At 72.4% G+C, this 57,671-nt stretch carries 40 protein-coding genes, 1 other RNA gene and 1 pseudogene (2 of these 42 cut by a window edge); 21 read left to right on the top strand and 21 right to left on the bottom strand.

All coding sequences use genetic code 11. The features are described 5' to 3' along the window. Window positions 1-892, bottom strand: partial view of a winged helix-turn-helix domain-containing protein gene (locus tag ACZ5CW_RS04805; protein WP_468598368.1) — the 5' portion only. Its footprint begins 284 nt before the window's first position; 892 of the gene's 1,176 nt are visible here — the first part of the coding sequence; its start codon is at window positions 890-892; the stop codon falls past the left edge of the window. After that, a complete protein-coding gene (locus ACZ5CW_RS04800) occupies window positions 889-1,521 on the bottom strand; it encodes a GNAT family N-acetyltransferase (protein ID WP_468598366.1) in 633 nt (210 codons plus the stop codon). The genes ACZ5CW_RS04805 and ACZ5CW_RS04800 overlap by 4 nt, the downstream gene beginning before the upstream one ends. 254 nt (window positions 1,522-1,775) lie before the next feature. On the opposite strand from ACZ5CW_RS04800, the gene secA reads away from it, so the two are divergent. Next, window positions 1,776-4,586 (top strand): preprotein translocase subunit SecA, encoded by a 2,811-nt coding sequence (gene secA, locus ACZ5CW_RS04795; protein ID WP_468598364.1) that lies wholly within the window; start codon window positions 1,776-1,778, stop codon window positions 4,584-4,586. Window positions 4,587-4,674: 88 nt separating this feature from the next. On the opposite strand, the gene ACZ5CW_RS04790 is transcribed toward secA, so the two are convergent. Continuing rightward, complete coding sequence (locus ACZ5CW_RS04790; protein ID WP_468598363.1) at window positions 4,675-5,235, bottom strand: Rv3235 family protein; 561 nt, start codon at window positions 5,233-5,235, stop codon at window positions 4,675-4,677. Between the two features lie 331 nt (window positions 5,236-5,566). Between ACZ5CW_RS04790 and ACZ5CW_RS04785 the strand changes: the two genes are divergently transcribed. Both ACZ5CW_RS04785 and ACZ5CW_RS04780 read left to right on the top strand, forming a co-directional pair. After that, window positions 5,567-6,079, top strand: coding sequence for a DUF6912 family protein (locus ACZ5CW_RS04785; protein WP_468598361.1), 513 nt, complete (start codon window positions 5,567-5,569; stop codon window positions 6,077-6,079). A 48-nt stretch (window positions 6,080-6,127) separates the two neighbouring features. Next, complete coding sequence (locus tag ACZ5CW_RS04780) at window positions 6,128-6,796, top strand: HAD family hydrolase (protein ID WP_468598359.1); 669 nt, start codon at window positions 6,128-6,130, stop codon at window positions 6,794-6,796. Between the two features lie 119 nt (window positions 6,797-6,915). On the opposite strand, the pseudogene ACZ5CW_RS04775 reads toward ACZ5CW_RS04780, so the two are convergent. Beyond that, a pseudogene (locus tag ACZ5CW_RS04775) lies at window positions 6,916-7,483 on the bottom strand (DJ-1/PfpI family protein). A 543-nt stretch (window positions 7,484-8,026) separates the two neighbouring features. Between ACZ5CW_RS04775 and ACZ5CW_RS04770 the strand changes: the two are divergent. Beyond that, window positions 8,027-12,970, top strand: a complete 4,944-nt coding sequence (locus tag ACZ5CW_RS04770) for an NAD-glutamate dehydrogenase (protein WP_468598357.1) — start codon at window positions 8,027-8,029, stop codon at window positions 12,968-12,970. A gap of 189 nt (window positions 12,971-13,159) precedes the next feature. Beyond that, window positions 13,160-14,689: a hypothetical protein gene (locus ACZ5CW_RS04765; RefSeq protein ID WP_468598355.1), complete on the top strand. Its 1,530-nt coding sequence runs from the start codon at window positions 13,160-13,162 to the stop codon at window positions 14,687-14,689. Between the two features lie 140 nt (window positions 14,690-14,829). Here the strand turns inward: ACZ5CW_RS04765 and ACZ5CW_RS04760 are convergent, their stop codons facing one another. The 4 genes from ACZ5CW_RS04760 to ACZ5CW_RS04745 all read right to left on the bottom strand — a co-directional run bounded on the left by ACZ5CW_RS04760 (window position 14,830) and on the right by ACZ5CW_RS04745 (window position 20,588). After that, window positions 14,830-16,494 (bottom strand): glycosyltransferase family 2 protein, encoded by a 1,665-nt coding sequence (locus ACZ5CW_RS04760; protein WP_468598353.1) that lies wholly within the window; start codon window positions 16,492-16,494, stop codon window positions 14,830-14,832. Beyond that, window positions 16,491-18,713 (bottom strand): CDP-glycerol glycerophosphotransferase family protein, encoded by a 2,223-nt coding sequence (locus tag ACZ5CW_RS04755; RefSeq protein ID WP_468598351.1) that lies wholly within the window; start codon window positions 18,711-18,713, stop codon window positions 16,491-16,493. The genes ACZ5CW_RS04760 and ACZ5CW_RS04755 overlap by 4 nt, the downstream gene beginning before the upstream one ends. A gap of 101 nt (window positions 18,714-18,814) precedes the next feature. Further along, window positions 18,815-19,681 carry an ABC transporter ATP-binding protein gene (locus tag ACZ5CW_RS04750; RefSeq protein WP_468598349.1) on the bottom strand — a complete coding sequence of 289 codons (867 nt, stop codon included), beginning with the start codon at window positions 19,679-19,681 and terminating at the stop codon, window positions 18,815-18,817. Further along, complete coding sequence (locus tag ACZ5CW_RS04745; RefSeq protein ID WP_468598347.1) at window positions 19,674-20,588, bottom strand: ABC transporter permease; 915 nt, start codon at window positions 20,586-20,588, stop codon at window positions 19,674-19,676. The genes ACZ5CW_RS04750 and ACZ5CW_RS04745 overlap by 8 nt, the downstream gene beginning before the upstream one ends. Before the next feature lie 204 nt (window positions 20,589-20,792). Here ACZ5CW_RS04745 and ACZ5CW_RS04740 point away from each other — a divergent pair, with 204 nt between their 5' ends. Next, window positions 20,793-21,431: a TetR/AcrR family transcriptional regulator gene (locus ACZ5CW_RS04740; RefSeq protein ID WP_468598345.1), complete on the top strand. Its 639-nt coding sequence runs from the start codon at window positions 20,793-20,795 to the stop codon at window positions 21,429-21,431. A gap of 66 nt (window positions 21,432-21,497) precedes the next feature. On the opposite strand, the gene galE is transcribed toward ACZ5CW_RS04740, so the two are convergent. Genes galE through ACZ5CW_RS04725 form a run of 3 tightly spaced genes read right to left on the bottom strand, consistent with a single transcriptional unit; the run spans window position 21,498 to window position 25,479 of the window. Then, window positions 21,498-22,478: a UDP-glucose 4-epimerase GalE gene (gene galE, locus ACZ5CW_RS04735; RefSeq protein ID WP_468598343.1), complete on the bottom strand. Its 981-nt coding sequence runs from the start codon at window positions 22,476-22,478 to the stop codon at window positions 21,498-21,500. Continuing rightward, window positions 22,475-24,163, bottom strand: coding sequence for a glycosyltransferase family 2 protein (locus ACZ5CW_RS04730; protein ID WP_468598341.1), 1,689 nt, complete (start codon window positions 24,161-24,163; stop codon window positions 22,475-22,477). The genes galE and ACZ5CW_RS04730 overlap by 4 nt, the downstream gene beginning before the upstream one ends. A gap of 44 nt (window positions 24,164-24,207) precedes the next feature. Then, window positions 24,208-25,479, bottom strand: coding sequence for a glycosyltransferase 87 family protein (locus ACZ5CW_RS04725; RefSeq protein ID WP_468598339.1), 1,272 nt, complete (start codon window positions 25,477-25,479; stop codon window positions 24,208-24,210). A gap of 256 nt (window positions 25,480-25,735) precedes the next feature. On the opposite strand from ACZ5CW_RS04725, the gene ACZ5CW_RS04720 reads away from it, so the two are divergent. Further along, on the top strand, window positions 25,736-27,400 hold the full coding sequence (locus tag ACZ5CW_RS04720; protein ID WP_468598337.1) for a glycosyltransferase family 39 protein: 1,665 nt from the start codon (window positions 25,736-25,738) through the stop codon (window positions 27,398-27,400). On the opposite strand, the gene ACZ5CW_RS04715 is transcribed toward ACZ5CW_RS04720, so the two are convergent. Then, a complete protein-coding gene (locus ACZ5CW_RS04715; protein WP_468598335.1) occupies window positions 27,348-27,845 on the bottom strand; it encodes a MarR family winged helix-turn-helix transcriptional regulator in 498 nt (165 codons plus the stop codon). The two genes, ACZ5CW_RS04720 and ACZ5CW_RS04715, sit on opposite strands and share 53 nt — an antisense overlap. 123 nt (window positions 27,846-27,968) lie before the next feature. Between ACZ5CW_RS04715 and ACZ5CW_RS04710 the strand changes: the two genes are divergently transcribed. Beyond that, window positions 27,969-28,382: an organic hydroperoxide resistance protein gene (locus tag ACZ5CW_RS04710; RefSeq protein ID WP_468598333.1), complete on the top strand. Its 414-nt coding sequence runs from the start codon at window positions 27,969-27,971 to the stop codon at window positions 28,380-28,382. Window positions 28,383-28,468: 86 nt separating this feature from the next. Here ACZ5CW_RS04710 and ACZ5CW_RS04705 read toward each other — a convergent pair whose 3' ends face one another. The 7 genes from ACZ5CW_RS04705 to ACZ5CW_RS04675 all read right to left on the bottom strand — a co-directional run bounded on the left by ACZ5CW_RS04705 (window position 28,469) and on the right by ACZ5CW_RS04675 (window position 42,863). Beyond that, window positions 28,469-30,673 (bottom strand): bifunctional glycosyltransferase/CDP-glycerol:glycerophosphate glycerophosphotransferase, encoded by a 2,205-nt coding sequence (locus ACZ5CW_RS04705; protein WP_468598331.1) that lies wholly within the window; start codon window positions 30,671-30,673, stop codon window positions 28,469-28,471. Between the two features lie 6 nt (window positions 30,674-30,679). After that, window positions 30,680-32,881, bottom strand: a complete 2,202-nt coding sequence (locus ACZ5CW_RS04700; RefSeq protein WP_468598329.1) for a bifunctional glycosyltransferase/CDP-glycerol:glycerophosphate glycerophosphotransferase — start codon at window positions 32,879-32,881, stop codon at window positions 30,680-30,682. A 125-nt stretch (window positions 32,882-33,006) separates the two neighbouring features. Beyond that, a complete protein-coding gene (locus ACZ5CW_RS04695; protein WP_468598327.1) occupies window positions 33,007-35,238 on the bottom strand; it encodes a bifunctional glycosyltransferase/CDP-glycerol:glycerophosphate glycerophosphotransferase in 2,232 nt (743 codons plus the stop codon). Between the two features lie 156 nt (window positions 35,239-35,394). Continuing rightward, window positions 35,395-36,306, bottom strand: coding sequence for a carbohydrate ABC transporter permease (locus ACZ5CW_RS04690; RefSeq protein WP_468598325.1), 912 nt, complete (start codon window positions 36,304-36,306; stop codon window positions 35,395-35,397). Beyond that, window positions 36,303-37,583 (bottom strand): carbohydrate ABC transporter permease, encoded by a 1,281-nt coding sequence (locus ACZ5CW_RS04685; protein ID WP_468598323.1) that lies wholly within the window; start codon window positions 37,581-37,583, stop codon window positions 36,303-36,305. Before ACZ5CW_RS04685 ends, ACZ5CW_RS04690 begins: the two co-directional genes overlap by 4 nt. Window positions 37,584-37,653: 70 nt before the next feature. Beyond that, window positions 37,654-39,036 carry an ABC transporter substrate-binding protein gene (locus tag ACZ5CW_RS04680; RefSeq protein WP_468598322.1) on the bottom strand — a complete coding sequence of 461 codons (1,383 nt, stop codon included), beginning with the start codon at window positions 39,034-39,036 and terminating at the stop codon, window positions 37,654-37,656. A 155-nt stretch (window positions 39,037-39,191) separates the two neighbouring features. Continuing rightward, a complete protein-coding gene (locus ACZ5CW_RS04675) occupies window positions 39,192-42,863 on the bottom strand; it encodes an FtsK/SpoIIIE domain-containing protein (protein ID WP_468598320.1) in 3,672 nt (1,223 codons plus the stop codon). Between the two features lie 362 nt (window positions 42,864-43,225). On the opposite strand from ACZ5CW_RS04675, the gene ACZ5CW_RS04670 reads away from it, so the two are divergent. The 4 genes from ACZ5CW_RS04670 (at window position 43,226) to ACZ5CW_RS04655 (ending at window position 48,710) form a co-directional block, all read left to right on the top strand. Beyond that, entirely contained in the window at window positions 43,226-44,911 is a 1,686-nt protein-coding gene (locus ACZ5CW_RS04670; RefSeq protein ID WP_468598318.1) for a serine/threonine-protein kinase, read from the top strand. Between the two features lie 133 nt (window positions 44,912-45,044). Further along, window positions 45,045-46,271: a serine/threonine-protein kinase gene (locus ACZ5CW_RS04665; RefSeq protein ID WP_468598317.1), complete on the top strand. Its 1,227-nt coding sequence runs from the start codon at window positions 45,045-45,047 to the stop codon at window positions 46,269-46,271. 135 nt (window positions 46,272-46,406) lie between these two features. Further along, on the top strand, window positions 46,407-47,513 hold the full coding sequence (gene prfB, locus ACZ5CW_RS04660) for a peptide chain release factor 2 (protein ID WP_468598315.1): 1,107 nt from the start codon (window positions 46,407-46,409) through the stop codon (window positions 47,511-47,513). A gap of 297 nt (window positions 47,514-47,810) precedes the next feature. Beyond that, window positions 47,811-48,710, top strand: coding sequence for a hypothetical protein (locus ACZ5CW_RS04655; RefSeq protein ID WP_468598313.1), 900 nt, complete (start codon window positions 47,811-47,813; stop codon window positions 48,708-48,710). Between the two features lie 101 nt (window positions 48,711-48,811). Here ACZ5CW_RS04655 and ACZ5CW_RS04650 read toward each other — a convergent pair whose 3' ends face one another. Further along, entirely contained in the window at window positions 48,812-49,003 is a 192-nt protein-coding gene (locus ACZ5CW_RS04650) for a hypothetical protein (RefSeq protein WP_356941222.1), read from the bottom strand. 238 nt (window positions 49,004-49,241) lie between these two features. Here ACZ5CW_RS04650 and ftsE point away from each other — a divergent pair, with 238 nt between their 5' ends. The 6 genes from ftsE (at window position 49,242) to ACZ5CW_RS04620 (ending at window position 53,801) form a co-directional block, all read left to right on the top strand. After that, window positions 49,242-49,931, top strand: coding sequence for a cell division ATP-binding protein FtsE (gene ftsE / locus ACZ5CW_RS04645; RefSeq protein ID WP_158921335.1), 690 nt, complete (start codon window positions 49,242-49,244; stop codon window positions 49,929-49,931). Between the two features lie 35 nt (window positions 49,932-49,966). Beyond that, window positions 49,967-50,884: a permease-like cell division protein FtsX gene (gene ftsX, locus ACZ5CW_RS04640; RefSeq protein ID WP_468598310.1), complete on the top strand. Its 918-nt coding sequence runs from the start codon at window positions 49,967-49,969 to the stop codon at window positions 50,882-50,884. A gap of 67 nt (window positions 50,885-50,951) precedes the next feature. Then, the gene (locus tag ACZ5CW_RS04635) at window positions 50,952-52,121 is read left to right on the top strand and encodes a S41 family peptidase (RefSeq protein WP_468598308.1); all 1,170 of its coding nucleotides are present in this window, start codon (window positions 50,952-50,954) and stop codon (window positions 52,119-52,121) included. A gap of 55 nt (window positions 52,122-52,176) precedes the next feature. After that, a complete protein-coding gene (smpB, locus tag ACZ5CW_RS04630) occupies window positions 52,177-52,722 on the top strand; it encodes an SsrA-binding protein SmpB (protein WP_393276487.1) in 546 nt (181 codons plus the stop codon). A gap of 110 nt (window positions 52,723-52,832) precedes the next feature. Continuing rightward, window positions 52,833-53,201: a transfer-messenger RNA gene (ssrA, locus tag ACZ5CW_RS04625) on the top strand. A 123-nt stretch (window positions 53,202-53,324) separates the two neighbouring features. Continuing rightward, complete coding sequence (locus tag ACZ5CW_RS04620) at window positions 53,325-53,801, top strand: hypothetical protein (protein ID WP_468598306.1); 477 nt, start codon at window positions 53,325-53,327, stop codon at window positions 53,799-53,801. Between the two features lie 53 nt (window positions 53,802-53,854). Here the strand turns inward: ACZ5CW_RS04620 and ACZ5CW_RS04615 are convergent, their stop codons facing one another. Then, entirely contained in the window at window positions 53,855-55,090 is a 1,236-nt protein-coding gene (locus ACZ5CW_RS04615; RefSeq protein WP_468598304.1) for an MFS transporter, read from the bottom strand. An 84-nt stretch (window positions 55,091-55,174) separates the two neighbouring features. Between ACZ5CW_RS04615 and ACZ5CW_RS04610 the strand changes: the two genes are divergently transcribed. From ACZ5CW_RS04610 to ACZ5CW_RS04600, 3 genes are all read left to right on the top strand, one after another. Further along, entirely contained in the window at window positions 55,175-56,146 is a 972-nt protein-coding gene (locus ACZ5CW_RS04610) for a LysR family transcriptional regulator (RefSeq protein WP_468598302.1), read from the top strand. Between the two features lie 270 nt (window positions 56,147-56,416). Beyond that, window positions 56,417-57,241 carry a hypothetical protein gene (locus tag ACZ5CW_RS04605; RefSeq protein ID WP_468598300.1) on the top strand — a complete coding sequence of 275 codons (825 nt, stop codon included), beginning with the start codon at window positions 56,417-56,419 and terminating at the stop codon, window positions 57,239-57,241. Between the two features lie 19 nt (window positions 57,242-57,260). Continuing rightward, on the top strand, window positions 57,261-57,671 hold the beginning of the coding sequence (locus tag ACZ5CW_RS04600) for a polysaccharide deacetylase family protein (RefSeq protein WP_468598298.1). It continues 1,770 nt past the right edge of the window; only the first 411 of its 2,181 coding nucleotides appear in the window; it begins with the start codon at window positions 57,261-57,263; its stop codon lies beyond the right edge, outside the window.

Raw genomic sequence — 57,671 nt, 5'->3', positions numbered from 1 at the left:
GGTGGGTGAAGCCGAAGATCCGCTCCGTGCGCGCCCGCTCCCAGATCAGCGAGTCGAACGGCGACAGCAGTGTGGTGCGGTGGCGGCCGCGCGGCGGCGTCGCCAGGGCCGCCGGATCGGCCCACGCGGGCCTGCCCCATCCCTCGACCTCGACCGGCACCAGACCCGAGTCGGCGATCACCGCGTCGACCTGATCGCCCTTGAGGCGGTGGTAGTCGGCGATGTCCGCGCGCGTCCCCACGCCGAGGGACTCGCCGGCCAGCCGGACCAGACGGCGCAGGCACTCGGTGTCGTCCAGCTCGTCGTGCAGCAGCGCCTGCGGGATCGCGCGCTCGGCCAGGTCGTACACCCGCTTCCAGCCGCGCCGCTCGACACACACCACCTCGCCGTACATCAGCGCCCGCTCCACGGCGACCTTGGTGCCCGACCAGTCCCACCAGTCGTTCGTCTTCTTCGCGCCGCCCAGCTCCGTGGCGGTCAGCGGGCCTTCCGCGCGCAGCTGCTTGACGACCTGCTCGTAGACGCCGTCGGGGAGGTCGTGGTTCCAGTGCGGGCGGTTGCGGTAGGCGCGGCGGCGGAAGGCGAAGTGCGGCCACTCCTCCACCGGGAGGATGCACGCCGCGTGCGACCAGTACTCGAAGGCGTGCGCGTCGTTCCAGTACGCGGCCTCGACCGTCTTGCGGCCGACCGCGCCGAGCCGGGCGTACGGCACGAGTTCATGGGAGCGGGCGAGCACCGAGATCGTGTCGAGCTGGACCGCGCCGAGGTGGCGCAGTACTCCGCGGACACCCGCTCGCCGGTCGGGCGCGCCGAGGAAGCCCTGGGCGCGCAGGGCGATGCGACGGGCGTCGTCCGCGGCGAGGACGAGGGTGGGGCGCGGAAGGGTCGTCATGCGTCGGACGATAGAGGGTGCCTCTGACAGTCCGCGGTGACCTGCGGTTTCGCCGGCGCCTGGGCGCGCGCGGGAAGGTACGGGGCCGTGGACGGCAGGCCCAGGTCGGAGGGGAGCAGTGAGCCGACCCAGCAGTCGCGTCGTACTCCCTTGTTGTTGAAGCCGGAGCGCAGGGTGCCCTCGACGGTGAAGCCCGCGCGCTCGGCCACCGCGCGGGAGGGGTGGTTGCCGACCTCGGCGCGCCATTCGACCCGGTCGACGCCGATCGCGGTGAAGATCCACCGGCAGGCGGTGAGGGTGGCCTCGGTGATGTAGCCGTGACCGCGGTGTTCCCTGGCCGCCCAGAAGCCGACCTCGGCCGTGCCCAGCGAGTGCATCGTGAGGCCGAGCATGCCGGTCATCTCCCCGCCGGCCAGAAAGACGCCGAAGGTGAACATCGAGCCCTGCGACCAGCCGTCGGGGACCAACTGCTCGGTGAAGCTTCGGGCGTGCTCGGGCAGATAGGGCGAGGGGACCACGGTCCAGCGCTGGATGTCGGGGTCCTGGGCGGCCTCGTACACCGCCGCGGTGTCGGCCGGGCCGACGGTGCGCAGCACAAGACGGTCGGTGGTGAGCGTGACGGGTTCCATCGGCCGATTCTGCTCGGAATGTCCGCGGAAGCACCACGATTTTCGCGATACGTGAGTGCGTGATCACATTTCGTGCAATTCCTTGTGTCGGTGCGGCACTATCCGCGTGCCCCGTCCGTTGTCCTGGATGAAGCAGCCGTCGGGCCGCCAGGCCTCCCGACGCGGCCGGGTCCTCGCATACGATGGCGGTTGCTCAGTACGTCAGAAGGAAAACCGACCGTCCCAGGCCACGACCGGCAAGGAGACCAGCCCCCGTGTCCGTCCTCTCGAAGATCATGCGTGCAGGCGAAGGCAAGATCCTGCGCAAGCTGCACCGCATCGCGGACCAGGTCAACTCCATCGAAGAGGACTTCGTCGACCTCTCCGACGCCGAGCTGCGTGCCCTCACCGAGGAGTACAAGCAGCGCTACGCCGACGGCGAGACCCTGGACGACCTGCTCCCCGAGGCGTTCGCCACCGTCCGCGAGGCCGCCAAGCGCGCCCTCGGCCAGCGTCACTACGACGTGCAGCTGATGGGCGGCGCCGCACTCCACCTCGGCTATGTCGCCGAGATGAAGACCGGTGAGGGCAAGACGCTCGTCGGCACGCTGCCCGCCTACCTGAACGCGCTGTCCGGCGACGGCGTCCACCTCATCACGGTCAACGACTACCTGGCCGAGCGCGACTCCGAGATGATGGGCCGCGTCCACAAGTTCCTGGGCCTGAGCGTCGGCTGCATCCTCGCCAACATGACGCCGGCTCAGCGCCGTGAGCAGTACCTGTGCGACATCACCTACGGCACGAACAACGAGTTCGGCTTCGACTACCTGCGCGACAACATGGCGTGGTCGAAGGACGAGCTGGTGCAGCGCGGCCACAACTTCGCCATCGTCGACGAGGTCGACTCCATCCTCGTCGACGAGGCCCGTACGCCGCTGATCATCTCCGGCCCGGCCGACCAGGCCACCAAGTGGTACGGCGACTTCGCCAAGCTGGTCACCCGCCTGAAGAAGGGTGAGGCCGGCAACCCGCTCAAGGGCGTCGAGGAGACCGGCGACTACGACGTCGACGAGAAGAAGCGCACGGTCGCCATCCACGAGTCCGGTGTCAGCAAGGTCGAGGACTGGCTGGGCATCGACAACCTGTACGAGTCGGTGAACACCCCGCTCGTGGGCTACCTGAACAACGCCATCAAGGCCAAGGAACTCTTCAAGAACGACAAGGACTACGTCGTCATCGACGGCGAGGTCATGATCGTCGACGAGCACACCGGCCGTATCCTCGCCGGCCGCCGCTACAACGAGGGCATGCACCAGGCGATCGAGGCGAAGGAAGGGGTGGACATCAAGGACGAGAACCAGACGCTCGCCACGATCACCCTGCAGAACTTCTTCCGCCTCTACAAGAAGCTGTCCGGCATGACCGGTACGGCGATGACCGAGGCCGCCGAGTTCCACCAGATCTACAAGCTCGGCGTGGTCCCGATCCCGACGAACAAGCCGATGGTCCGCAAGGACCAGTCGGACCTCATCTACCGCACCGAGGTGGCCAAGTTCGAGGCGGTCGTCGACGACATCGCCGAGAAGCACGAGAAGGGCCAGCCGATCCTCGTCGGCACGACGTCCGTCGAGAAGTCGGAGTACCTGTCCCAGCAGCTCAGCAAGCGCGGCATCCAGCACGAGGTGCTGAACGCCAAGCACCACGAGCGTGAGGCGTCGATCGTCGCCCAGGCCGGCCGCAAGGGCGCCGTGACCGTGGCCACCAACATGGCCGGCCGTGGTACGGACATCAAGCTCGGCGGCAACCCCGAGGACCTCGCCGAGGCGGAGCTGCGCCAGCGCGGCCTCGACCCCGAGGAGCACATCGAGGAGTGGGCGCACGCCCTGCCCGCCGCCCTGGAGAAGGCCGAGCAGGCGGTCAAGGCCGAGAAGGACGAGGTCGAGGACCTCGGCGGTCTGTACGTGCTGGGCACCGAGCGGCACGAGTCGCGCCGTATCGACAACCAGCTGCGCGGTCGTTCCGGCCGTCAGGGTGACCCCGGCGAGTCCCGTTTCTACCTCTCCCTCGGCGACGACCTGATGCGCCTGTTCAAGGCGCAGATGGTCGAGCGCGTGATGTCCATGGCGAACGTGCCGGACGATGTGCCGATCGAGAACAAGATGGTCACGCGCGCGATCGCGTCCGCGCAGTCGCAGGTCGAGCAGCAGAACTTCGAGACCCGTAAGAACGTCCTGAAGTACGACGAGGTGCTCAACCGGCAGCGCGAGGTCATCTACGGCGAGCGCCGGCGTGTCCTGGAGGGCGAGGACCTGCACGAGCAGATCCAGCACTTCATGGACGACACGATCGACGCCTACGTCGAGGCGGAGACCGCCGAGGGCTTCCCCGAGGACTGGGACCTGGAGCGGCTGTGGGGCGCCTTCCGGCAGCTGTACCCGGTGAAGGTCGTCATCGAGGAGCTGGAGGAGGCCGCCGGTGACCGGGCCGGCCTGACCGCCGAGTTCATCTCCGAGTCCATCAAGGAAGACATCCACGAGCAGTACGAGGCCCGTGAGACGCAGCTCGGCTCCGAGATCATGCGTGAGCTGGAGCGCCGGGTCGTGCTGTCGGTCCTGGACCGCAAGTGGCGCGAGCACCTCTACGAGATGGACTACCTCCAGGAGGGCATCGGCCTGCGCGCGATGGCGCAGAAGGACCCGCTGGTCGAGTACCAGCGCGAGGGCTTCGACATGTTCACCGCGATGATGGAGGGCATCAAGGAGGAGTCCGTCGGCTACCTGTTCAACCTGGAGGTCCAGGTCGAGCAGCAGGTCGAGGAGGTCCCGGTCGAGGAGGCCCAGCCGGTGGGCGAGGGCGTCCAGGACACGGTGCCGGCGCAGGCGGGGGCGCGTCCCGAGATCCGCGCGAAGGGTCTGGATGTGCCGCAGCGGCGTGAGCTGCACTTCTCCGCCCCGACGGTGGACGGTGAGGGCGGCGTCGTCGAGCGCGACCTCGAGGACGACGAGCCGGTGCGCTCCGAGTCGGACGGGCTCACGCGGGCGGAGCGGCGGCGGCAGGCCAAGGGCGGGCGGCGCCGTAAGAAGTAGCGGCTGCCCGCGGCGCTTCAGCCGGTGAGAAGGGCCGGGTCTCCTAGGGGAGGCCCGGCCCTTCCGTGTCGCCGTCGGCCGGGCGCTGTCAGCCGCTCGTCGGGCGGGAGGGCCTCGGGGTGCCTGTTTCCACCGCTGTGCAGCGCCAGCGGAGGTCCTCGCCCAGCTCCAGACGGAACGCCATGGCCCGGAGCCGGTCCCCCGCGGCGATGCGGGCGAAGACCTCCAGGGCGCCGTCACTGGGGACGTAGTAGCCGATGTCGTGGACGACCGGGTGGGAACCGCGGGTCCGCAGGGGGCTGCGTTCGGCCAGGCGGGCCAGATCGTCGTAGGCGCGGCCCGCGGTGTGGCGGAGCATCCAGTGGACGGGGCGCCGGCCGCTCAGGACGGCCAGCAGGCGGTCCGCGAAGACGTCGGTGGGGCGAGGCTGCCGTACAGCCGCCGCGGGCGCCGTACGGGCCCTCCCAGGGGGTGTGGGGGCGGTCGTCGGCCAGCCGGGCGTGCGGGGCGGGTCCTGTTCGGGCGTGCGGCGGGCCGTGCTCCTGGCCGCGGTGCGCGGTGGGGCGCCGGCCGGGCGGCGGGTGTCGTGGCGGGTCGGGGGGCGGTGGCGCGGGCGGGGCTGGGCGGTGCGGCTCATGACCTTGTTCATCGAGGTCCCCGTTCGGCGGGCCCGGCTGCTACCGGGCGGTAACTCGCTGTTGGGGATCTTGTACGGGGACGGGTGAGGGGGTGGCAAGAAAGGCGGGGAGCACGAGCGAGGGCGGAGAAGTTCACTCATCAGGGGGGCGGACCGGGGTGGAAACCCCCGGGGCAAGCGGGCGCACCGGGTGAGTTCGCGGCATGGGGTGGACGTCCGGCGGGGTGTGGGCAGGGGCTCGATGGGGGACAGGCGCACGTATCCTGAAGGCCCTCCGGGAGGCGCGCCAGCCGGGCTCCCCGGGGCCCCAGCGAAGCCTTCGACCAGGAAAGAGCGGCGAGCCATGCGCGTCTACGTCCCCCTGACCCTCCCCGGTCTCGCCGAGGCGCACAAGACGGGTGAGCTGGGGAGCGGCCCCTTCGTGGCGTACGCCGTCACGCCCGCGCTGCGCGAGTGGTACCTCTCCGACGACATCGAGGAGCTGGAGTACGCGGCGCTCGGCCGGGCCGCGCTGGCCTCGCTGCGGCTGCTCGCCGCCGACCCGGGTACCGCGCGGCGCCGGGTCGTGGTCGCCGTGGACGTGCCCGACGGCGCCGCCACCGCCGACCCGGACCGCGGGCCCGACCCGGCCGCGCTCGGCGAGGTGACCGTGCGGCAGGCGGTGCCGCTCGCGAAGGCGGCCGCGGTGCACGTCGACGCCGACGACGCGGAGGCTGACGTGGCCGCGGCCGCCGACGCGCTGGAAGCCGCCGACGCGGGGGACGACGACGCGCAGTCCGTCGTCGACGAGGCCGACGACCACGAGCTGCTGTGGTACGCCACGCAGGAGGTCCCCAACCTCGTCGCACAGGCCTGACCTGCACGGCCGACCCGATTGTCGGTGGGTGCGGGTACGGTCTTGGCCATGGGGATGCAGGCAAGCGCGCACATCGTCTGGGACTGGAACGGAACGCTGTTCCACGACAATGACGCGATCATCGGGGCGACGAACGCGGCCTTCGCCGAGCTGGGGCTCGCGCCGATCACGCTGGAGCAGTACCGGTCGCTGTACTGCGTGCCGGTGCCGAAGTTCTACGAGCGGCTGCTGGGCCGGCTGCCGACCGACGCCGAGTGGGAGCTGATGGACGGCGTCTTCCACCGGCACTACACCGAGCAGCGGGTGCGGTGCGGGCTCACCGTGGGCGCGGCCGAGCTGCTCTCCGGGTGGCGGGCGGCGGGGCACAGCCAGTCGTTGCTGAGCATGTACGTGCACGACGAGCTGGTGCCGCTGGTGCGTGGCTTCGGCATCGAGGCGCACTTCATACGTGTCGAGGGGCGTACGGGGCCGTCCGGGGGGAGCAAGGCCGAGCACATGGTGCGGCATCTGCGGGCACTGGCCGGAGTGGCGGAGCCCGCGCGCACGGTGGTGATCGGGGACGCGGCGGACGACGCGGTCGCGGCGGGGCACGTGGGGGCGCGGGCCGTCCTGTACACCGGGGGGTCGCACAGCCGGGCCAGCCTGGAGGAGGCCGGGGTGCCGGTCGTGGACACGCTGGAGGAAGCGGTGGCCGAGGCCCAGCGGATCGCGGCGTAGGGGGAGCGCGCGGCAGGGCCGGCGGGGTAGCTGCAGCCCGGTCGTGCCGCCTCGGCGGCACGACCGCCCGCAGCTACCCGAGTGGGACTTCCCGCACCTGCGCGGGTGCGAGGCGGGTGCTAGTCCGCCGGTGCCTTCGAGCGCAGGACCCTGAGGAACTCCCGCATCCAGGCCGGGTGGTCCGGCCAGGCGCGGGAGGAGACCAGGGTGCCGTCGACGACGGCCTCGGCGTCCTGGAAGCCGGCTCCGGCCGCCTGCATGTCGAGTTCCAGGGCGGGATAGGCCGTGACCCGGCGCCCGCGCAGGCTGTCGATCGCGGCGGTGAGCAGGGGACCGTGGCAGATCTGGGCGACCGGCTTGTCGGAGTCGAAGAACGCCTTGAGGATCTTGCGGAGTTCGGGGTCGTTGCGCAGATACTCCGGCGCCCGGCCGCCGGGGATGACGACGGCCGCGTACTCGCCGGGGTCGACCTCGGAGAAGGCGAGGTCGGCGGGCCAGGTGTAGCCGGGCTTCTCGGTGTAGGTGTCGAAGCCGGGCTCGAAGTCGTGCACGACGAAGCGGAGAGTCTTGCGGGTGGGGGCCGCGATATGGACCTCGTAGCCCTCCTCGCGCAGGCGCTGGTAGGGGTAGAGGACTTCCAGGGAACTCCGCTGCGTCTCCGGTGACGATGAGGATCTTCGCGGACATGTCGGCTCCTCCGGGACGAGCACTGTTATGGGCACCGTGCCTCCCCGCGGCGCGCTTGCCAAGTGGGCCGGTGCCGTTCGGAGGGGACCGGATACGCCAGCCGTGCCCGTCCCGGCGCTGTGCAGAGTGTCAAAGTTCCCCCCTCGGTTTTGTACACATACGGCTCATGACGGGTGCGGGGTGAGGAGCGATAGCCTTGTGGCGTGATCAGCGCGATATCTCGCGGGGGCGACGCTGCCCCTGCCCTGCGCCCGGGTTGCACGGAGCACCTCCGTGACCGGGCGGCGGTCGCTGGTCTTCGCGGGCGGGACGGGGGCATGGACGCCTCCTGGGCGCCGAGGACACCCCCGGACACGGCTGCGTCGAGAGCAGCCTCACACCCGACGGGCGTGTCGAGAATGGCCGAATTCCCCCCGCTCATCTCACCTCGAGGCATAGCGTCTGAAGGGACCGGACACCCCGGGCCGTGGCGTTACGCCGGAGGGGGAGAGACCGTACTTCCTTCTACGTCACGCAACGGCGCGCGACAGGAGCCAGAGGACAATGCAGACCAAGCTGGACGAAGCCAAGGCCGAGCTGCTCGAAAGGGCCGCCCGGGTAGCTGAGAACAGCCCGGTCGGGGGGCACCTACCGACCGGGACGACGCGCGAGGGCACCCCCGGCACCCCGGACAGCGAATCCGTGCTCGCGTTCCTCCAGCGCTACTACCTGCACACCGCCCCGGAAGACCTCGCCGACCGCGACCCGGTCGACGTCTTCGGCGCCGCGGTCTCGCACCAGCGTCTCGGCGAGACCCGCCCCCAGGGCACCGCCAACGTCCGGGTGCACACCCCGACCGTGGAGGAGAACGGGTGGACCTGCAGCCACACGGTCGTGGAGGTCGTCACCGACGACATGCCCTTCCTCGTGGACTCGGTCACCAATGAGCTGACGCGGCAGGGCCGCGGCATCCATGTCGTCATCCACCCGCAGTTTGTCGTCCGGCGCGACCTCACCGGCAAGGTGATCGAGGTCCTGTCGACCCCGCCCCACGGTGACCTCCCGCACGACGCGCACGTCGAGTCCTGGATCCACGTCGAGATCGACCGGGAGACCGACCGCGCCGACCTGAAGCAGATCACCGCCGACCTGCTGCGCGTCCTGTCCGACGTCCGCGAGGCCGTCGAGGACTGGGAGAAGATGCGGGACACGGCGACCCGGATCGCCGAAGACCTGGAGAGCGAGCCCGCCCCCCGCGACCTGCCCGGACCGGAGGTCGAGGAGGCCCGCGAGCTGCTGCGCTGGCTCTCCGCCGACCACTTCACCTTCCTCGGCTACCGCGAGTACCAGCTGCGCGACGACGACACGCTGGCCGCCGTGCCCGGCACCGGTCTCGGCATACTGCGTTCGGACCCGCACCACGCCGAGGACGACCAGCACCCCGTCAGCCCCTCCTTCGAGCGGCTCCCGGCCGACGCCCGGGCCAAGGCCCGCGAGCACAAGCTGCTCGTGCTGACCAAGGCCAACAGCCGGGCCACGGTGCACCGGCCGTCCTACCTGGACTACATCGGCGTCAAGAAGTTCGACGAGCAGGGCAACGTCGTCGGCGAGCGGCGCTTCCTCGGACTGTTCTCCTCCGCCGCCTACACCGAGTCCGTCCGCCGCGTCCCGGTCATCCGCCGCAAGGTCGACGAGGTCCTCAGGCGCGCCGGTTTCTCCCCCAACAGCCACGACGGCCGTGACCTGCTCCAGATCCTGGAGACCTACCCGCGCGACGAGCTGTTCCAGACGCCCGTCGCCGAACTGCAGTCCATCGCCACGAGCGTGCTCTACCTGCAGGAGCGCCGTCGGCTGCGGCTGTACCTGCGCCAGGACGAGTACGGCCGTTACTACTCGGCCCTCGTCTACCTCCCGCGCGACCGCTACACCACCGGTGTCCGCCTCCGGATCATCGACATCCTGAAGGAGGAACTCGGCGGTATCAGCGTCGACTTCACCGCCTGGAACACCGAGTCGATCCTCTCCCGGCTGCACTTCGTCGTGCGTGTCCCGCCGGGCACCGAGCTTCCCCAGCTGTCGGACGCCGACAAGGAGCGCATCGAGGCCCGCCTGGTGGAGGCGGCCCGCTCCTGGGCGGACGCGTTCGCGGAGGCGCTGACCGCCGAGTGCGGCGAGGAGCGCGCGGCCGAGGTGCTGCGCCGCTACAACAACGCCTTCCCCGAGGGCTACAAGGCCGACCACTCCCCGCGCGCCGCGGTCTCCGACCTCGTCCACCTGGAGCAGCTCAGCGAGGACAAGACCTTCTCGCTCAGCCTGTACGAGCCGGTGGGCGCCGCCCCCGACGAGCGCCGTTTCAAGATCTACCAGAAGGGCGGCACCGTCTCACTCTCCAAGGTGCTGCCGGTGCTCAGCCGCCTGGGCGTGGAGGTCACCGACGAGCGGCCGTACGAGCTGCGCTGCGTGGACCGCTCCACCGCCTGGATCTACGACTTCGGTCTGCGCATGCCGAAGTCGCCGGGCGGCGGCACCGGCGACTACCTGGGGGACGACGCCCGTGAGCGGTTCCAGGAGGCGTTCGCCGCGACCTGGACCGGCCAGGCGGAGAACGACGGGTTCAACGCCCTGGTGCTGAGCGCCGGGCTGACCTGGCGGCAGGCCATGGTGCTGCGCGCCTACGCCAAGTACCTGCGGCAGGCCGGCTCGACCTTCTCGCAGGACTACATGGAGGACACCCTCCGCAACAACGTCCACACCACCCGGCTCCTCGTCTCCCTGTTCGAGGCGCGGATGTCCCCGGAACGGCAGAAGGCCGGGCTGGAGATCACCGACGCCCTGCTGGAGGAGCTGGACGCGGCCCTGGACCAGGTGGCGAGCCTGGACGAGGACCGCATCCTGCGGTCCTTCCTGACCGTCATCAAGGCGACCCTGCGCACCAACTTCTTCCAGGAGGCGCTCGGCGGCCGGCCGCACGACTACGTCTCCATGAAGTTCGACCCGCAGGCCATCCCGGACCTGCCCGCGCCGCGCCCGGCGTTCGAGATCTGGGTGTACTCGCCGCGCGTCGAGGGCGTGCACCTGCGCTTCGGCAAGGTCGCGCGAGGAGGCCTGCGCTGGTCCGACCGGCGTGAGGACTTCCGCACCGAGATCCTGGGCCTGGTCAAGGCGCAGATGGTGAAGAACACCGTCATCGTGCCGGTCGGCGCGAAGGGCGGCTTCGTCGCCAAGCAGCTGCCGGACCCGAGCGTGGACCGCGACGCCTGGCTGGCCGAGGGCATCGCCAGCTACAAGACGTTCATCTCGGCGCTGCTCGACATCACCGACAACATGGTCGCCGGCGAGGTCGTGCCGCCGCAGGACGTCGTCCGGCACGACGGCGACGACACCTACCTGGTGGTCGCGGCCGACAAGGGCACCGCCACGTTCTCCGACATCGCCAACGAGGTCGCGAACACGTACAACTTCTGGCTCGGCGACGCCTTCGCCTCCGGTGGCTCGGCCGGTTACGACCACAAGGGGATGGGCATCACCGCGCGCGGCGCCTGGGAGTCCGTGAAGCGGCACTTCCGTGAGCTGGGCGTGGACACGCAGAGCGAGGAATTCACGGTCGTCGGCATCGGTGACATGTCCGGTGACGTGTTCGGCAACGGCATGCTGCTCTCCGAGCACATCCGCCTGGTCGCCGCCTTCGACCACCGGCACATCTTCATCGACCCGCACCCGGACGCGGCCACCTCCTACGCCGAGCGCCGCCGCCTGTTCGAGCTGCCCCGCTCCAGCTGGGCCGAGTACAACACCGAGCTGCTGTCGGCGGGCGGCGGGATCTTCCCGCGCAGCGCCAAGTCGATCACGCTGAACGCGCACATCCGTGAGGCCCTGGGCATCGAGGAGAAGATCTCCAAGATGACCCCGGCCGACCTGATGAAGACGATCCTCGAGGCGCCGGTGGACCTGCTGTGGAACGGCGGCATCGGCACCTACGTGAAGTCGTCCATGGAGTCGAACGCGGACGTCGGCGACAAGGCCAACGACGCCATCCGCGTCGACGGCCGTGACCTGCGCGTCAAGGTCGTCGGCGAGGGCGGCAACCTGGGCCTGACCCAGCTCGGCCGCATCGAGTTCGCGACGCACGGCGGCAAGATCAACACGGACGCGATCGACAACAGCGCCGGCGTGGACACCTCCGACCACGAGGTGAACATCAAGATCCTGCTGAACGGTCTGGTCACCGAGGGCGACATGACCGTCAAGCAGCGCAACAAGCTGCTCGCCGAGATGACCGACGAGGTCGGCGCGCTGGTCCTGCGCAACAACTACGCGCAGAACACCGCCCTCGCCAATGCCCTGTTCCAGGCCAAGGACATGCTGCACGCCCAGCAGCGGTTCATCCGCCACCTGGTGCGCGAGGGCCACCTGGACCGGTCGCTGGAGTTCCTGCCGACCGACCGCCAGATCCGCGAGCGCCTCGCCCAGGGCCATGGCCTGACCGGTCCGGAGACGGCCGTCGTGCTGGCGTACACGAAGATCACAGTCGCCGAGGAGCTGCTGCACACCTCGCTGCCGGACGACCCGTACCTGCGCACCCTGCTGCACGCCTACTTCCCGACGGCGCTGCGCGAGCGGTTCGCGGACGCCATCGACAACCACCCGCTGCGCCGCGAGATCACCACGACCGTGCTGGTCAACGACACGGTCAACACGGGCGGTACGACGTATCTGCACCGCCTGCGCGAGGAGACCGGGGCCTCGCTGGAGGAGATCGTCCGCGCCCAGACCGCGGCCCGCGCGATCTTCTGCTCGGCGCCGGTGTGGGACGCGGTGGAGTCCCTGGACAACAAGGTCGACGCCGCCGTCCAGACCCGCATCCGGCTGCACTCGCGCCGCCTGATCGAGCGCGGCACCCGCTGGCTGCTCAACAACCGGCCGCAGCCGCTCCAGCTCGCCGAGACGGTGGAGTTCTTCGCCGAGCGGGTCGAGCAGGTCTGGCAGCAGCTGCCGAAGCTGCTGAAGGGCGCGGACCTGGAGTGGTACCAGCACGTGTACGACGAGCTGGCCGAGGCCGGTGTCCCGGACGAGCTGGCCACCCGCGTGGCCGGGTTCTCCTCCGCGTTCCCGGCGCTGGACATCGTCTCGGTGGCCGACCGCATGGGCAGGGAGCCGCTGGACGTCGCCGAGATCTACTACGACCTCGCCGACCGGCTCCACATCACCCAGCTGATGGACCGCATCATCGAGCTGCCCCGCGCCGACCGCTGGCAGTCCATGGCCCGCGCCTCCATCCGCGAGGACCTGTACGCGGCGCACGCGGCGCTCACCGCGGACGTCTTCGCGGCCGGCAACGGCACGTCGACGCCCGAGCAGCGGTTCACGGCGTGGGAGCTGAAGAACACGGCGATCCTGGGCCGGGCGCGCACCACCCTGGACGAGATCCGCGGTTCGGAGACCTTCGACCTCGCCAACCTGTCGGTGGCGATGCGCACGATGCGGACGCTGCTGCGCTCGCACTCGTAGTCGTACGGCACTGAGGGCGCCCCGGGCACACTTGTGGCCCGGGGCGCCTTCTTTCCTGCCGTCCCCGGGCCTCCTTGCCGTCCCTTGAGGAAAAGCGTGTGGCGGATTTACCTTTTCCTGCTATTCGGTGCGGTTCCGATAGGGTCTGCGGTGTGACAGTGATCCACCGCAACCGGGTGTTCCGGCAGGATGCACGCGCCGTCCTCTGAGCTGGAGCCGGTGAGCCGCGCGGCGCCGGCGCGCGGCACCGCGCGGGCCGGCCGGTGGCTGCCGGGGGCCGCCGCCGCGCTCGTCCTGGTGCTGCTGCTCCTGGTGATCGTCCGGCTGCCGTGGGCGGGTGACCTCGGCATACACGCGGCCACCGTGCAGCGGCTGCGGCACAGCCTGCCGCACCCCGGCAACCCGCTGGTCGACGCCGACACGCCGAGCCCGTACTACTCGCCGTGGATGCTGGTGCTGGGCTGCCTGGCCAAGCTGACCGGGCTGTCGGTGTTCGTGGTGCTGCGCCTGGGCGCACTCGTCGGGCTCGGACTGCTGGTCACGGGGGTGTGGCGGTACGTCCGCACCCTGAGCGCGCACCGCGCGGCCCCCGCCCTGGCCCTGCTGAGCCTGCTCTTCCTCTGGGGCCCGCTGCTGTTCAACTGGAGCGGCTTCCTGGGCCTGAACTCCCTCGCGCTGACGGTGTCGTACCCGAGCGTGTTCGCGCTCGGGCTCACCTTCCACTTCTGGGCCTGGCTGACGGGCGCGGTGCGCGCGGGCGCGGGGCGCGGGGCGGCCGCGTGGGGGGCGTGGCCGGGGCTCGGCGCGCTGTGGGCGCTGATCCTGCTGTGCCACCAGTTCACGGGGGTCGTGGCGTCCCTGGGCGCGCTGGCCATGGTGGTCGCGGCGCGACCGGGCCGGGCGGTGCTGCCGCGGCTCGCCGTCGCGGTGGCCCTGGGCCTGGTGGTGCTGTGGTTGTGGCCGTACTACGACTTCTTCGCGCTGTTCTCCGCGGGAGCCGATCTCGAGGCCATCCACCGGTCGCTGTACCGGCACCTGGCCGAGCGGTTCGGGCTGGTGCTGCTCGGGGTCGTGGCCTTGGTGCTGCGCGGGCGGCGGGACCGCAGGGACCCCCTGGTCCTCTTCTTCCTGCTCGGCGCGCTGGTCTTCACCGTGGGCGGGCTGACCGGCCACTATGCGTGGGGCCGGGCCCTGCCCGCCGCGCTGATCCCGGCCCAGCTGGCGGCCGCGCTGGAGGTCGTGTCGGCCGGGCGGCGGGCGGTGCGGGCGGGGTGGGCGTGTGTGCTGGGCGCCGCGCTGGCGGTGGGGGCGTGGACCCAGGCCGGGACGCTCGGGTACGTGGCCGGGCGGGACGGTCTGCCCGGGGTGGTCGCGGCGAAGTACCGGACGCCCTGGGCGGGTTACCAGTGGATCATGCGGGCGGGGGTGGAGTACGGGGACGTGGTGATGGCGCGTACGTTTCCCGCCCGGCAGATCCCGGCGTACGGGCCGTACACCGTGGCGCCCGGGTATCCGGACGTGTTCCTGCGGGACGCGGCACGGCGGGAGGCGACGGTGACGCGGTACTTCGGCGCGGGGACGTCCTCGGCGCAGCGGCGGGGCATCGCGCGGGAGTACGGGGTGCGGTGGGTCGTGGGGCCGAGGGACTTGGCCGGACCCGGGCTGCGGAAGGTGACCGTCGGCCCGGGTGACCAGGTGTTGTACCGGGTGGTGCCCTGAGCTGTGGCTGAGCGGGGGCGGGGTCGCTCACCGGCGCCGGCCGGGTGCCGCCGCGCCCACCCGTGCCGCCCCAGCGGTACGACTGCCCGCAGCCAAGCAGGTGCGAGCGTCACCGAAGGGGCGCGGGGAACCGCGTCCGCTCATCTCAGCAGGCTGGAGGCCAGCTTCGCCGCCTTGCGGAGCTTGGGGCGGGCGATTCTCCGGACCACGGGGCGGATGACCCGGGCCGTCACGCCCACCGGCCGCCAGCGGAGCTGCAGGCGGCCGGGGTTGCGGCCCTCCGGTTCGATGGTGACCTCGTGCGGAGTCGCGCCCGAGTGGTAGTCGACGCGGGCCGTACGGGTCGGGAAGTCCGGCGGCGCCAGCAGCAGACCCGAGTGGGACAGGCCCTGTTGCTGGAGGCGGACCATGGGGTGGCGTACGCCCTCGAAGCCCTGGAGGGGGAGCGGCGCGGCGGCGAGGTCGAGCTGGACGGTGCCCTCGAAGACGCCTGGGCGGACCGGGTCCAGGCGGAAGGGGACCGTCATGCGGCGCCCGCCGGGGGCCACCAGCAGGCCGGCCCGCTGCGGGCCGACAGGCAGCCGGAGACCGGGGTCGTAGGTGCGGACGGCGAGGGTGAGGCAGGCGCCCGGACCCGCCGTCAGCGCGGTGATCTCGTGGCGGAACTGGGCGCTGGGGAACGGCCGGGTGTCCAACTCCAGGTCGGAGAGGTTCAGTTCGCGCCGGGCCTGCTCGGAGTCGGGGACGCGGTCGCCCCAGTACGGGATCCCGGAGTCGTCGGTGGTGACCTGGCGCGGCGCCACTCCGTGCCCGAGGCCGCGCGCCGCCAGCCGGGCGTCGGCCAGGCGGCCGTCCCGCAACAGCCGCAGCACCACCCGCTCCGGGCGGGGCAGCCGGGCGTACGCGCCGGGTGTCAGCGTGTCCAGGTAGGGGTTCATGATCTCGGCGAAGGAGCGCAGCCACTCCTCGTCCCGGAACGGCAGGTCGCCCGCGTACATGCGGAAGTCGTGCTTGAGGAACTTGTAGTCCTTGTCCTCCCGCAGTGCCGCGTGCCCGCTGCTCACCAGGAAGTCGTCGATCAGGTGCTGGACATGGACGCGGTCGCGGACGTTGGAGATCTTGTGCCGCTGGTTGGAGATGGACGCGGAGGCCGCCTGCGCGAACGGCTCGATGTACCAGACGTACACCGGGTCCGGGATGATCGTGAACGCCTCCGCCAGGCAGTAGGCCTGCGCCGAGAACAGCTGGTCCTCGTAGTGGATGCCCTCGGGGAAGCGGAGCCGGTGCCGGTCCAGGAAGGAGCGGGCGTACATCTTGCTCGTGGACAGGTGCTCGAACAACAGCCGCGGGTCGTCCTCGATGCCCTCCAGGGTGCGGCGTTCGGTCACCAGATGCGGCATCCAGGTCGTGCGGCGCCCGTTGTCCACCCGTACCCGCCGCACCGCGCCCATCGCGAAGTCGACCTCGCGTTCCCGGTGCGCGGCGAGCAGCAACTCCACCGCCCGCGGCGGGAGCTCGTCGTCGCTGTCGAGGAACATCAGGTAGGGCGCCCGGGCGATCTCGATGGCCTGGTTGCGCGGGGCGCTGCAGCCGCCGCTGTTCTCCGGCAGGCGCACGTACCGGATGCGGTGGTCCTGCGCCGCCAGCTCCCGGGCCACGGACGGTGTGTCGTCCGTGGAGTGGTCGTCGCTGATGACGATCTCGATGTCGGCGTGGGTCTGCGCGCGCAAGGAGGCGACCGCGCGGGGGAGGCGGGCCGCGTCGTTGTAGACGATGACCGTGACGGTGACGTCGGGAGTCGTCATGCCGTGGCCTCCTCGGGGGTCGGTGCGGGGGTGCGTTCCTCCAGCGGGAGCACGGGGGGAAGCGCCTCCTCGGGTTCGCCGAGGAAGACCCGCCGTACGACGCGCTCGGCGGCGCGGCCGTCGTCGTACTCGCAGAACCGGCGCCGGAACGCGGCCCGCGCCTTCGCCGCGCTCTCGCCGCGCCAGGCGCCGGAGGCGAAGATCTCCGTCAGCTCCTCCTGGGTGCGGGCCACCTGGCCCGGGTGTTCCGCCATGAGGTCGAAGTAGACGCCCCGGGTGGTGCGGTACGTCTCCCAGTCGTCGGCGTACACGACGATCGGCCGGTCCAGGTTGGCGTAGTCGAACATGATCGACGAGTAGTCCGTGACCAGCGCGTCGGCGGCCAGGCACAGTTCCTCGACGGGGTCGTAGGAGGAGACGTCGATGATCCGGCCGGAGCGGCGCAGGCCGGTCAGCGGGGAGGCGGCGCCGCCGTAGAAGTAGTGGGCGCGGACGAGGAGGACGGTGTTCTCGCCGAGGCGGTCGGCGAGGGCGGCGAGGTCGAGGCGGGGGGTGAAGCCGGCCTCGTAGTCGCGGTGGGTGGGGGCGTAGAGGACGGCCGTCCTGCCCGGGGCGATGCCGAGGCGCTCGCGGGCCGCGCGGACGTCGCCGGCCTTCGCCGTGTAGAAGACGTCGTTGCGCGGATAGCCGTGGTCCAGGGAGGTGTAGCGGGCGGGGTAGGCGCGCTCCCACATGCGCGTGGAGTGGCTGTTGGCGCTGACGCTGTAGTCCCACCTGTCGATGCGGGCGAGCAGGGCGGCGAAGTCCAGGCCCTTGGCGGCGGCCGGGTGGTCCATCTGGTCCAGGCCCATCCGCTTGAGCGGGGTGCCGTGGTGGGTCTGCAGGTGGATCGCGTCGGGCCGTTTGACCACCGCGTTGGGGAAGTTGACGTTGGTCGTCAGGTACTTGGCCCTGGCCAGGGTCTCCCAGTAGCGGCGGGTCCCGGGGATCACGTGGTCCGTGCCGGGCGGCAGCAGGGCCGCGTTCTCCTTCGACACCGTCCACACCTGGTGGATGTGCGGGGCGAGTTCGGCGAGCTTGGCGGCGATCGCGGCCGGGTTGCAGGCGACCCCGCGGTCCCAGTAGGCGGCGAACAGGGCCAGCCGGGGGTCGACCGGGCGGCTCAGGGCACGGCGGTACTGGTGGTCGCGGACCTTCGCGCTCATCCGGCGCTTGCGGGAGCGCACGGCCTTGCGGGCGGCGCGGCGGGCGCGGTTGGCGGCCTGGAACGCGCGGTACCTGGTGTAGGCGCCCTCCTCCAGCAGGGCGTGCCGCACGCCCTCGAGGCCCGCCGGGCGCTGGTGTCCCTCGGGGCGCCAGCGGACCGCCGCGAGGGAGGCGCGGCGGAAGAACTCGCGGGCGACGGGATCGGGCAGGTTCTCGCGGGCGAAGGTGCGCACCAGGTCGCGCACCATCAGGGTGTACAGCACCTTGCGGGCGGCGCGGCGGTCCTTGGTGAGCGCGAGCAGGGACTCGTAGCGGTCGATCAGCGCGAGCCGGTCCTCGGGGGCGCGCGGCGGCAGGCTCTCGGGGCGCAGGACGCGCTTCTCGTAGGCCGCCTGGTTCAGGCAGGCGACGCGGCCGGCGTGCAGCAGGGCCGCGAAGGCGGCGTACGGCTCGTCGTCGGTGGCGAGCCGCTCCTCGTGCGCTCGCCAGAAGTCGGCGCGCACGGCCCGGTTGCCGAGGAGCGGGTCGAGGCGCAGCAGGTCGGCGGCCTGGTCCAGAGTGAGGCTCTCGCGGCCGACGGCGGCGAGGAAGCGGCCGCCGTGGGAGGGGGAGGCGGCGGTCTGCCAGGTGGTGGTGACGTGGTCGAAGAGGAGCACGTCGACAGGGGTGCCCGGGGCGCCCGGGGAGGCCGTGTCGTCCAGCTCGGCGGCCCGCTCGGCGATCAGGCGGGGCGCGCCGGCCGGCAGGCCGTCCTCGGCGCGTACGAAGTGCAGCCAGCGGCCGGACGCGCGGGCGGCACCGGCCGCCCGCGCCGCCGCGTCACCGGTGCCGTCCGGCAGCGGCACCACGATCGTCTCCGGGGCGTGCTCCTCGGCCGTCTCCCGCGCCCAGTCGCCGACCGCGGCGACGATCACCTCGGCGTCGGGGAGCGGGTGCGCGTCCAGGGAGTCCAGCAGCTCGGTCAGATGCCCCTGTGCGTTCGGTCCGTAGACGATCACGCTGAGACGGGGCATCGCAAGGACTCCTTCGGCTCGTCGGCTCCGGGCACCCTTCACAACATAGCGTTGCTAAGTGGATGAAAGGGATATCCACGCTGGAGGTGGGGGAACCGGGCTCAGGAGGGAAGAGTCGCTTTCGGTGTGTTCGGTTGCGGTGTGTCCGCTTTCTTGGCGGCGGGTTTCTTGGGGGCCGGCTTCTTGTCGCCGGTGAAGGCCTCGTACTCCCTCATGACCTCCTCCGTCGGCCCGTCCATGCGCAGCTCGCCGCGCTCCAGCCACAGGACGCGCTCGCAGGTGTCGCGGATCGACTTGTTGTTGTGGCTGACCAGGAAGACCGTGCCCGCGTGCTGACGGAGTTCGCGGATCCGCTGCTCGGAGCGCTTCTGGAAGGAGCGGTCGCCGGTGGCCAGGGCCTCGTCGATGAGCAGGACGTCGTGGTCCTTGGCGGCGGCGATGGAGAAGCGCAGCCGGGCGGCCATGCCGGAGGAGTAGGTGCGCATCGGCAGGGTGATGAAGTCGCCCTTCTCGTTGATCCCGGAGAAGTCGACGATGTCCTGGTAGCGCTCCTTGATCTGCTCCCGGGGCATGCCCATGGCGAGGCCGCCGAGGAAGACGTTGCGCTCGCCCGTCAGGTCGTTCATCAGAGCGGCGTTGACGCCGAGCAGGGAGGGCTGGCCGTCGGTGTAGATGTGGCCGTTCTCCACCGGGAGGAGACCGGCGATCGCCTTGAGCAGCGTGGACTTGCCGGAGCCGTTGGTGCCGATGAGGCCGATGGCCTCGCCCTTGTAGGCGGCGAAGGACACCTTCTTCACCGCGTGCACCCGGCGCACGCCCGAGGCCTTCTCGGTCTGCTTGCGACGCAGGATGCGGTTGAGGGCGGCGGTGGCGGAGCCGCGGCCCGCGCCGGTGCCGTTGACCCGGTAGACGATGTCGACGCCGTCGGCGACGACGGTGGGAACCTTCTCGCTGGTCAGCTCAGCCACGGCCGTACCTCTCTTCAGCCTTCCAGAAGTAGATGAAGCCGCCGACTCCGGCGAGCAGGGCCCAGCCGACGGCCGCCGCCCACACGTGCGGGGGCAGGGCGTCGGCGTGGAAGCTGTCGATCAGCGCGAACCGCATCAGGTCGATGTAGACGGCGGGCGGGTTGATCTGCAGCAGGACGGTGACGACGTGCGGCAGGTCGTCCTTCTCGGCGATCTTGTCGATGCTCCACATCACACCGGACACGTACATCCAGGTCCGCAGGATGAAGGGCATCAGCTGGGCGATGTCCGGGGTCTTGGCGCCCATCCGCGCCACGATCATCGACACGCCGGCGTTGAAGGTGAACTGCAGCACGAGCGCGGGGACCGCCAGCACCCAGGAGGCGGCGACCGGCACGCCGAAGCAGAGCAGGATGACGACCAGCGCGGCCATCGAGAACAGCAGCTGCTGGAGCTGCTGGAGGGCGAAGGAGATCGGCAGGGCGGCGCGCGGGAAGTGCAGGGCGCGGACCAGGCCGAGGTTGCCGGAGATCGCCCGGGTGCCCGCCATGATCGAGCTTTGCGTGAACGTCCAGATGAACACGCCCGTGACCAGGAACGGCACGTAGTCGGGCACGTTGTGCTTGGTGCCGAGCAGGATGCCGAAGATGAAGTAGTAGACCGCCGCGTTCAGCAGCGGGGTCATGACCTGCCAGACCTGGCCGAGCTTCGCCTGGCTGTACTGGGCGGTCAGCTTGGCGGTGGCGAAGGCGGTGATGAAGTGGCGCCGGGCCCACAGCTGGCCGACGTACTCCGGCAGGGAGGGGCGGGCGCCGCTGACCGAGAGGCCGTGCCGGGCGGCCAGCGCCGCGAGGTCTTCGTCGGCCGGGGCCTGGGTCGGAGGCGGTGTGTGGAGGACCTGGCTCACATCCGCTGCTTTCGCTCGGGGGAGGGGGGTGCTGCGTCCGGCTGCCGCCGGAGCTGCCGCGTCCGAGCCCGTCGTCCGGCGTTTCCTCACGTTTCTCTTCACGTTCTCTTACGTCGGGACGGGACCGTATCGTCGCAACGTGAGCGTAGGCCCAACCAACGTCGGAACGCAACCGTTTCGTCGTAGCGCCCTATGCTGTCCGGCATGACGACGAACGCCGACGAGTCCGCCGACGAGCCGCCGACGCGTCCGCGCCGCCGGGCCCCCGCCGGGGCCGCCGTGCTCCGGGAGGACGTGACCGAGGCCATCCGGGCGGCCGTCTTCGAGGAACTCGCGGCCGTCGGCTACGCGCGCATGTCCATCGAGGGGATCGCCCGCCGGGCCGGTGTCGGGAAGACCGCGGTGTACCGCCGCTGGCGCTCGAAGCTGCACCTGGTGCTGGACGTCGTCTCGGCGATGGCGGTCCTGGGCTTCCCGGTCCCCGACACGGGCTCCCTGGAGGGGGACCTGCGCCTGCTCTACGAGGTCTCCTCCCGCGCCCTCCGCCACCCGGTCGCCTCGCAGATCATTCCCGACCTGCAGGCCGAGGCGGCCCGCAATCCCGACATCGCCGAGGCCTTCCAGAAGGCCCTGCGGGACGGTCAGGAGGGCGTGGCCAGCAAGATCGTGGCGGCGGCGGAGCGACGGGGGGAGATCCGCGCGGGCGTCGATCCCGACCTGGCCCTGGACCTGATCTCCGGGCCGCTGTACTGGCGTTCGGTGGTGATCCGTTCCCCGAAGCTCCCCAAGGGCTACCTGGGGAATCTGGCGCGGGCCACGGCGGGGGCGCTGAAGGCGTTGTGACGGTGGGCGGCCCGTCCGGCGGCGGTCCGTGACCGCACGCCGGCGGGTCACCCGAGAGCGTGCCGCCTAGGAGCGTGCCGCCTCGGGGTGGAGCCGTACCCAGCCCTCCCAGGCCGACGCGATCATGTCCTGGACGTCGTACTTGGCCTGCCAGCCCAGTTCCGTGGCGATGCGGTCGGCGGAGGCGACGACGCGGGCGGGGTCGCCGGGGCGGCGCGGGGTGACGGTCGGGGGGCGGTCGTAGCCGGTGACCGCGTTGATGCGGTCGATCATCTCGCGGACGGAGACGCCCTCTCCGCGGCCGATGTTCAGCGTCAGGTCGGTGCCCGGGGAGGAGCCCAGCGCGCGGGCGACGGTCACATGGGCCTCCGCCAGGTCGACCACGTGGATGTAGTCGCGGACACAGGTGCCGTCGGGGGTCGGGTAGTCGTCGCCGAAGATGCGTGGCGGCGCGCCCGCCGTGAGCTTCTCGAAGACCATCGGGACGAGGTTGGAGACGCCGGTGTCGGCCAGGTCCGGGACGGCCGCGCCCGCCACGTTGAAGTACCGCAGGGACGCCGTGGCCAGGCCCGTCGCCCGGCCCGTGGCACGGACCAGCCACTCGCCGGCGAGTTTCGTCTCACCGTAGGGGGAGACGGGACGGCAGGGCGTCTCCTCCGTCACCAGGTCCACGTCCGGCATGCCGTAGACGGCCGCCGAGGAGGAGAAGAGGAAGGAGGGGACCTCCGCCGCCGTGACCGCCTCCAGGAGGACCCGCAGGCCCTCCACGTTCTCGCGGTAGTAGTGCAGCGGACGCTCCATCGACTCGCCCACCCGCGTCTTCGCCGCCAGGTGGACCACGCCGGTGATCTCGTGCTCGGTCAGCGTACGGGCCAGCCGGTCCGCGTCCAGGACCGAGCCGCGCACCAGCGGGACCTCCGCCGGTACGCGCCCTTCGACGCCCATGGACAGGTCGTCGTAGACGACCGTGCGCTCGCCCGCCTCGGTCATCGCCCGTACGACGTGCGCCCCGATGTATCCGGCGCCGCCGGTGATCAGCCAGGTCATGTGCGGCCGTCCCCTCGTGAGGTGTCCGGGTGTCCCAGTGAAGCAGCCGGTGTCCGGCGGCGCAGCAGCCGGCGCAGCCGGCCGCGGGCCACCCTGAGGACTCCGCGTACTCCGGTCGCCACGCGCAGGGCCAGCGCGCCGGAGTGGGTCGCGTACGGCTGCGCCAGCAGTACGCCGTACCGGGCGCTCGGGACGGCGCGCCGGCGCAGCCGGCCGGCGCCCGCCAGGGCGTGCGCCGTGACGTCCCGGTGCGCGCCGTCGGCGAAGCGGAGGGTCAGCCGCAGGTCCCAGGTGCCTTCGCCGAGCCCGGCCAGGTCGACGGGCACCTCGGCGGACCAGGTGTCCGCGCCGGAGGGGAGGAGAGCGGTGGTCGCACGCGCGGCCGTCCGGTCGTCCTCCCGGGAGTGCCAGCGCACGTCCACCTCGCGCGGGCCCGCCCCGGCCACCCTCCCGTACAGCTCGTGCAGCCGCAGGCGCAGCAGCGACGCACGCGCGCGTGGCCGCAGTTCCGCGTCCACCGCGAGCGGGAGGGCACCGGTGGGAAGGGTCAGCACAGGGGCCAGGGAGACCTGGGGGAGGCCGGTGGACCAGACGGGCAGCCCGTCCGAGGCGCGGGCGCAGGGTGGGAGCAGGCGTGCCGGGCGGGCGGCGAGTTCCCGCAGGCGGGGCAGGTCGCGCGGCTCGGGGGACGCCAGGACGACCCGTGCCACCAGGCGGCCGGGCCCGGCGGGGTTCGCCTCCCAGTCGGCGGCGTCGTAGCGCGCGAGGTACTCCCGGGTGTGTCTCCACCACGCGCGCCGGTAGTGCGCGTCGCGCAGCCCCAGCTCGCGCGCGTACATGCGCACGTCGTGGTCGAGGAACTTGGCCCGCGCCGCCCGCGCCAGCTCCTTCTGCCCGGCGCTCAGCAGGATGTCGTACGCCAGCGCGCACGCATCGAGGCGCGCTTTCCAGTTGTCGACGCGTTCCCGGTCCAGGGAGAGCGACAGTTGTCCGGCGGTGCGGCGCACGTGCCACACGTACACACGGTCCGGTACGAGTGCGAGGCGCGGGCCGGCGGCCAGCACGCGCGCGGTGAAGACGAAGTCCTCGTAGAGGAAGCGGCCCTCGGGGAAGCGGATGCCGTGCTCGCGCAGGAAGCCGGTGCGGTAGAGCTTGTTGACGCACAGCGTGTCGTGGACCAGGCGCGGGCGCTGCGAGGGGCGCGCGAGGACGCTGTGCGCCGTGTAGAGGGGCTCCTGCCAGAGCTGTTCGCGTCCCGACGGCAGCTCGCGGCGCACGCACAGCCCGCTCGCGACCTCGGCGCGGGCCCCCGTGGCCGCGGCGAGCAGCGCGTCCACCGCACCCGGCGGCAGGACGTCGTCGCTGTCCAGGAACATCACGTACGGCGCCGTCACCGCGTCGATGCCGGTGTTGCGCGGGCTGCCGCAGCCGCCGCTGTTCACCCTCCGGCGCACCACGCGCAGCCGGGGCTCCCCGGCGGCCAGCCCGTCGAGCAACTCGGCGCTGCCGTCGGCGGAGCAGTCGTCCACCGCGATCACCTCGGCGACCGCGGGCCCCTGCGCCAGCGCCGAACGCACGGCGTCGCCCACATGGGCACGGTCGTCGTAGCCGATGACGACGACGGCGACCCGCGGCGTCGGAGGCCGGTCCGGGGCAACGGTCGGATCTGGCGTGTCTGGATGCATGGGGTCCACCGGCCGGAGGTACAGAAATATTCGGTCATACCCCGTTAAGAGATGCTCAGCGCTCGTTCCGGAAGACGGTCGGAACCGGGGCGGGGTTGCGTCGGTGGCGTGTTCTTTCCGGCCGGTGGCCGCGCGGCCCGCCACATCCGCCCGAAGGACAGCACGGCGGCGGCCGCCAGCAGCGCGTTGCGGGCCAGCATCAGCAGGCAGCCGCTCCAGCTGCCGTCGATCACCTCGCGGTAGCACATCGGGTACGCCACCGTGCTCAGCGCGGACGCCGCGAGGATCAGCGCCGCCACCGGCCGCTGGCTCGTGTACCGCGAGGTCAGGCACACGGCGGCGAGCCCGATCAGCCAGATCAGGTACTGCGGGCTGATGACCCGGCTGGTGACCGTGAACAGCAGCACCGCGCTCAGCGCCGCGTCGTACGGCGTGGCCTCGCTCCAGTGACGCGCCCGTACCCGCCACAGCACCAGCAGCCCGAAGGCGACCGCCGTGAGGGCGAGGGAGGCGTTCGCGACGGCGTGCACATGCGGCCCGACCAGCTCCATCGATCCGTACCGGTAGCGGACCTCGCCGCTCCAGCCGGCGTGCCGCGCGAGGTTGAGCGCCGTGCCGCCGAGCGACTCGATCTGCACCCCCCGGCCGCCCTGCTCCCGCAGGAAGGACAGCGGGGCGGTGAAGCAGACGGCGAGAAGTCCGAGGGCCGCGGCCCCGGTGGCCGCCGCCCACGCCCACGCCCTGCGGGTGGCCCGCCGCGGCGGCGTGCCCAGCAGCACCAGCGCCGGCCACCCCTTCACCAGCGCGCCCAGCGCCCCGAACACCCCGCCCGCGCGCGGGGAACGCGACATCGTCAGCAGGGACAGGACGGCCAGGGCGGTGACCTCCACGTCGTACCGGGCGAGCGGGAGGTGCAGCAGCAGCGGCAGGCCGCCCGTCCACAGGGCCGCGCCGAGCAGGCTCCGTCCCGGCCGCCCGCCCGCGCGGAGCAGTGCCGCCGCGATCAGCGCGTCCACGGCCAGGGTCAGCGCCACGAACGCCTGGAAGTACGTCAACCCCGGCAGCAGACCCGGCGCCAGCAGCGCCGCGCCCGCGCCCGGCGGGTACTGCCACAGCGGGTCGTGTGCCGGGAAGGAGCCGTGCGCGAGGAGGCCGTACCAGTGGAAGTACAGCCGCTCCACCTCACGGGAGACCGAACCCCGGCCCAGCAGCGGGGCGCTGTCGTGCAGGAGCAGCCACAGCATCAGGGCACGGGTGGCGAGCCAGAGGGCGGTGAGGGCGAGGACCGGGCCGGGGGTGACACGGAGGCGGTTCATCACATGGGAGCCTAAGCGGTATGGATGGGGTATCCATGCTGATACGCCGTCAATGCGGCGCAAAGATTGGCTAATCGCAAAAGATCGGGCCGTGGTGAACGTCGGGCTTCCCGTGAGAGCACAGTCGCGCCGGGCGGCTGGAGCGAGAGCTGTCGCGTCTACCGGTGCAACGACGCAGCCGCCGAACGGTGCGCCGAACCGCGTGCCGAGCCGTGGTCCGGGGGGCCCTGCGGCACGGGCCCGCCGGTCCGCCGCCGTGTGCGCGCCCGCCCTGGCGATACTCGCGATCGGGCTGTGGGGGCTCGACCGGGGCGGGATGTGGCGCGACGAGGCCGTCACCTTCCAGGTCGGACGCCGCACCGTGCCCCAGATCTGGCGGCTGCTGCACGACGTGGACGCGGTGCACGGCCTGTACTACCTCCTCATGCACGCCGTCCTCGCCGTCCACCCCGGCGAGGTCGTCCTGCGGTTCCCGTCGGTGTGCGCGGCGGCGGTGACGGCCGCACTGGTGGCCGCGCTGGGCGCCCGCCTGGTCCGGCCGCGCGTCGGGCTGTGGGCCGGGCTGCTCTACGCCGTGACGCCGATGGCCGGCCACTACGCCCAGGAGGGCCGCTCCTACGCCCTGGTGGCGGCCGGTGCCACCGGGGCGACGCTGTTGTTCGTGCGGGCGGTGCAGGGCGGCTCCTGGCCGGCGTACGGCGTCGTCCTCTGCCTCACCTGCTGGCTGCACGAGTTCGCGGTCCTGCTGCTGCTCGCCCACGCGGTGTCGCTGGCGCTGGCCCGGGCGGGGGCGGGGACGTGGCGGGGCTGGGGGCGCGCGTCCGGCGCGGTCGTCCTCGCGCTGCTGCCGATGGTCCTGGTGTCACGGGCGCAGGCGGCGCAGGTCGCCTGGTTGCGGCGGCCGACGGCGGCCACGGCGGAAGGGCTGTGGCGGGGCTTTCTGGGGCCGGCGCCGGGGGTGTACTGGGTGTGCCTCGTGCTGGCTCTGCTCGGGCTGGCCGGGCTGGTGGGGCGACGGGGCGAGGTCACCTGTGCGGGGGTGGCGCTGCCGATGGCGGTGGTGCCGCCGGTCACCTTGATGCTGGCGTCGCAGTTCTCGCCGCTGTACGTCGACCGGTACGTGCTGTACGCCCTCTCGGGGGCGCCCTTGCTGGTGGCCGGCGGGGCCCAGCGGGTGACCGGGGCGCTGGGGCGGTTGCGGCTCGGTTCTCGTCGTGCGCCCACCTGTTCCGCCCCGCGGAACGACTGCCCGCACGACGACGGCCGGCCGAACGGGCGCCCTCTCGACGGCGGCCCGCTGGAGACGTGCTCTGCCGGTGGCCGGCCGGGGACGCGCTCCGCGGAGCGGCCCGGCCCGGGAACACCGGTCCGTTTCCCGGGCCGGAGTTCGCTGGCCACCCTCGCCGGTGTGCTGGCCGTCGCCCTGACCCTTCTGCACCACCTCCCGCTGCTGCGTGCCGACCGCAGCCCGGACACCCGGCCCGACGATCTCGCCGCCGTCTCCCGGTTCGCCGGGCGGGAACTGGGGCCCGGGGACCCGGTGCTGTTCCTGCCGGCCCAGACGCGGAACGTGGCGATCACCTACCCGGGGGCGTTCCGGGGGACGCGGGACGTGGCTCTCGCGGAGGGGGCCGCCGCGTCCGGGACGCTGTACGGGCGTGAGGCCGGGCCCGGCGAGCTGCGCCGGCGGCTGGCCCGGCTGGACCGGGTGTGGGTCGTCGCGGACCGGGCGCTGCTCGCCGGCCGCTGGACCCCGCGCAGTTCCACCGAGCGGACCAAACTCGCCCTGCTGGCCCAGGAGTTCTCGGAGCGCGAGGAGGGCGCACGGGACGGGGTGGCCGTACGGCTCTACGTCCGCCGGACAGACCCTAGCGGGCGCTCTGCGCTTCCGCCGACGCCGCCGCGTCCAGCGCGGTGGTGAGCTGGTCGAGCCGCTCCCGCAGCTCGCCGATCTCCGCCAGGTCGAAGCCGGTCGCCGCCACGATCCGCCGCGGCACCGCCAGGGCCCGCTCGCGCAGCGCCACGCCCTCCTCGGTGAGCCGCACCTGGACCGACCGCTCGTCCTGCGCGCTGCGCTCGCGCCGCACGAGACCGGCTCCCTCCAGCCGCTTCACCAGCGGGGACAGCGTGCCGGAGTCGAGCCGCAGATGCTCGCCGAGCTTCTTGACGGGCAGGTCGCCCTGTTCCCACAGCACCAGCATCACCAGGTACTGCGGGTAGGTGAGCCCGAGGTCCTTGAGGACCACGCGGTAGACGCCGTTGAAGGCACGGGAGGCGGCGTGCAGGGAGAAGCAGATCTGGCGGTCCAGGTGGAGCCAGTCGGTGTCGGAGGCGGCGGTCGGCTGCGGGGTCGGCGAGGTGGTCATGGGTCCAGGGTAGCTCTTGCAAGCCATTTGGTTGTGCACAACTTAATAGTGTGCTCTACTTGGGGGGCGACGGACCGCAACCGGATCCCGCAACGCACCCCACATCGAGAGGGATGGTCTTCCATGGACGCGCTCTACACCGCTGTCGCCACCGCCACCCACGGCCGCGAGGGCCGTGCCGTCTCCTCGGACGGCAAGATCGACCTCGCCCTGGCCATGCCCGTGGAGCTGGGCGGCAACGGCCAGGGCACCAACCCGGAGCAGCTCTTCGCCGCCGGTTACGCCGCCTGTTTCGGCAGCGCCCTCGGTCTCGTCGGCCGCCAGGCGAAGGTGGACGTCAGCGACGCCGCGGTGACCGCCGAGGTCGGCATCGGCAAGCAGGGCGAGGGCTTCGGGCTGAAGGTGACGCTGCGCGTCGAGCTGCCCGACACCGTGGACGAGGCGACCGGCCGCAAGCTGATCGAGACCGCCCACCAGGTCTGCCCGTACTCCAACGCCACCCGCGGCAACATCGACGTCGACCTCGTCATCGAGTAGCAGCCGGACCCCGGATCCCCGGACATCCGGGGCCCGGGCACCCGAGTGGCCACGACCGGCCGGCGCCCCGCGCCGGCCGGTCGTTCTCACGCCGAGGTCAGCACGTCGTGGCCCGTGCTCTGGCCGGGCAGCCGGATCCGGCTTCCGGGCATGGCCTCGCCCAGCAGCAGGGTCCGTACGACCCGCTCGGCGGCGCGTCCGTCGTCGTACTCGCAGAAACGGGCCCGGAAGTCCGCCCGCAGCCGCGCCGACTCCTCGTCCCGCCACGAACCCGAGGCGAACAGCCACGCCAGCTCCCGGTAGGAGCCGGCGACATGGCCCGGAGGCTCGGCGGTGAGGTCGACGTAGGTGCCCCGGCTCGCGGTGTACGCGGGCCGGTCGTCGGCGTGCACCACGATCGGCCGGTCGAGGTTGGCGTAGTCGAACATCACGGCCGAGTAGTCGGTGACCAGCACGTCCGCCGCGAGCAGGACGTCCTCGACCCGCGGCTCGTCGGTCGCGTCGACCACGATCCCGCGCCGGGCCAGCTCGGCCAGGGCCATGCCCCGCGCGGGACCGTGCGCCAGCGAGGGATGCAGCCGGACCACGAGGGTGTGACCCTCGCCCAGGTCGGCCGCGAACCGGGCCGGGTCGAACCGGTCCACGTGCCCGCTGCGGCGGTAGTCCCGCCGGGTCGGCGCGTACAGCACGACCGTGTGGTCCTCCGGGATGCCGTGCCGCTCCCGGAAGTCACCGGGGCCGGCGTTCACCAGCACGTCGTTGCGCGGGCTGCCGGTGCGCACCGAGGTGAAGTGACACGGATAGGCCCGCTCCCAGACCAGCTCCGAGTGGCGGTTGGCGACCAGGCTGTAGTCCCAGCGGTCGGCCCGGCGCAGCATCTGCGGCACGTCGAAGCCCAGCCGGGCGCCGGGCTTGTCCAGCAGGTCGACGCCCATGTACTTGAGCGGGGTGCCCTGATGGGTGTGGATGTGCACGCTGCCGGGCCGCTTGGCGAGGGTGCCGGGCCAGTTGACGTCGTTGACGAAGAACTTGGCCCGCGCGGTGACCTCCAGATAGCGCCGGGAGCCCACGATCACGTGCTCCACGCCGGGCGGCAGCTGCCCGGCGGTCTCCGCGTCCCGCACCACCCACACTCCGCGCAGCTGCGGGGCGATCTCCCGAGCCGCGCGGTAGACGGCCGCCGGGTCGCCGAGCACGCCCCGGTGCGAGGACGCCGAGTACACCACGAGGTTCTCGTCCAGCGGACGGCGGGCGTGCAGCGACGCCCAGCCGGTACGGGCCCGCGCGGCCGCCGCCCGGTGGGCCAGACCCGCCCGCCGTGCCGCCTCCCGCCCGACCCGGCCCGCCTGCCGCCCCAGCCGGTACGCCGCCCAGGAACCCTCCAGCACGGCCACCTCGCCGTCCACCAGAGCGTGCTCGGGCTTGTGCGCGCGGAACATCCGCGCCGTGCGCCGGAAGAACTCCGCCTTGTCGGCGGGCGGCAGCCGGTCCGGCTTGGCCAGGATGTCCAGGCAGTGCTCGCCCATCTTGCGGTGCAGGTACGGCCGCCAGCTCGCCAGCTCCGGCCGCTGCGCCACGAAGGCGAAGACCCGCTCGTACTGGTCGTGGATGTCGAAGTGCTTGCGGCTGGTGGTGGACAGGATGTTGCCCTGCCTGCGCTGCCGGTAGTTCAGGCAGATCCGGTCCAGGGCGGCGATCCGCCCGGCGCTGAGCATGACCGGGAAGGTCCAGGGGGTGTCCTCGTAGTAGCCGGGCGGGAACGCGAAGCCGTTCTCCTCGACGAACTCCCGCCGGTAGACCTTGTTCCACACCACCATCAGCAGGTCGAGGATCCGCGGGTACTCGGCGACCGTGAAGGTGTCCGGACCGGCCTCGGCGAGCACGTCGGCCAGCACGTTGCGCCGTGTGCCGCCCCACCAGTAGGTGCGCGCGTAGTCGAAGACCAGCACGTCCGGGTCGGCGGCCTCCGCCAGCCGGTCGGCGACGGCCCGCAGCGCGCCCGGGGTGAGGGTGTCGTCGCTGTCGAGGAAGAAGAGGTAGTCGCCGCGGGCGTGGGGGAGTCCCGCGTTGCGCGCGCGCCCGAGGCCCACGTTCTCCGGCAGGTGCAGCACCCGCACGCGCGGGTCCCGCTCGGCGTACTCGTCGAGGATCGCGCCGCAGCCGTCCGGGGAGCAGTCGTCCACGGCGATCAGCTCGAAGTCGTCGAAGGACTGCGCCAGCACCGACTCCAGGCACTCGCGCAGGAAGCCCTGCACCTTGAAGCAGGGCACGATCAGAGTGAAGCGGGGCACGGCGGGTCAGCTCCTCACGAGGGTCGCGGCGGCGGGCGCGGGGACGCGGTCCGCGAGCGGCGTCACCGGCGGGATCGCTTCCGGCGGTTCGCCGAGCAGCACCCGCCGCACGACGCGCTCGGCGGCCCGCCCGTCGTCGAACTCGCAGAACCGCTCCCGGAACGCGGCCCTGAGCGCCCTGGCCTCCGGGCCCGCGTACGAGCCGTCGCGGAAGACGGCGGCCAGCTCCTCGGGGGTGCGGGCGACCGGGCCGGGCGGCTCGGCCGGCAGGTCGAAGTAGACGCCCCGGGTCTCCTGGTAGACCTCCCAGTCGTCGGCGTACACGACGATCGGCCGGTCCAGGTTGGCGTAGTCGAACATGATCGACGAGTAGTCCGTGACCAGCGCGTCCGCGGCCAGGCACACATCCTCGGAGGAGCGGTGCGCGGTCACGTCGATGATCCGGCCGGAGCCCTCGGGCCGGCCCAGGTCGTAGAAGTAGTGGGCGCGCAGCAGGACGACGACGTCCTCGCCGGCCGCCTCGCAGAACGCCTCCAGATCCAGTCCGGTCTCGAAGACGCTGTGGTGGTCGCGGTGGGTCGGCGCGTACAGCACGGCCGTGCTGCCCTCCGGGACGCCCAGCTCCCGGCGGACACGGGCGACGTCCTCGGCGGTAGCCGTGCAGTAGACGTCGTTGCGCGGGTAGCCGTACTCCAGATGTTCGTAGGAGCCGGGGAAGGCGCGCTCCCACATCTGGGTGGAGTGGCGGTTGGCGGAGAGGTTGAAGTCCCAGCGGTCGACACGGCCCAGCAGCTTGGTGAAACTGCCGGACTGCGCGGCCACCACCGGATACGTCGACTGGTCCACGCCCATCGTCTTCAGCGGCGTGCCGTGCTGGGTCTGCAGATGCACGCTGCCGGGCCGCTTGACGACGCCCTCGGCGAAGTTGGCGTTGTTGATCAGGTACGTGGCGCGGGCCAGCACCTCCCAGTAGCGGCGGGAGCCGATCACCGCGTACTCGACGTCCTTCGGCATCGCGTGGGCCTGGTCGGCCTCGACCAGGAACACCGAGCGGATGTGCGGGGCGAGTTCGCGGGCCTTGGCGTGGATCGCGGCCGGGTTGCAGGCGTAACCGCGGCCCCAGTACGCGCAGTACACCGCGAGCCGGGGGTCGAGCGGGCGGCGCAGGTCGCGGGCGTAGCGCAGCCGGGTGCGCAGCATGCGCGGGCGGGGCAGGCTCTCGGCCGCGCGCGCGGCCGCCTGGTTGGCGCCGCGCAGGGCACGGAAGGCGCTGTACGCGCCCGCCGCCAGCAGCCGGTGCTGTACCCCCAGGCTGCCGCCCGGCGCCCGGTAGCCGGTGGGCCGGTGCCGTCGGTGGAGACGGCCGGCCCGGCGGAAGAACGCCCGGTGCCCGCGGGGCAGCCGCTCCGGCCGGGACGCCGTCTTGAGCACCACGGCGAACAGCTGCTCGAACAGCGGCCCGGTCCGCTCGGCCGGCAGGGCACGCTCGGCCGCGCGCGTCAGGACCAGGTCCACCTGGTCGAGCAGGGCGTGCTGGTGCGGCCCGGGAAGATTCAGCCGGCTGCCCTGCCGGCGCAGCCGGTGCCGTACGACGACCCGGCGCAGCACCGCGATCCGCTCCGCGGCGACCGTGACCAGCCCGCCCCAGCCGAGATCGGTGAAGTGGCCCTCGGGAAAGGCCAGTTCGTGTTCGGTGAGGAAACCGCGGCGGTAGACGGCACTCCACGCCGGGAGCTGCACCCCGGTCAGTCCGGGCAGCTCGGCGGGGGTGAAGGGACCTTGGGGGGCCTTGGCGAGCAGGGGTGCGGCCGGGTTCGTCGGCTCGCCCTCCCACCAGGGGGCGCGCTCGTGGTCGGCGTACAGCACGTCCACGCCGGCGGTCTCGCTCAGGCGGGCGTCCAGCGCCGCGAGCGCGCCCGGCAGCAGCAGGTCGTCGCCGTCGAGGAACAGCAGATAGGCGCCGGTGGCCGCCCGCATCCCGGCGTTGCGTGCCCCGCTCAGACCGGCGGCGGGCGGCGAGTGGACCGGGCTCACCCGGGGGTCCCGCTCCGCGTACCCGGCGGCGACCGCGGCGGCCGGGGCGTCGGGGGCGTCGCAGACCGGGATCAGCTGGAGGTCGCCGAAGGACTGGCCGAGGACCGAGTCCAGCGCCTGGGACAGCCGGCCGGCGACCCCGTGGGACGGGACGATGATGCTGAAGCGGGGCATTCTGTTCTTTCTGTCGTCTTGCGGGCGCGGCCGGGCCGTCCCGCCGGACGCCAGGTGGACGGCCGGCTCGGGGTGGGCCGCGTCGAGCCGAGGGGCATGGGAACTCCCGGAAGGACCAACGGTGTTCAGCGGCTCTCGGTGACGGGGCGGGGGCCGGAAGGTTGCGGCACGGTGGCCGGTGGCCTGTGCGCCGACGGCGACGGCACCGGCCTGCGCTCGGCGAGCGGCACGATCTCCGGCAGCCCCTCGGTCTCGCCCAGCACCACTCGCCGGACGACCCGCTCGGCGGCGCGTCCGTCGTCGTGCGGGCAGAACCGCTCCCGGAACGCCGCCCGCAGCTGCGTCGAGCGCGAGCCGCGCCAGTGGCCGGTGGCGAAGATGTCGATCAGCTCGTCCTCGCTGCGCGCCACCGCGCCCGGCGGGAAGGCGCGCAGGTCGAAGTAGGTGCCACGGGCGGCCCGGTACGCCTCCCAGTCCGCGGTGTGCACGACGATCGGCCGGTCCAGGTCGGCGTAGTCGAACATGAGCGACGAGTAGTCCGTGAGCAGCGCGTCCGAGGCGAGGCACAGGGCCTCCACGCTCGGGTGCCCGCCGACGTCGATGATCCGGATGCCCTCACCGAGGGAGCCGCCGTGCGCGGGGTGGGGGCGGGCCAGGATCACGAAGCGCGGGCCGAGGCGGCGCACGATCCGCTCCAGGTCCAGCACCGGGCGCTGGGTCCGGCGGTGGTCGCGGTACGTGGGCGCGTACAGGATCGCGACCGCGCCCTCGGGGACGCCGAGCGACTCGCGCAGCCGGGCCACGTCCGCCGGGGTAGCCCGCTGGAAGACGTCGTTGCGCGGGGAGCCGTACTCCAGGGTGGTGTAGCGGCCCGGGAAGACCCGCTCCCAGGTGAGGGTGGAGTGCCGGTTGCCGGACAGGACGTAGTCCCACTGGTCGACGTCCCGCAGCAGCTCCTCGAAGTCGGTGTCCCGGGCGGCGGCCGGGTGCTCCTGAAGGTCGAGGCCCATCCGCTTGAGGGGGGTGCCCTGCTGGGTCCGGACGAAGGTCTGGCCGGGGCGCTTGCGCAGCCGGCGCTCGAAGCCGGCGTCGTGCACCAGGTACCTGGAGCGGGCCAGTGCCGTCCAGTAGGCGGCCGTGCCGGGCCGCAGCCGGCGCGGGCCCGGCGGGAGGGCGGCCTGCTGCTCGGGCGGGGCGACCCAGGCGGTGCGGATGTGCGGGGCGTGCGTCCGGAACGCCTCCTCCAGCGCGCCCGGATCGCCGCGGCCGAAGGAGGCGGCGAACACGGCCCGGTCGCCGCGCAGCGGAAGCCGCAGCTGGACGCGGTAGTGCAGCCGGAGCGCACCGGACCGCAGGGCGCGGGCCGCCTTCACCACCGACTTCAGCGTGCGCCGGCGGGCGGCCGAGACCAGCAGGAGCGCCCGGAACGTGCGGTGCAGACCGTGGCGGACCAGGGCGTGCCGCAGCCGGACCCGCGCGCCCGGGACCCGGTGGCGGCGGCAGTGGGCGCGGGCCCGGCGCAGGAAGTCCTTGTGGCTGCCGCACGGCAGGCGGTCCCGCCTGCTGAACACCACGGCGTAGTGCTCCACCATGCGGCGGAACAACTCCGGTCGCCACCGCGCGAGTTCGGGGCGCTCCTCGACGTAACCGAACACCCGGTCGTACTGCTCGAAGAGGTCGAAGTGCCTGCGGCTGGTGGTGCCGAGGATGTTGCCCTGGCGGCGCTGCCGGTAGTGCACGCACACCCGGTCCAGGGTGGCGATCGACTCCGCCGTCATCAGCACCGGGAAGGTCCAGGGGGTGTCCTCGTAGTAGCCCGGCGGGAACGCGAAGCCGTGCTCCTCGACGAACTCCCGCCGGTAGACCTTGTTCCACGCCACCATCAGCACCCGCAGCAGCCCCGGCCGGTCCTCCAGCCGGAACGGCGCCGGGCCCCGCTCGGTGAGCTGTCCGGCGAGCTGGTTGCGGACCGTCCGGCCGTCCCAGTACGTGCGCGCGTAGTCGTACACCAGGACGTCCGGCTCGCCGGTCTCCTTGAGCCGGTCGGCGACGGCCCGCAGCGCGTCCTCGGTGAGCGTGTCGTCGCCGTCCAGGAAGACCAGGTAGTCGCCGCTCGCCTCGGTCATGCCCGCGTTCCGGGCGCGGCCGAGCCCCTGGTTCTCCGCCAGGCGCACGGGCTTCACGCGCGCGTCCCGGGCCGCGAACTCGTCGATGATCGCGCCGCAGGCATCGGGTGAACAGTCGTCCACGACGATCAGTTCCAGATCGGGACACGACTGCGAGAGCACCGATTCCAGGCACTCGGAGAGGTACGCCTGGACCTGGTACGCGGGGACGATGACACTGAACCTGGGCAAGGGGCATCCATGGGTCGGTCGACGCGGGCGTTCTGCCCGGCAACGGCCGTTGGAGTGACTTGGTTACGGCTGCGTACGGCATGTGGGCTACATGAGGTGACCGCGAGGGGGCGGGCCGACGAAGGCCCGCCCCCTCGAAAGGCGCTTCCCCCAGGGCTACTTGACCGCGCCCGCCATCACCCCGGACACGAACTGCCGCTGGAACGCGAAGAACACGGCCAGCGGGATCACCATCGAGATGAACGCGCCGGGCGCCAGCACGTCGATGTTGTTGCCGAACTGCCGTACCTGCGTCTGCAGGGCGACCGTGATCGGCTGTGTGCCCGACTTGGTGAAGACCAGCGCCACCAGCATGTCGTTCCACACCCACAGGAACTGGAAGATGCCGAGGCTCGCGATCGCAGGCCCGCCGAGCGGCATCACCACCCGTGCGAACAGCCGCAGTTCACCGGCGCCGTCCAGCCGGGCCGCCTCCAGCAGTTCCCGGGGGATCTCCGCGAAGAAGTTCCGCAGCAGGAACACCGCGAACGGCAGGCCGAAGCCGACATGGAACAGGATCACCCCGAGGATCGAGCCGAACAGGCCGATGTTGCCGAACAGTTCGGCGATCGGGATCAGCGCCACCTGCACGGGCACCACCAGCAGGCTCACCACGCCCAGGAACCACCAGTCCCGGCCCGGGAACTCCATCCACGCGAACGCGTAACCCGCGAGGGAGCCGATCACGACGACCAGGACGGTCGCCGGGACCGTGATCAGCACGGTGTTCACCAGGGAGTCGGTGATGTCGCCGTTCTCCAGCAGCTTCCGGTAGCTGTCGACGGTGAGCCGGGACGGCTCGGAGAACACCGTCCACCAGCCGCTCGCACTCATGTCCTGCGGTGCGCGCAGCGAGGAGACGAGGAGACCGACGGTCGGCACCAGCCAGAACAGGCCCACGAGGATGAGGAACACCCGGACCAGCCCGCCGCTCAGCTTCTCGGTGATCTTCGAAGCGAGTGACTGCCTGCCCTTCACCGCCGTGCCGGCTTCAGGCACCTTCCCGATGCTTCCGGCGGTCGCCGTCATCGCCGCACCTCCCGCCGCAGCCGACGAATGTTGAACAGCATCACCGGGATCACCAGCAGCAGCAGGAACACCGCGATCGCGCTCGCGATGCCCGGCTGGCTCTCCGCGAAGCCCTTGCGGTACAGCTCCAGGGCGAGCACGTTCGCGTCGTCCTGGGAGGAGCCGGGGGCGATGATGTAGACGAGGTCGAACACCTTCAGCACGTTGATCATCAGCGTGACCATGACCACCGCCAGGACCGGTGCCAGCAACGGCACGGTGACCCTGCGGAACACCTGCCACTCGTTGGCGCCGTCCACCCGCGCGGCCTCCAGCAGCTCCCGGGGCACGCCGGCGAGCCCGGCCGCGATCAGCACCATCGCGAAGCCCGCCCACATCCACACGTACGCCCCGATGATGGCGGGGGTGACCAGTGCCGGGCCGAGCCAGTCGACGCCGTTGTACGGCTCCTCGAAGTTCCCCGCGGGAAGCCGCAGCAGGGTTCCGTCGGCCGAGGCGGGCAGGGAGAAGGTGCCGTCGTCGGCCGCCTTCGTGGTGGCGACCACCTCGCCGTCCTTCACCGCCTCGATCCGCATCCCGGCGTAGCCCAGCTCGGACGGGTCGGGCGCGCCGAGCTTCCCGACGCCCTTGCCGCGGGTGAAGTCCTGCCAGGTGGTGCCGGTGATCCTCCCCGGCTCCGGCCGCGCGGCCACGGCCTTCTTCGCGCCGTCGGGCATCTGGTCGGGGGCGACGCCGACGAGGGGCAGGGCGACCGGCTGTCCGGCATGGACGGGGGCCTTGGTGACGAAACCGCCGCCCTGCGCGACGAGCGGCGACTCGCGGCCCGGGTGCGCCTTCGGGAACGCCGACGACTGGGCGAAGGTGTCGTGGACACCCACCCACACCGCGTTGGCGACACCCTTGTCGGGGTCCTGGTCGTACACCAGCCGGAAGATGATCCCGGCCGCCAGCATCGAGATCGCCATCGGCATGAAGACGACCAGCTTGAACGCCGTTCCCCAGCGCACCCGTTCGGTCAGCACCGCGAAGATCAGGCCGAGCGCGGTGGAGACGGTCGGCGCGAACACCACCCAGACGACGTTGTTCCTCAGCGCCGTGCGGATGCCGTCGTCGGTGAACAGCGCCTTGTAGTTGTCGACGCCGGCGAAGCCGTCGCCCGAGGCGTTGTAGAAGCTGCGGACGATCGAGTACCCGATCGGGTAGACCACGAGCGCGCCGAGCAGCACGAGGGCGGGCAGCAGGAACAGGGCTGCCACCGTCTTCCGGGTGCCGGTCACGCTCTTGCGGCTCTTCGGTGCGGAGGGGCCCGGTGGAGCCCCGGCCGCCGCTGCCGACGCCATGGCCGGGTCAGCTCCCGTTCCCGTAGGCCGCCGCCGCGTCCTTCTCCAGCTTCGCCTGGGCGCCCGCGACGTCCTTCGGGTTCTTCAGGAAGTCCTGAAGGTCCTTCCACTCGCCCTTGCCGGGGGTGCCGCCGAAGGCCTGCGGGGCCTGGTCGGACATGTCGAAGCGGAAGTCGTCGCCGGAGGCGATCAGCGCCTTGGCGATCTTCTGCTGCACCGCGTTCGGGTAGGCCGACTCCGGCACGTTCTTGTTCGGCGAGAGGTAGCCGCCGAGCCTGGCCTGGATGGTCGCCGCGTCCGGGGAGGCCAGGAAGGTGGCCAGCGCCTGCGCCGCCTTGGAGTCCTTGAGGATCACGGCCGCGTCGCCGCCGGAGACCACCGGCGCGGCCGAGCCCACCGCCGGGAAGGGGAACACCTTCGCGTCCGTGCCCACCTTCGCCTTGGTCTCGCCGATGTTGACCTGCGCGAAGTCGCCCTCGTAGACCATCGCGGCCTTCGGCTGGTCGCCGCCGGTGAAGGTCTGCGTGACGGAGGCCGGGAACTCGGTCTGCAGCGCGCCGTCCGCGCCGCCCGCCACGAAGTCCTTCTTGCCCCAGATCTGGGCGAGTGTGGTCAGGGCCTGCTTCACCGAGGGGTCGGTCCACTTGATCTTGTGCTGGGCGAGCTGGTCGTACTTCTCCGGCCCGGCCTGGGACAGATAGACGTTCTCGAACCAGTCCGTGAGCGTCCAGCCGTCGGCACCGCCGACCGAGAACGGGGTGACCCCGGAGTCGTACACCGCCTGCGCCGCTGTCAGCAGCTCCTGCCAGGTCTTCGGCTCCTTGGCGCCCGCGTTCTCGAAGGCCTGGGCGTTGTACCAGATCAGCGACTTGTTGGCGGCCTTGTAGTAGACGCCGTACTGCTTGCCGTCGACCTTGCCGATGTCCTGCCAGCCCTGTGAGTAGTTCTTCCGCAGCTCCTTGAGCGCCTCCGCGCCCAGGGGCTTGGCCCACTTCTTGTCCACGGCCTGCTTGATCGCGCCCGGCTGGGGGAGCAGCGCCACGTCCGGCGGCTGACCCCCCGCGATCTTCGAGCCGAGGAAGTTGATGATCGGGTCCTGGGCGGGTACGAACGTCACCTTCGCGCCGGTGCGCTTCTCGAACTCCGCCAGGACCTTCTTGAAGTTCGCCTGTTCGGTGCCGGTCCAGACGGCGGCGACCTCCAGGCTCGCGCCGTTCAGCTTCGGCAGGGTGAGGGTGGAGCCGGTGGCGGTGGCCCCGCCGCTCGTGTCGCCGCTGCCCTCGTCGTCGTCGCTGCTGGAGCAGGCGGTGAGCGTGAGTGCTCCCGCGAGCAGTGCGGCGAGCGTGGTGACGGCCCTGTGTGTCCGGATGGTGCTGCTCCTGCTGTGCATCACTTCCCCGTTCGTCGTTCTCCGTTGAACGTCAGAACACTGTCCCGTGCGGTCCGGTGTACGCCGGGCCGCGCAAGGGGGGCAAGAGCGCCTGCGCCGTCCGGCGGTTCATCGTGACCGGCTCGTGATCAGGGGAGTATGCGTACGGATTCCCGTCAGAGGAGCGAGGGCACCTCCGCCGCCGAGACCTGCCGGGCCGCGCGCTCCACCGCGCTCGCCAACAGGGCCAGGTCGGTGGGGCCGTTGCCCAGCTCCCGCACCGGCCGGCGGGCCGGCGGGTCGCCCATGCGCTGCCACTCCAGCTGGACGACCGTGGGCCGCTGGGTCGCCGTACGCGGGATGCGGCCCGTCACCCGCCCGCCCTGGAAGTCGGTGACCCGCCCGTCCGCGCACGCCAGCCGCCCGCGCCCCGGCGCCGGCTCGTCCGGACCCGGCTCGGGCGCGTCCAGCGCGACCCGCAAGGTGGCCCGGCGCGCCGGTTCCGTCTCCGTCGTACGGCCGCCGGCGCCGGCGGCCGCCACCAGGTGCACACCGAGCCGCTCGCCCTCCCGGGCGACCGCCTCCAGCGCCCGCATCACCGACCCGGCGGCGGGCCGGCCCGGCGAGCCGAGCGGCGGGGAGACCAGCGCGTCCAGGTCGTCGACGACGACCACGAGCCGGGGCAGCGGCGGTGCGGCCTCGGCGCGCTGCCGTGCCGCCCCGCCCGGCCGCAGCCTCAGGGTGGAGCTGGGCGGCGTGTCTATGTCCCCGTTGGCGGGCGCGCGCTGGGCGACGATCCGGCCCGACACCTCGCGTCCTCTGTGCCACTCGGCGAAGTCCGCCCGGCCCAGCAGCTCGGCCCGCCGCTTCAGTTCGGCACTCAGCGACTGCGCGAACTCCCGCATGCGCACCGGGTCGTTGGCGGCGAGGTGCGTGGTGACGTGCGGTATGTCGGTGCAGACCCGCAGGCCTTCATCGCGTCCGGCGCCCGTGCCGACCCCGTCGCGGCCGTCGATCAGCACCACGCCCAGCCGGTCCGGCCGCTCGGCGGCGGCCAACGAGGCGACCAGAGCGCGCAGCAGCTCGGTACGACCGCTGCCGGCCGGCCCCTCGATCAGCAGATGCGGCCCGTCGGCCACCAGGTCGGCGCAGACCGGCCCGCGCGGCCCGGCACCCAGCACCGCCCGCGCCCGGCCGCCCAGCGACTCCGTGTCATCGGCCGCGTCGGCCCAGCGTGCCATCAGCGACGCGGGCGTGGCCCGGGCCAGCCCCAGCTCGTCCAGCAGTCGCGCCGACCGCGGCAACGGCGTCGCCACGCGCGCGTGCCGCTCGCCGGCCGGGCCGTCCGGGCGCAGCGGCGCCAGCGCCCGCGCGAACCGCTCCGCCCAGGCGGCGGACACCGCGTCCACGGCGGCGACCGTGCCCGGCCCGACGGGTCCGCCCGGCGCGACCCGCATCAGGTGCAGCGCGGTGGCGACGTCCCCGCTGAGCAGCGCCACGGCACCGCAGTGCCGGAACGTCGGCGTCGCCGCGCACGCGGCCTCGTACGCCCGCGCCACGGGGAACGCGGGCGAGGCCGGCTCGGTCTCGGCGAGACACACCACATGGATCCCGGCCCGCGGCCCGGCCACGGCCAGCCGCGCGACGGCGTCCCGCAGAGCGGCTCCACCGGGATCCCCGTCCACGACGACGACGGTGTACGGCCCCGAGAACCCGCCGCCGACCCCGGCCTCGGCGTCCTCACGGACCCAGGAGGGGCGACGGCCGGTGGCGGTGGAGGGGGAGGCGGAGGCGTGCGCGCCGGGACCGGGCCTCCCCGGGCCGAGGGGGTGCGAGCCGGGCTCGGGGGCGCCGGGTGCCGCGGAGGGTGCGCTCGGTGGGCCGGAGGGTGCGCTCGGTGAGGGTGCGCCGGGCGTACCGGACAGCGGGCTCCGGGCCGCGGCGCCGGGTGCGTCGCGAGGGGCCGTTCGATCCGGGGTGTCGGGAGGCGTGGTGGGGCCGGGGCCGGCGGTCGCCGCGGGCGGGGCCGGGACACGGGGCGGGGTGGGATGGGCCGCGCTTCTGCCGGTCGCCGCGTGGTCCTCCATCCGGCGCAGCAGTTCCTCCGTGCGGGCCGCCGCCTGCTCGCGGTCGTAGGCGAGCAGCAGACGGCAGTCCTGGCCGTGGCCCGGCCGGACATGCGGGAGCCAGCCCAGCCAGGACCACTCGGCCGTGCGGTCCTCCACCGGCCGAGCGCGGTCCGCGCTGATCAGGACGATCTCCAGCAGATCGGGGGAGTGCAGCGCGGCGAACTGGGCCAGTATCGCGCGGGCCAGCCCGGACAGCCGGGGGCGCGGACCGGCCAGGCCCAGTGCGCCCGCCTCGCGCAGTGCCGCCGTCACCGGCACGGCGGGCAGCAGGCCCGAGCCGTCCGGTGCGCTCCGGTCGGCCGCGCCCAGCCGTACGGTCAGCGTCTCCGGGTGGCCGGGCCCCCGCTCCCACAGCCGGGGTCCGGGACCGAGCGCGGTCAGCAGCAGCGCGGCCGGGTCCGGCCAGGTCTCGGGCTGCTGGGGGGAACCGGGCGCCGGTGTCCCGGCGGGGTGGGCCGCCGTACCGGCGCACCTCCCCCGGCCGGCCGGCTGCTCGGCGCGCCCGCCGGCCAGCCGGCGCGCCCACGCGCCGAGTCCGCGCCGCCGCGCGCCCTGCGGGGCGTCGGTGCCGCCGAGGGGGGTGGCCGCACGGCCGCCGGGCCGCACGTCCTCCCCGGTGTACGGACCGCCGTCCGGCTCCCCGTGCGCCGCACCGGCGTACGGGCCCCCGGCCGGCCCGCCGACACCGAAGCGTCCCGCGTGCGTGTCCCTGTCGGACGCCGTACCAGGGCTGCCCGGGCCCCCGCTGCGCTGTTCGATGCCGGGCGCCGTGGCCTGTCCCGGTACCACCGGCGGCTCCTCGCGCCGGTGTTCCTGCGCCCCCGCGCCCCCACCGAAGGCGTCCCACGCGGCGGAGCCGTAGGCGTGCCGCACCGACCCGGGCTCCTCGCGCCCGGCTCCCACGGCCCCGGCCCCCGCGGCCGGCACCTCACCGGAACGACCCGCGCCCGCCGACGGCGCTTCCCGCACGGAGGGCGCGGGCGGGGACCCGGATCCGGCCGGAGGGGCACCGTCCGTGCCCTCCGCGTCGGCGGACGTGCCGCCCCCCGGAACGACCCGCACGCACCCCTCCCCGTCGGGCACCGCGCGCACCCGCGCCCCCGGTCCCCCGGACGGAGTCACCCGCAACGCGGACTCCCCGATCCTCAGCAGCGCCCCCGCGGGGAACCGCACCGGCCGGTCGCTCACCCCCGCCCCGTCGAGGGCCGTTCCGTTCGTGGAGTTCAGGTCGGCCACCGAGACGCGGCCGTCGGCGCCGACCGTGACCGCGCAGTGCAGCCGGGAGACGTCGGGGTCGTCCAGCGGGACGTCGGCCTCGGCGGAGCGGCCCACGGTGATGCGGCCGCCGTGCAGCAGATGGACCCCGCCCGCGTCCGGGCCCGCGACCACGTGCAGCTGGGTCGGCGCGTCGTCCAGCTCGGGATGCGGCTCGGGGGCCGCGGGGGCACCGAGCGACAGCACGGCGCCGTCGACCAGCGGAGGCTCGCCGAGGATGCAGCGGCGGGGGTCCAGGCGGTCGGTGCCGGCGTACAGGACCACGGGGGAGCCGCCGGGCTCGCGTCCGGTGCCGCCCTCGCCGCCGACCGCCCCGGCCAGAGCCGACGCGACCGCGGCCAGGTCCGTGCCCGTGGGCGCCGTGACCAGAACGTCGCGGCTCGCGGCGCGGCCCCGCTGCGGGGAGGGGCCCAGCGGGTCTACGACGGTCAGCCGGATCTGCATCGGCGTCAGCGGTCCCTTCTGCGCGGGTCTGCGCGGGCGCGGACTTCCCCCCACCCCACACGAGCACGTCGGCCAGTACTGGGAGGCATCCTCGCACCTGCCACCGACAACGCGCCCGGCACCCGGGGACAAGTGATCTTGATTGGTCGGCTCTGCCCCCAAAAGTGCCTGACCAGTGGCGTGCCCGTGATCAGTTGAGATCGGTCACGTCCGGCCCCCGGCAACCAGGAGACAGGAGGAAGCGTCTTTCTTCGAACATGCTCGGGAACGCGTACGTAGTGCCCTGAAGCACGGCACTACAGTGGGTCGGAGCACCGGAATGCAGGCAAGCAAGCCTCAGCAAGCAGCAGGGAGCGCGTGACGTGCGGCCAGTCGGCAGCAAGTACCTGCTTGAGGAGCCGCTCGGACGCGGCGCCACAGGCACCGTCTGGCGTGCCCGCCAGCGCGAGACCGCGGGCGCCGAGGCGGCCGTGCCCGGCCAGCCCGGCGAGATGGTCGCGATCAAGGTCCTCAAGGAGGAGCTGGCGAGCGACCCGGACATCGTGATGCGCTTCCTGCGCGAGCGCTCGGTCCTGCTGCGCCTCACCCACCCGAACATCGTCCGGGTCCGCGACCTGGTCGTCGAGGGCGATCTCCTGGCGCTGGTCATGGACCTCGTCGACGGCCCCGACCTGCACCGCTACCTGCGCGAGAGCGGCCCCTTCACGCCGGTCGCGGCCGCGCTGATGACGGCCCAGATCGCCGACGCGCTCGCCGCGAGCCACGCCGACGGCGTGGTCCACCGCGACCTGAAGCCCGCCAACGTGCTGCTCCAGCAGTACGACGGCCAGCTGCACCCGATGCTGACCGACTTCGGCATCGCCCGCCTCGCCGACTCCCCGGGACTGACCCGCACCCACGAGTTCGTCGGCACGCCCGCGTACGTCGCGCCGGAGTCCGCCGAGGGCCGCCCGCAGACCTCCGCGGTCGACATCTACGGCGCCGGCATCCTGCTGTACGAGCTGGTCACCGGCCGCCCGCCGTTCTCCGGCGGCACCGCTCTCGAGGTTCTGCACCAGCACCTGAGCGCCGAGCCGCGCCGCCCCTCCACCGTCCCGGACCCGCTGTGGACGGTCATAGAGCGCTGCCTGCGCAAGTCCCCGCAGGAGCGCCCGAGCGCGGAGAACCTCGCGCGCGGGCTGCGGGTCGTGGCCGAGGGCATCGGCGTGCACGCGAACGCCGCCCAGATCGCCGCCGCCGAGGGCGTCGGCGCCCTGCTCGCTCCCGACCCGGACCCGGCCGCCGTCCCCGGGGTGCCCGGTGCCGCCGACCCCACCCAGGTGCTGCCGACGAACGCGCCGCCGGGGGCGTACGACCCGAACGCCGCGACCAGCGTCCTGCCGCACACCGGCGGTCCGGCCGGTGCCGCCGACCCCACCGCCGTGCTGCCGAACACCGGCGCGGCGGACCCGACGGCCGTGCTGCCGCCGGTGCCCCAGGGCCACCCCGGGCAGCAGGGGCAGCAGCCCGACCAGCCGCACCCCTGGCAGACCCAGCTGCGTGCCGCCCGCGACCGCAACGAACAGACGCAGATCCAGTACCTCGACCCGGACGAGGACCCGCTGCGCCGCCGGCCCCAGCGGCAGGTCGCCCGGCCCCAGCAGCAGCCGCGCCAGGCCCCGCAGGCCCGCCCGCAGCAGCCGCAGCCGCGCGGCCGGCAGCAGCCGCACGCCGGGTACGGCTACCCGCAGCAGCCCCAGCAGTACGCTCCGCCGCAGCAGCCGCAGCGGTACGCGCCGCCCGCCGCGGAGCCGCAGCGCCCCGCGCGCGAGCCCCGAGAGCCCCGGCAGCGCAACGCCAACCCGATGAAGATCCCCGGGCTTGGTTGTCTCAAGGGCTGCCTCTTCACCATCGTCATCCTGATCGTCGCGAGCTGGCTGATCTGGGAGCTGACGCCGCTGCAGGACTGGATCGGGACCGGCAAGGGCTACTGGGACCAGCTGACCGACTGGGCGGGCAAGGTGGGCGGCTGGCTCAAGGAGCTGGGCGGCTCCGGCAGCGGAAACTGACCGGGCACGGCAGCCGAAACCGACATCGGGTTGGGGATTTGTCGACATCTGGCGGGTGATTTCCGTCTCCGCGGTGAAGGTTGGCTCGCCGGACGCGTAGTTTTAACGACAACACGCGTCTGTAGGAGCAGCCTTGGCACGGAAGATCGGCAGCCGGTACACCGCACACCAGATCCTGGGGCGGGGCAGCGCCGGCACGGTGTGGCTGGGCGAGGGACCGGAGGGCCCCGTCGCCGTCAAGCTCCTGCGCGAGGACCTCGCCTCCGACCAGGAACTCGTCGGACGCTTCGTCCAGGAGCGCACGGCGCTGCTCGGCCTGGAGCACCCGCACATCGTCTCCGTACGCGACCTGGTGGTCGACGGCAACGACCTCGCCCTGGTCATGGACCTGGTCCGGGGAACCGACCTGCGCACCCGGCTGGAACGTGAGCGGCGGCTCGCCCCCGAGGCGGCCGTGGCGATCGTCGCCGACGTCGCCGACGCGCTCGCGGCCGCCCACGCGGCCGGCGTCGTCCACCGGGACGTCAAGCCCGAGAACGTCCTGCTGGACATGCAGGGCCCGCTCGGCCCCGGCGGAGCGCACCCGGCCCTCCTCACCGACTTCGGCGTCGCCAAGCTGATCGACTCGCCCAAGCGGACACGGGCCACCAAGATCATCGGCACCCCGGACTACCTGGCCCCGGAGATCGTCGAGGGCCTGCCCCCGCGTGCCGCCGTGGACATCTACGCGCTGGCGACGGTGCTGTACGAGCTGCTGGCCGGCTTCACCCCCTTCGGCGGCGGGCACCCGGGCGCGGTCCTGCGCCGGCACGTCACCGAGACCGTCGTACCGCTGCCCGGCATCCCCGAGGAGCTGTGGCAGCTGATCGTGCAGTGCCTGGCCAAGGCGCCCGCCTCCCGGCTGCGCGCCTCGGAGATGGCGGCACGGCTGCGCGAGCAGCTGCCGACGCTGGCCGGGATGCCGCCGCTGGACGTGGACGAGCCGGACGTCACGGAGGAGGTGGCGGACGAGCCGGCTCCGTCGGCTCCGGCCGGTGGGGAACCGGTACGACGGCGGGGGGCGGTGTCCCTCGTCCCCGGGGCCAGGCCGGACTCCAACCGGGACACGCACACCTCGATGCGGGTACCGGGGCCGGACGAGCTGGCGGGCGGCGCCCACGGGACGGCGCGCGTGCCGCGGGCACCCGGTGCGCCGCGGCCGGGCTCCGCGCGGCACCGGGCGACCGTGCGGCGGCGCCGGATCACGCTGGGCGTGGCCGGGGTGGTCGTGGCGGCGGTCGTGGGCGTCGGCGCGTGGCTGGTCTCGGCCGACGGGGACGACCGGGCACCGCAGGACACCCACAGCACGTCGACCCCCTGAGCCGGCGTTTTCCCACCCGCCGGAGCAGGTGCCCGGGGGCCGCGGCCCCCGCCGGCGGCCACCACGGGCACCGAGCGCACCACAAGCCCGGCGCACCCTGCTCTCGGCGCTCGGCGGAGCCGTTACGCTGGAGGCGTGGCAGTCGTCGATGTATCCGAAGAGCTGAAGTCCCTCTCCTCGACCATGGAGTCGATCGAGGCCGTCCTGGACCTCGACAGGCTGAGGGCAGACATCGCCGTGCTCGAGGAGCAGGCGGCCGCGCCGTCCCTGTGGGACAACCCGGACGAGGCGCAGAAGATCACCAGCAAGCTCTCCCACCTCCAGGCCGAGGTCAGGAAGGCGGAGACGCTGCGCGGCCGGATCGACGACCTCGCGGTCCTCTTCGAGATGGCCGAGGAGGAGAACGACCCGGACACCCGTGCCGAGGCCGAGTCCGAGCTGACGGCCGTGCGCAAGGCGCTGGACGAGATGGAGGTCCGGACGCTGCTCAGCGGTGAGTACGACGCCCGTGAGGCGCTCGTCAACATCCGCGCCGAGGCCGGTGGCGTCGACGCCGCCGACTTCGCCGAGAAGCTCCAGCGCATGTACCTGCGCTGGGCCGAGCAGCGTGGCTACAAGACCGAGGTCTACGAGACGTCGTACGCCGAAGAGGCCGGCATCAAGTCGACCACCTTCGCCGTGCAGGCGCCCTACGCCTACGGCACCCTCTCCGTCGAGCAGGGCACGCACCGCCTCGTGCGCATCTCGCCCTACGACAACCAGGGGCGGCGCCAGACGTCCTTCGCGGGTGTCGAGGTGCTCCCCGTGGTCGAGCAGTCCGACCACGTCGAGATCGACGAGTCCGAGCTGCGCATCGACGTCTACCGGTCCTCCGGCCCCGGCGGCCAGGGCGTGAACACGACCGACTCCGCGGTCCGTATCACCCACCTCCCCACCGGCATCGTGGTCTCCTGCCAGAACGAGCGGTCGCAGATCCAGAACAAGGCCACCGCGATGAACGTCCTGCAGGCCAAGCTGCTGGAGCGGCGCCGGCAGGAGGAGCAGGCCAAGATGGACGCCCTCAAGGGCGACGGCGGCAACTCCTGGGGCAACCAGATGCGTTCGTACGTGCTGCACCCGTACCAGATGGTCAAGGACCTGCGCACCGAGCACGAGGTGGGCAACCCGGAGGCCGTGTTCAACGGTGAGATCGACGGGTTCCTCGAGGCCGGCATTCGCTGGCGCAAGCAGCAGGAGAAGTAACTTTGTCGACATGACAACTGCCGCCCGAAAGGCGGCAGTTGTCATTTGTCTGGGTTTTACATCACACTCACAGGCTTCGACTCCCCATAAAGGCGCCCCCACCGGACATTGCGCCCGCAACGGCCTTGACGTTGCTTTGAAAAATCGGAAGGGTTAAGCGCGGCATGCGTACTTAAGGGGCGCATGTGAACCGGGGGATCGAGTTGACGCGGATTTCGTCACCCAGCTGCCTCCGTCGATCACGGCAAGCCCCATGCGCCGCCTCATTGACGAACAGCTACTGGGGGTAGCAACCATATGACGAAGAAGACGCGGATCCGGGTCGCGCGGATAGCCGCCGGCGCCGTGATCGCGGCCGGTGCGTCCCTGACCGCCGCCGGCGCGGCCTCCGCCCTGGACCTCGACGTCCAGGCCGGTCCGATCAGCATCGGCGTGACCACCGACGGTGGCGACACCGAGGGCACGACCGGCGGCACGGCGGGTACCGACGGTGGCGCCTCTGTCGGCGTGACCGAGGGTGGCATCGGCGGCAGTGTCACCATCGGTGGCACCAGCTCCGACGGCGGCACCGGCACCGACGGTGGCACCGGCACGGACGGCGGTACCGGCACCGATGGCGGTACTGGCACGGACGGCGGTACCGGCACCGATGGCGGTACTGGCACGGACGGCGGTACCGGCACCGATGGCGGTACTGGCACGGACGGCGGCACCGGCACCGACGGTGGCACCGGCACGGACGGCGGTACCGGCACGGACGGCGGTACCGGCACCGACGGTGGCTCGGGCAACGGTGGCAACACCGGTGGCAACACCGGTGGCAACGGCAACTCCGGTGGCAACGGCAACTCGGGCGGCAACGGCAACTCGGGTGGCAACGGCACCTCGGGTGGCAACGGCAACTCGGGCGGCAACGGCACCTCCGGTGGCTCCGGCGACGGTGGCTCCACCAGCACCGGCGGCAACAACACCACGCCCGACGGCGGCAACAACAACTCCTCCCAGGAGGAGGGCTCCTCGGCCCTCACCGACACCGGTTCCGACACCACGGCCCAGGGCGGCGACAAGCAGCTCGCCGAGACCGGTGCCGGTCAGACCGCGTTCCTGCTCGTCGGTGCCGCGACGATGATCGCCGGCGGTATCGGCTTCCGCATCCTGCCGCGTCTGGCCGGCGGCCGGGGCGGCGCGGCCGCCTGAGCGTAGCCGCACGGTCACGCGCTGCGCGCACGCCGTACGCCAAAGGGCCCGGAGCTTGACGCTCCGGGCCCTTTCGCCGCTTTTCGGGGCTCGCCGCCTGCCTACGCGGTCTGGTGCGCCAGCAGCGCCACCGCGGCGATCAGCACCGCCAGCAGCGCGATCAGCGCCATCGGGTTCAGGCCCCCGAAGAAGCCCTCCTGCTGCAGCCGCTCGCGGTTGGCACGGCACACCGGGCACCGGCCCTCGCTCACGGGCGCCGCGCAGTTCGCGCACACCAACCGGTCGTACGTCATGCGCTCGCCCTCCTTGCGCCGGCCATCACACATACAACGCGTACGGGAACCAGAACGTTCCCCCCTCCACTGTGCCAGGTTCCCGCGGAGCGTGCGCGGGGCCCCGGAATCACGGGGCGGGATCAGGGGTCGGTACAAAAACGCACAAGTCTTGCCCAACCTCAACCTGCGACTGCACTTGCACACCCGGTTCGCGTATGGTCACGCTCATCTACCCCCGGCGACCCGTGGTGCATCCGTGATCCGATTCGACAACGTCTCCAAGGTCTACCCCAAGCAGACCCGCCCAGCCCTGAGGGATGTCTCCCTGGAGCTGGAGAAGGGCGAATTCGTCTTCCTCGTGGGGTCCTCCGGCTCCGGAAAGTCCACCTTCCTGCGGCTCATCCTCCGCGAGGAGCGGTGCAGCCACGGCCAGGTGCACGTGCTGGGCAAGGACCTCGCGCGCCTCTCCAACTGGAAGGTGCCGCAGATGCGCCGCCAGCTGGGGACGGTCTTCCAGGACTTCCGGCTCCTGCCGAACAAGACGGTCGCGGAGAACGTGGCCTTCGCCCAGGAGGTCATCGGCAAGTCCCGAGGCGAGATCCGCAAGTCCGTGCCGCAGGTGCTCGACCTCGTCGGGCTCGGCGGCAAGGAGGACCGCATGCCGGGGGAGCTGTCCGGTGGTGAGCAGCAGCGCGTGGCCATCGCGCGGGCCTTCGTCAACCGGCCCAAGCTGCTGATCGCCGACGAGCCCACCGGCAACCTCGACCCGCAGACCTCCGTCGGCATCATGAAGCTGCTCGACCGCATCAACCGGACGGGCACCACCGTGATCATGGCGACGCACGACCAGAACATCGTGGACCAGATGCGCAAGCGCGTCATCGAGCTGGAGAAGGGCCGCCTCGTCCGCGACCAGGCCCGCGGCGTCTACGGCTACCAGCACTGAAGCAAGTTCACGACCGAAAGGCTTGACCAGACGCCATGCGCGCCCAGTTCGTCCTGTCGGAGATCGGTGTCGGTCTCCGCCGCAATCTGACGATGACCTTCGCCGTCATCGTCTCCGTAGCCCTGTCGCTGGCCCTTTTCGGCGGCTCCCTGCTGATGAGCGATCAGGTCAGCACCATGAAGGGTTACTGGTACGACAAGGTCAACGTCTCGATCTTCCTGTGCAACAAGCACGACGCCGATTCGGACGTCAACTGCGCCAAGGGCGCGGTCACGGAGGACCAGAAGAAGCAGATCCTCGTCGACCTCAAGAAGATGCCGGTCGTCGAGAACGTCGCCTACGAGTCCCAGGACCAGGCGTACAAGCACTACAAGGAGCAGTTCGGCAACTCCCCGCTGGCCGGCTCGCTGACGCCGGACCAGATGCAGGAGTCGTACCGGATCAAGCTCAAGGACCCGCAGAAGTACCAGGTGATCGCGTCCGCGTTCAACGGGCGTGACGGCGTGCAGTCGGTGCAGGACCAGAAGGGCATCCTGGACAACCTCTTCCAGCTGCTCGGCCTGATGAACCGGGCGGCGCTCGGCGTGATGGCGCTGATGCTGCTCGTCGCACTGCTGCTGATCGTCAACACCGTGCGCGTCTCGGCGTTCAGCCGTCGGCGGGAGACCGGGATCATGCGCCTGGTCGGCGCCTCGGGCTTCTACATCCAGGCGCCGTTCATCGCCGAGGCGGCCGTCGCCGGTCTCATCGGCGGCAGCCTCGCCTGCGTGTTCCTCGTGATCGGCCGGTACTTCACGATCGACCACGGCATGGCCCTGTCCAACAAGCTCACGCTGATCAACTTCGTCGGCTGGGACGCGGTGTTGACCAAGCTGCCGCTGATCCTCGCCACGAGCGTGCTGATGCCCGCACTGGCGGCGTTCTTCGCGCTGCGCAAGTACCTGAAGGTGTGACGCATGCCAAGGGGGCCGTACGAGCAACCGGCCGTACGGCCCTTCGCGTTGTCCTAGACTCACCGCCATGTCAGGCCGTGACCTGTTCTGTCAGCCCCGTCGCATGCGCCGCGGGGCCGCCCTGACATTGGTTTTCGCCGGCGTGCTGGTCGCCGGCGCGGCCACCGGATCCTTCCCGGAGCCCGAGCAGCCCGCGCGGAGGGCCGCGGCCGGGCCGATGGGCCCGGCCGGACGGCACGAGGCCGTGCGGCGGGCCGCCGCCGAGGCGATGGCCGACGGCAAGTCCCCGACGGAGGCCGCCGAGCGTGCCGTCAGCCGCAGCGGGGACCGGTGGGGCGCCGTGTACTCCGAGGGCGAGTACGAGGAGTTCCAGGAGGCCCTGGACGGCCGGTACACCGGTGTCGGCCTGTGGGCGGGGCGCGAGCGGGACGGCCGGATCGAGGTGACCAGGGTGCGGCCCGGCTCGCCCGCGGCCGCCGCCGGGATCCGCGAGGGCGACCGGCTGCGCAGCGTCGACGGCAGCGAGGTCGACGGCCGGCCCGTCACCGAGGTGGTCTCGTTACTGCGCGGTGACGCCGAGGACGCCGAGGCGGGTACGACGGTCACCCTCGGCCTGCAGCGCGGCACGCGCGCGTGGACCGAGAGGCTGCACCGCGCGCGCCTGTCCACCGACTCCGTGACCGTCCGCAGACTGCCCGGCGGGGTCACCGTCATCCGGATCTCCGCGTTCACCAAGGGCTCGGCCGACGCCGTCCGGACGGCCCTGCGCGAGGCCAGGACCGACGCCGGCATCGTCCTGGACCTGCGGGCCAACTCCGGCGGCCTGGTCACCGAGGCCGTGGACACCGCCTCCGCCTTCCTCGACGGCGGCCTGGTCGCCACCTACGACGTCGAGGGCGCCCAGCGCGCGCTGCACGCCGACCCCGGCGGTGACACCACCCGGCCGCTGGTCGCCGTCGTGGACGGCGGCACGATGAGCGCGGCCGAGCTGCTCACCGGCGCCCTGCAGGACCGGGGCCGCGCGGTGGTGGTCGGCTCCCGCACCTTCGGCAAGGGCTCCATCCAGATGCCGACCGAACTCCCCGACGGCTCGGTGGCCGAGCTGACCGTCGGCCACTACCGCACCCCGTCCGGACACGCGGTCGACGGCCGGGGCATCACCCCCGACCTGGAGGCGGGGGCAGGGGCCCTGCGACAGGCCGAGACGGTCCTCACGGGGCTCGGCGACCCGTCGTAGGCGCCGTTAATGCGCTTCCCCCGCACCCCCTCCTTGGTGCGAAAATGGCGGCACTATGAGCAAGGGAATGTACGTACCCAAGGAGTCCCAGCCCAAGCAGGGCGGAGGGGCCGCGAAGGCGGCCAAGGACGGCAAGCGCAAGATCGTCGCGCAGAACAAGAAGGCCCGGCACGACTACGCGATCATCGACACCTACGAGGCCGGGATCGTGCTCACCGGGACCGAGGTGAAGTCGCTGCGCCAGGGGCGCGCCTCGCTGACCGACGGCTTCGTCCAGATCGACGGCAACGAGGCGTGGCTGCACAACGCCCACATCCCCGAGTACAGCCAGGGCACCTGGACCAACCACTCCGTGCGCCGCAAGCGCAAGCTGCTCCTGCACCGCGAGGAGATCGACAAGCTGGAGTCCAAGTCCCAGGAGACGGGTCACACCATCGTGCCCCTCGCCCTGTACTTCAAGGACGGCCGGGCGAAGGCCGAGATCGCCCTCGCCCGGGGCAAGAAGGAGTACGACAAGCGTCAGACCCTGCGGGAGAAGCAGGACCGGCGGGAGTCGGACCGCGCGATCGCGGCGGCCAAGCGCAAGCAGCGGGGCGTCTGACCCGGCCCGCCGGGAATAGGCTGGCACTGGCCTGCGTTGGTCCCGTACGATGGCACTGCACTCCACAGCGGGTGCGCGCCCCCTCTGCGGAGGGTTTGAAAAAACAACATGGGGATGATCGGTTTCGACAGCGGCTGTCGAAGCAGGGGAAGCGTGTCGAGGAAGCGGCCATGATCTCGTAAACCACAGGCCGAAAAAAATAATCGCCAACACCAAGCGCGATTCCTTCGCCCTCGCTGCCTAAGTAGCGACTTGCGAAGTGTCAGCCCGGGGCTGTTCCCGACCCGGATCCTGGCATCAGCTAGGGGACTAAACCTTGATCCCGGTCACGGGGTGAAGAGGGAAATCAAACAGTGACTGAGCCCGTCGGCGACTTGTTCGCGTGATCGCCGGGGCTGAGAAAAGCACAGCGAACTGCACACGGAGAAGCCCTGATTCCGCACCGTTGGACGCGGGTTCGATTCCCGCCATCTCCACGATCGGGAGGCTCCCGAGCCTCCTCACCCATGTGGGCAAAGGCCCCGCCGCTTTCGCGCGGCGGGGCCTTTGTCGTACGGAAGAGCCCGGCTGTCGTCCCGCCCGTACCCGAAGGAAGCCTTGTCATGTTCCTGCTCCGCCTGCTGCCTCCCCTGCCCCGCGAGGTGAGCCTCGCCGTGGTCGGGTCGCTGGCCGGGGTGTTCCTCGCCGTCATGGGCGCACTGCACGGGTACCGGGAGGTCACCGGCGTCGCCGGCACCGTCCACGTCGTGAACTGCGAGCGCGCCGCCGGAGGCTGGGACGATCTGTGGACCGACGGATGGGCGTGCGAGGGCACGTTCGAATCCGACGACCACAGCACGCGCATCGACGACATCGCGATCGACGGCATCTTCGAGCACCTCCCCGAGACCACCGTGGCCGCCCGTGTCGACGGCCCGGACGCTCGCACCGCCCTGCAGGACACGTCCGGCAGCTGGAAGTGGCCCGCCCTCACGGGCGTCGTCATCCTCGCCTTCACCGCCTGGCGCATCCGCACCATCCGCCACCTGCTGATCCTGCGCCGGGTCGAAGCCCGGATCGCCGCGGCACCGGTCGCCTGACACCCCTCGGACCCCGTGACGGGGGCGCGGCCGGCACGGCGGGGCGACCGGGCTCAGGAGACGCGCCGGGGGGAACGTACGGCCCTGGCCGCCGAGTCGATGAGCAGGGCGAGGCAGGCCGCGGCGGCCGGGACCGTGAAGGCGGCGGCGGGGGAGAGGTGTTCGGCGGCCCAGCCGCCGATGGCCGAACCGCCGGCGATACCGGAGAGCAGCCCGGTCACCACCAGGCTCATGCCCTCGTTGAGCCGGTCGGCCGGGGTACGCCGCTGCACCAGGGTCATCGCCGTCACCATGGTCGGCGCGGTCGCCATGCCCGCCACCAGCAGCGTGCCCGCCAGCACCGGAAGGGAACCGGTGAGCGCGGCGGACAGCCAGGGCAGGGTCATCAGCGCGGCCATCGCCGCCAGGCACCGGGTCAGGCCCAGGCCGGCCGGCTTCAGCGCCCCGTACACCAGGCCCGCCGCGCACGAGCCCGCCGCCTGGAGCGCGAGCACGACACCGGCCGCCGCCCGGTGCCCCTGCGCGTCGGCGTAGGCGATCGTGACGACTTCCATCGAGCCGAACACCGCGCCGGTGGCCGTGAAGCAGGCCAGCAGCGGCGGGATGCCGGGGCTGCGCAGCGGCGACGGCGCCTTGGAGCGGGCCTGGGCCGGCGGCTCGGTCGCCCGCTGCGCGGTGAACAGCAGCATGCCCGACAGCAGCAGTACCGCCCCGGCGAGCGTGCCCGCCTCCGGGAAGAACGTGCCGGTCAGGAAGGAGGCCAGCACCGGCCCGAGCATGAAGCACAGCTCGTCGGCGGCCTGTTCGAAGGAGTTCGCGGCGTGCAGCGCGTCCGCGTCGTCGCGCAGCAGATGGGCCCAGCGGGCGCGGGAGAGGCCGCCGATGTTGGGGGTCGTCGCGGTGGCCGCGTAGGCGGCGAACAGAGTCCAGTCGGGGCCGTCCCAGCGCACGCACAGCAGCAGGGCGAGGCTGCCGAGCACGGAGACGAGGGTGGCCGGTACGGCGACCCGGGCCTGCCCGTGCCGGTCGACGAGCCGGGCGATCCACGGCCCGGCCAGCCCGGTGGCGGCGAGGCCGGTCGCGGTGACGGCACCGGCCAGGGCGTACGAGCCCCGGGAACCCGCGATCATCACGACGGCGCTCACGCTGAACATGCCCATCGGGAGGCGGGCGAGGAGGTTGCCGGTGGTGAAGGCGCGGGCGCCGGGAAGGCGGAACAGGCGGCGGTACCCGGACCGCCCTGGTGCCGGGGCCGGTATGGGTCGTTCTTCGGTGCTCTGGTGCGGCATGGCTCAACGGTCGCCCGGAGCGGATCACGGGGTCCAACACCTTCTCGGGGCCGATTGACGCACCTGTGTTGTAAGTTCGCCGTCATGCCCACGCCCGCCCACATAGACCCCCGCCTGCTGCGCGCCTTCGTCGCCGTCGCCGAGGAACTCCACTTCACCCGGGCCGCCGCCCGTCTGTACGTCGCCCAGCAGGCGCTCAGCCGGGATGTACGGCGGCTGGAACGGGAGCTGGGCGTGGAGCTGTTCGTGCGCACCACCCGCCAGGTGACGCCGACCGCCGACGGCGAGCGCCTGCTGCCGCACGCCCGGCGGGTCCTGGCCGCCCAGGACGATCTGCTCGCCGCGTTCGAACAGGCCCGCCCGCTGCTCGTGGACCTCAACACACCGGGTCTCGTCACCGGCCGCCGGGTGCTGCACCGGGCCCGGGAACTCGCCCTCGACTGCGAGCTGATGGCCCGCTACGAGAGCGGTCTCACCGGAGCCGCCGCCGAACTGGTGGCCGGCCGGCTGGACGTCTCCTTCGGCCGCTTCGCCGGTCTGGACCCGACGCTGCGGTCCGCTCTGGAGCAGCAGCCGGTGCGCTTCGAGCCGATGGCCGTCATCCTGCCGGAGGACCACGCCCTGGCCGCCCTCCCCGAGGTGCCGCTGACCGCGTTGGCCGGGGAGGAGGTGTACGCCGGCGCGGGGAACCCGCGTACCCGGGAGTGGACGGACCTGGCACGTCACCTCTTCGAGGGGCACGGTATCCGGCTCGCCTCACCCGTTCCGCTGGCTGTCGGGGACGAGGAGTTCGAGCGGATCATGGCGAAGACCCGGACCCCGGTGCTGGCCGTCGTGGACTTTCCGGCCATGCCCCGGACGGTACGGCGGCCGCTGGTCGATCCCGTCCCGCTCTCGCCCGTCTCCCTGGTCTGGCGGAAGGGGCTGGTCCACCCCGGGTTGGACGCGCTGCGCAGGGCGGCGGCCGAGGTCGCACGGGCGGAAGGCTGGCTGCGACGGCCCGTCGATGGATGGATTCCAGCCACTGATGATCATGTGATGGGTGTGCATAACTGACACGTGGCGAGCACCACTCCTCCGCGTGCGCTACATTCATGGCCCGAGCACGGTGTGGTAATGGGGGCGCTCGGGCCGGGTGGGGGCCTGGTTCGGTCGACGGGTGCTCGGGGTCGTGAGCGCACCCGGAACAATCCCGTGGGGGGATGTGCGCGCGTGAAAGAGTGGCGAGAAGACGCCCAACCGGAGTGGCCCGAAGCCGCATCCGCGAGTCGGGACATGCAGGTGCCGGGGGCTGGTACCCGGGCCTTTGCGGAACCCCTGCCCCCGTTGCCCGAATCCGAGCGGACCATCGCCCTGTTCGCCCCCTCGCTCGGCCGGAACGCCGGCGGAAGGAACGGCTCCCCCAGGCCCACCGGTGCCCTCCGTGACCCCTGGGCCGAGTCCGCGGGGAGCGACGCGCGCGACTCCGCGCGGCGGGGCCCGCGGACGCCCGCCGGGGCCGCCGCCGACCCCACCCACGACCCGCACGAGGTGACGGTGCAGCTCGACGCCGTCCAGCTCGGTGACGTCGGGCTGAGCCCGGTCGCCGGTGCCGTGCGCGGCACCGAGGCCGACGGACCGGTCTTCGTCGACGAGTCGGGCCGCCGCAGCCGCCGTTTCCGCCGCCTCGGCCTGCTCGTCGCCGTCGCCTGCGCGATCTACGCCGTGGTCATCGTCGCCACCCTGATGTCCGGCAGCTCCGACGCGCCGTTGCTGCCGGTGCCGCGCCAGGACGCGGAGAAGCCCGCCGGCCAGGTCGACACCTCGCCGCTGCCCAGCGCCTCCAACGCCGCGACCCCGGCGGAGACCGGCGCGGCGACCGGTCCGGCCGCCGCCCCCACGGCGAGCGGCACCGCCGCACCAGGTGCCGAAACGTCCCGCCCCCGGGCCGGCACCTCCGCCGACGGGCCGGCGGCCGGTACCTCCGCCCAGACCGAGGCAGTGGGCGCCACCGCCGACTCCCCGTCCGCGTCGGCCTCTTCCGGCCACGCTTCCCCGGACCCGTCCACCCCCACCGGTGCCGCCTCCTCCGTCCCCTCGCCGTCGGCGTCGGACGGCACGGGCACCCCCCTCGGACGGCACCGGACCCCGCACCCCAAGATCACTCTCTGACCAGGGGAAACACCCTCTGATGGCACCACGTTCCCTTCGCCGTACCCCGTCCCCCGCCCGGCGCCCCCGGCTGCCGCTGCGCTATCTGCTGCCGATCCTGGTCCTGTGCGCGACCCTGGCGATGCTCATGCTGCGCGGATACGTGCACAACGAGATCCTCGCCGACTACCGCGTGCAGCCCGAGGCCGCGAGCGACCGCGTGCCGCAGAAGATCCTCGAGGGCGGCCCGGTCATCGACACCCGAGGCGGCCGAGCCGCGACCATGCGGGTGCCCGACCACCGCATCGTCCTCACCTTCGACGACGGCCCCGACCCGACCTGGACGCCGAAGGTCCTCGACATCCTGAAGAAGCACCACGCACACGCCGTCTTCTTCGTCACCGGCACGATGACCTCGCGCCACCCGGACCTCGTGCGGCGCATGGTGGAC

It is taken from the genome of Streptomyces sp. NPDC031379, from assembly GCF_055569615.1.
Note: the sequence above shows the minus strand (reverse complement) of the source record. Positions and strands in the feature narration are given on the sequence as shown.

Coding starts and splice junctions, on each gene's coding strand:
- ACZ5CW_RS04675 (WP_468598320.1), bottom strand. CDS start 42,863: ATGCAGATCCGGCTGACCGTCGTAGACCCGCTGGGCCCCTCCCCGCAG.
- galE (WP_468598343.1), bottom strand. CDS start 22,478: ATGACCTGGCTGATCACCGGCGGCGCCGGATACATCGGGGCGCACGTC.
- ACZ5CW_RS04700 (WP_468598329.1), bottom strand. CDS start 32,881: ATGCCCCGCTTCAGCATCATCGTCCCGTCCCACGGGGTCGCCGGCCGG.
- ACZ5CW_RS04615 (WP_468598304.1), bottom strand. CDS start 55,090: ATGCCGCACCAGAGCACCGAAGAACGACCCATACCGGCCCCGGCACCA.
- ACZ5CW_RS04725 (WP_468598339.1), bottom strand. CDS start 25,479: ATGAACCGCCTCCGTGTCACCCCCGGCCCGGTCCTCGCCCTCACCGCC.
- ftsX (WP_468598310.1), top strand. CDS start 49,967: ATGCGCGCCCAGTTCGTCCTGTCGGAGATCGGTGTCGGTCTCCGCCGC.
- ACZ5CW_RS04610 (WP_468598302.1), top strand. CDS start 55,175: ATGCCCACGCCCGCCCACATAGACCCCCGCCTGCTGCGCGCCTTCGTC.
- smpB (WP_393276487.1), top strand. CDS start 52,177: ATGAGCAAGGGAATGTACGTACCCAAGGAGTCCCAGCCCAAGCAGGGC.
- ACZ5CW_RS04620 (WP_468598306.1), top strand. CDS start 53,325: ATGTTCCTGCTCCGCCTGCTGCCTCCCCTGCCCCGCGAGGTGAGCCTC.
- ACZ5CW_RS04690 (WP_468598325.1), bottom strand. CDS start 36,306: ATGACGGCGACCGCCGGAAGCATCGGGAAGGTGCCTGAAGCCGGCACG.
- ACZ5CW_RS04800 (WP_468598366.1), bottom strand. CDS start 1,521: ATGGAACCCGTCACGCTCACCACCGACCGTCTTGTGCTGCGCACCGTC.
- ACZ5CW_RS04650 (WP_356941222.1), bottom strand. CDS start 49,003: ATGACGTACGACCGGTTGGTGTGCGCGAACTGCGCGGCGCCCGTGAGC.
- ACZ5CW_RS04655 (WP_468598313.1), top strand. CDS start 47,811: ATGACGAAGAAGACGCGGATCCGGGTCGCGCGGATAGCCGCCGGCGCC.
- ACZ5CW_RS04770 (WP_468598357.1), top strand. CDS start 8,027: ATGCAGACCAAGCTGGACGAAGCCAAGGCCGAGCTGCTCGAAAGGGCC.
- ACZ5CW_RS04680 (WP_468598322.1), bottom strand. CDS start 39,036: ATGCACAGCAGGAGCAGCACCATCCGGACACACAGGGCCGTCACCACG.
- ACZ5CW_RS04730 (WP_468598341.1), bottom strand. CDS start 24,163: ATGCATCCAGACACGCCAGATCCGACCGTTGCCCCGGACCGGCCTCCG.
- ACZ5CW_RS04765 (WP_468598355.1), top strand. CDS start 13,160: ATGCACGCGCCGTCCTCTGAGCTGGAGCCGGTGAGCCGCGCGGCGCCG.
- ACZ5CW_RS04715 (WP_468598335.1), bottom strand. CDS start 27,845: ATGACCACCTCGCCGACCCCGCAGCCGACCGCCGCCTCCGACACCGAC.
- ACZ5CW_RS04785 (WP_468598361.1), top strand. CDS start 5,567: ATGCGCGTCTACGTCCCCCTGACCCTCCCCGGTCTCGCCGAGGCGCAC.
- ACZ5CW_RS04760 (WP_468598353.1), bottom strand. CDS start 16,494: ATGACGACTCCCGACGTCACCGTCACGGTCATCGTCTACAACGACGCG.
- ACZ5CW_RS04740 (WP_468598345.1), top strand. CDS start 20,793: ATGACGACGAACGCCGACGAGTCCGCCGACGAGCCGCCGACGCGTCCG.
- ACZ5CW_RS04755 (WP_468598351.1), bottom strand. CDS start 18,713: ATGCCCCGTCTCAGCGTGATCGTCTACGGACCGAACGCACAGGGGCAT.
- ACZ5CW_RS04635 (WP_468598308.1), top strand. CDS start 50,952: ATGTCAGGCCGTGACCTGTTCTGTCAGCCCCGTCGCATGCGCCGCGGG.
- ACZ5CW_RS04790 (WP_468598363.1), bottom strand. CDS start 5,235: ATGAACAAGGTCATGAGCCGCACCGCCCAGCCCCGCCCGCGCCACCGC.
- ACZ5CW_RS04710 (WP_468598333.1), top strand. CDS start 27,969: ATGGACGCGCTCTACACCGCTGTCGCCACCGCCACCCACGGCCGCGAG.
- ACZ5CW_RS04780 (WP_468598359.1), top strand. CDS start 6,128: ATGGGGATGCAGGCAAGCGCGCACATCGTCTGGGACTGGAACGGAACG.